This window comes from Bacillus cereus group sp. BfR-BA-01356, from assembly GCF_022663635.1.
In the GTDB taxonomy this organism is placed as follows: Bacteria; Bacillota; Bacilli; order Bacillales; family Bacillaceae_G; genus Bacillus_A; species Bacillus_A cereus.
This window is the reverse complement of sequence record NZ_JAKUFX010000018.1, coordinates 1-56,135: the sequence shown is the minus strand read 5'-3', so window position 1 is coordinate 56,135 and position 56,135 is coordinate 1. Positions and strand designations below refer to the sequence as shown.

Here is a 56,135-nt window from a genome sequence, read left to right as displayed (position 1 = left end):
AAAGGGAAATGGGAACATTATTTTATGTGAACGAGGTATTCGCACGTATGAAAGAGCGACGCGTAATACGCTTGATATTTCCGCTGTGCCGATTTTAAAGAAAGAAACACATTTACCTGTCGTTGTCGATGTAACGCATTCTACAGGGCGACGTGACCTTCTCTTACCAACTGCAAAAGCAGCGATGGCAATTGGTGCAGACGCAATTATGGCTGAAGTACATCCAGATCCAGCTGTAGCTTTATCTGATGCAGCGCAACAAATGAATATACCGCAGTTCAATGATTTTATGAATGAATTAAAATCATTTGGAAGTAAATTATAAAAACTTTTAATGAGCTGTTCCAAAAAGGCATTTTGGAACAGCTTTCTCCTATTGTATAGCGACTGTCATTGTCGATTTTTGTTGGTAAGTTGATATATTTAAAAAATCGCTGATATAATTAGAGTTGCGGTCGATATATTTGGAAAATCGCTGATATATTTCGAGTTACAGTCGATATATTCGAAAAATCGCCGATATAAATTTCATTTACTATCGTACTGCTTAAACTAAGATTTCTACTAAGGAAACATCTATTTTTTTACAAAAAATGCCCTTTTTTCATAAAAAATACGAAAATACGAGAAAAGAAGCGAATTTTTTCGAAACTTTTGCGGGAAAATATTGTATGAGCCTGCGTTTTTATCGTATCATTAGTAAAAGGAAGAACTCGGGACGATTGGTGGCATCTGCAAATAGAGTTGATGTCTTTTTTTCATTCAAGTAACCGATACATAAAAATAGATAACAAAAATAGAAGGAGTGTGCGATGAGATGAACGTAACAATATATGATGTAGCGCGTGAAGCGAACGTTTCAATGGCTACCGTATCACGCGTTGTGAACGGTAACCCAAATGTAAAGCCTACAACAAGAAAGAAAGTATTAGAAGCAATTGATCGTTTAGGATACCGCCCAAATGCGGTAGCACGTGGACTAGCAAGTAAGAAGACAACTACAGTAGGTGTTATTATTCCTGATATCTCAAATACGTTTTATGCAGAACTAGCTCGTGGAATTGAAGATATCGCAACAATGTACAAATATAACATCATTTTAAGTAACTCTGACCAAAATAAAGAGAAAGAGTTCCATTTATTAAATACGATGCTTGGAAAACAAGTGGACGGAATTGTTTTCATGGGTGAAGATATTACAGACATTCACATTGAAGAATTTAAAAAATCTCCAGTACCAATTGTATTAGCAGCATCATTTGATGAGCAAAATGAAACGCCATCAGTAAATATTGATTATACACAAGCAGCTTATGATGCAATGAAGCACTTTATCGAGCAAGGACATAAACGTATCGGTTTCGTCTCTGGTCCTTTCATTGATAAAGCGGGAAGCGCGAAGAAGTTACAAGGTTACAAAAAAGCTTTAGAAGAAGCAGGTATTTCATATGATGAAAATCTTGTAATCGATGGAGATTACACATATGACTCAGGTATCGAAGCATTCGAAAAGCTTTGGAGCAATGATGAAAAGCCAACAGCAATCTTCGTATCTTCTGATGAAATGGCACTAGGTGTAATCCATGCAGCACAAGACGCTGGATTAAACGTACCAACTGACGTAGAAGTACTTGGTTTCGATAATACACGCCTTGCATTAATGGTTCGTCCGCAGCTTTCAACAGTTGTTCAACCGATGTATGATATCGGTGCAGTAGCAATGCGTCTATTAACAAAGTATATGAACAAAGAAAAAGTGGAAGATCACACTGTTATCTTACCTCACCGTATCCAATTTAGAGATTCAACGAAGTAAGTATAAAAAAGCTCACAGCGATTGCTGTGAGCTTTTATTCGTATTCAGGATAGTATTTTTGTACGACTGCATTTACCATTTCGTCTTTCTTAACGTGTAAAAATCTTGCATACAATTCTTTTCCGGTTTCAAATGGGGTATCGTCTAATTCAAACACATGCAATAGTTTTCGAAACGTCCATGTTATTTGCTGGCCGTACATATTATCGTACGTATGCTCAGACTGTATAGCGATTTGTTCACCTAGTGCATGAGCTTCTTCCAAACTGTTTGCTTTAACAAGAATAATACTTTCTTCAAAAAGTGTATCGTGATTCTCTTCATAATGCTCATCAATTTTCGTAGAATCAGGCTCATCAGAATGAACGGACTCAAATAATAATTTTACAGCGTACATATTATGCAGCATGTTTCACTTTATAAATAATACTTGCGACAAGCGAAGCAGGTATTGTAAATACGTTACTTTGATAATGGTAATGTACTTGGGATTCTTCATAAGACATGTTGTCATATAGTTCGTTTTGTGAGACACTCATTTTTTTCTGTTTTTCTTTGAGCATTTTAATGTAGTTGTACTGTATTGGGACGAGAATGATGAAATAAGCTAATACAATTAGTGAAATCCAAATCATTATGAACACTCCCTTACAAAGAATATTTCTATATAGAAATTATATCAATAAAAAGAAAAAATAACCATTTTTTTATTGGAGCTAATTTTCTTCTAGAAATGCGAACAGTTCCTTTTGGTTTTTTAAATTATGATCAATACATGTTCGAGCAACATATTTCAATCCTTGTAATAATGCATCTACGTGAAAAGTATCATAATGAATTGTATTTCCCCCTACCATCGTTTCGTCTTTTTGCAAGTTAATTGATATTTTTAATACAGTTATATTACTTTGTAAATTTACAACTTCGATGTAAAAAAACTTTTTGTCTAAGTCAATCGTAACATAATCGAATCGTTCGGATAGCTCTAATTTACATGTAGTAGTATATTCCAAATGAAAGCCTCCTTATTGTATAAGTGTATGTTATAATGCCTTCGCTATAGATGGGACTATTCCTTGTTATATGTCACATAAGTGCAAATTTAACTATTATAGGGCAATGTCATGTATAATAGAAAGAAAAGGCTTGTGAGGGGGGGAAAAGAGATGATCGTTCTTTGGATAATTACGCTTTGTATGACTGCTATTTTTGCATATATGACGTTAAAACAAAATGGTTTAAAGCGATTTGTTCCAGGAAGTATTCTTGCAGGAATTGCCCTTATCACGTATGTAATTTCTATTTTTATTGAAAGTGTATCAGTAGATATGAGCACAAGTTTAATGTTTATTGGTATTACACTATTTGCAGGTAGCATTATGGTACTTATGGTTGCTGGTATTATTTTATTTATTCATATGAATTCGGAAACGTTATAGCATATAGAAAAGGCATGTCCCAAGGGGACATGCCTTTTTATCCGTTCAATTATGCTCTATCTTTAGAAGAGTTTTGCTGTTTTAGTAAATCACGAATTTCGCCAAGAAGTTCTTCTTCTTTTGTTGGCTCTGGAATTTCTTCCTCTTTTTCTTCTTCTTTTTTAGATGTTAGTTTGTTGAAAACTTTAACAAACATAAAGATAGAAGCTGCGATAATTAAGAAGTCAAAAATTGTTTGGATGAAGTTACCATACATAACAGCAGATTTACCGTATCCAAAGTGTAAACTTGTAAAGTCAACGCCACCTAATACCATACCAAGTAATGGTGTGATGATATCTTTTACTAAAGAACTAACGATTTTACCGAATGCAGCACCGATTACAACCCCGACAGCTAAATCAACGACATTCCCTTTGAAAGCGAATTTTTTAAACTCGTTCCACATGTGTTAATCCCATCCTTTCCACGATTCATTATGAAATTTATAATTCCTATCAACATATTCTATAGAAATTTACGAGAGAAATAAAGAGGGAATGGGAATGAAAGTAAATTCTGAAAAATGTATCCGTTTTAATTTTTGTTTACATCATCTAGTAAAGATTGTAGCATTTGCTGCGTTTTTAATCCTTCTAATCCATCTACAACAGGCTTTGTATCGCCTTGTACACACTCAATAAAATGATGAACAGCATCTTCAAAACCACGTTGTTTTAACGTCGTATCCCATGATGGGGAACCACTTTGTGAAACTGAGTTTTCCTGTTCAATTTCAAATGTATTCATATTTCTTACGCGAATGATTTTCCCTGGCGTTACAAGTTCAATTTGTTCTAAATTTGTACCGGCATGGCGATGCATTGCAGTAGAAAGTAACAGTCCACTTGGAGTTGTATATGTATGATGTCCGTAAAGAAGTTCATTCTTTTCATTGGTTTGCATCATATTGTGAACGACGTTAAGGTCATCATTAGCTAACCAGCGAGCAGTATCTACAATGTGTAAATAATCATCTAACATAGTAAAGTCGTACGTATATGGCCCGACTTTATTTGTGCGATGCTTTTCAATTCGAATCCATGAAATATCATTAGCCTGTTCTTTGGCAGCAACATACATAGGAACGAATCTGCGATTAAATCCGACCATTAATTTTCGGTTATACTTCTCGCTTAACTCGACTAGTTGCTCAGCTTGTTCCACTGTAGCTGCTAGCGGTTTATCAACATAAACGTCGATCCCTTTTTTTAGAAGTTCAGAAACGATTTCATAATGCGATGCAGTTGAACTATGAACGAAGATTGCATCGCATTCCGAAGCTAACATTTCAATAGAATGAAAGTCTTGAATTCGGTATTGCTGGCAAACTTGTTTTCTTTTCTCTGCGTTAGGTGTAAACGCCCCTACAAAATTCCAATCAGTTTCTTTTGTAAGTGTTGGAAGATAGGCCTTTTGCGCAATACTTCCAAGTCCAATCATCCCAATTTTAGGTTTGTTCATTTTATTCCCACCCTATTAATATTAATGTAACGGCTTAAATGTAGCATAGGGTGGGGGAGGAAGGCAAAAATTAGCTTTTTACTTACGGCCTTCTAACAAAATCTTCTCTATCTCTTCAAAGTGATGAGCGCGAGCATGCTCTAACGGGGTAACACCATCATTGTCTGGAATATTTACATCTGCACCGTGCTCAATAAGAAGGCGAATGACTTGTTGCTGTGTTTCGTTTCCGTTACTTAGTACGATGGCTTCCATTAAAGCTGTCCATCCCAGGTTATTTACATGATTTACATCAATATTTGTTCGAGTGAGGAGTTCTTTTATAACGTCAATATAGCCATGTTCTGAGGCTGGGATAAGAGCTGTTCCGCCGTAACGATTTGTAATCGTAGGATCTGCACCAGCATCAATTGTTAGCTTTAAAATGTCTAAGTAACCTTCCGCACCGGCGTATAGAAAGGGATTGTTTTTCATGTCATCTTGGATATTTACGTCAGCACCAGCTTCGATAAGCGCTTTTGCGGTTTTTACATCATTTTTGTATGTAGCAATCATAAGCGGAGTGCGTCCTTGACTATCCGTCGCATTTATATTTGCGCCTTTTTTTAGTAAAGATATAACAGTATTCGTTTCATTTTTTTCAGTAGCTGCTAGTAGTGCAGTCTCCATGTTTGTCATCTCCTTTTTTACTTCTTGTTCTTGCGAGCATCCTTGTAAAAAAATTACGCAACATATCATACTGAATGTTTTTTTGAACATGGAATTTCAACCTCCTAATTTCAACTGTAAAATAGGAACATTAAATTTTTATAAACTGGCGCTAAAATTACTATAAAATCGCTTGAGTAATTGAACATATATTTTTATGCTTATAAATAATAAGGTTTGATAAAGTGAGGATTTAAGATATGTCTATTAAAACAAGGTTTTTATTTTCTTATATTGCTGTTATCCTCGTTTCTATTACGCTTATATTAGTCGCGGGATTTTTAATCGTTTTTTCGATAACAGGTGACTTGGAAGCAGTGAAAAATTTCTATAAAAGTTCTTACATTCAAAAGCCGCTTACACCAGAAGAAGAGAATGCCTATCTTGAGTTGAAGTCAGCAGCCAAACAGCATCAATCTCAATTGTTAGATGAGTCGTTTGTCTCAGCAATAGAAAAAGAGGGTGTGAAAATAGTAGTAAGAAAAGGAGAAACACTTTCATATGCTTCAAACGTATTTGAAAGTGTTTCTTTAAAAGAAGCCCTTCCGAAATTTGAATCAGCAAATATTAATAGTCGTGGTACAACGGAACTAGGCGATACATTTTATCGATATGTAAAGTTTGATTTTTATTTTCCTCAGGAAGAAGAGGGAAGTATATTTGTATTAAAAAAGCAAAGTTCATTTGTAGATCTTACACAAAAATTATTTCCAATCTTATTTGTATCTCTCTTACTACTAGCCATTTTACTCATTGGATTATTAAGTTACCTCGTTTCAAGAAGTGTAATAAAACCAATTTTTGTATTGAAAGGCGCAACGGAGAAAATTAAAGAAGGAAATTTAGATTTTCAAATACCAGTTACATCACACGATGAAATAGGGCAATTAAATCAAGGATTTGAGGAAATGAGGAAGAGATTAAAAGAATCGATAGAGATGCAAACACAGTATGAAGAAAATAGAAAAGAGCTTATTTCAAACATCTCTCATGACTTAAAAACACCGATTACATCAATTATCGGATATGTAGAAGGAATAAAGGACGGGGTAGCAAATACGCCAGAAAAAATGGATAAGTATTTAACAACTATCCATACGAAAGCAAGACATATGGATACACTTATTGATGAATTATTTTTATTCTCAAAGCTCGATTTGAATCGAGTTCCCTTTCAGTTTGAAACGGTTGAATTGAATACGTTTATGCAAGAGTTAATCGAAGAGATGCAAATGGATTTAAGTAAAGAAGGTATAGAAGTTAACTTACAATTACATGCATCACCACTATATGTAACGGCTGATTGCGAAAAAATCAATAGAGTTATATCAAATTTAATTCATAATAGTGTGAAATACATGGATAAAGAAGAGAAGAAAATTACTGTAATAGTATCGAGTGATAATAATAAAGTTATTGTGAAAGTGATGGACAATGGATCAGGTATAGAATCTGATACGCTACCTTATATCTTTGAACGTTTTTATCATGCAGAACAATCGCGGAATTCTAGCACAGGTGGAAGTGGACTTGGTTTAGCAATAGCGAAGCAAATTGTTGAAGAACATGGCGGGGAAATTTGGGCGGAAAGCGAGCTTGGTAAAGGCACAAGCATTTTCTTCTCATTGGAAAAAGTAGAGGAATGTGGTGAGTAAATTGAAAAGAATTTTATTAATAGAAGATGAAGTAAGTATTGCAGAATTACAGCGAGATTATTTAGAAATTAATGATTTCCAAGTTGATGTAGAGCATTCAGGAGAAATAGGTTTACAAACAGCCTTGCAAGAAGACTATGATTTAATTATTTTAGATATTATGCTTCCGAAAATGAACGGATTCGAAATTTGTAAACAAATACGTGCTGTAAAAGATATTCCGATTCTACTTGTTTCAGCAAAAAAAGAAGATATAGATAAAATTCGCGGACTCGGATTAGGAGCGGATGATTATATAACGAAACCGTTTAGCCCGAGTGAATTAGTCGCAAGAGTAAAAGCACATATTGCCCGTTATGAAAGATTATTAGGAAATGTAAGTAAGCAACGTGATACGTTATATATTCACGGAATTTCTATCGATCAACGAGCGAGGAAAGTTTTTATAAGCAATGAAGAAGTGGCGTTTACAACGAAGGAATTTGATTTATTAACATTCTTTGTCACACATCCAAACCAAGTATTAAATAAAGAACAGTTATTTGAACGCATTTGGGGATTAGATTCCGCTGGGGATTTAGCCACTGTTGTCGTCCACATTAGAAAGCTACGTGAAAAAATTGAAAGAGATCCTGCTCACCCGCAATATATTGAAACAGTATGGGGAGCTGGTTATCGTTTTAACGTGTAATATACCTGCCGAGTAATTGGCAGGTTTTTTGTATGTTATTCGAATGGAAAGGAAGAAATAGGTAATTTGTGTTAAAATGTAAAGAGAAACAAAACAGAGGAGAGCATAGGGAGCGAGCTATATGTTGGGGGATATATTAAAAGATAATAAATCAAATAAGACTTTAAAGATTGGAACTAATATCGTACTTATCTTATTGATTATTGGTGCAATACAAATGTTTTATGATGAAGATTCTACGAATGATCATTTCGGTTGGTTCTTTTTTGCAATCTTTTGGGTAATTAAAAGCATTTCTAGCTCTAAGGTAAGTTTAAAAGATAGAGATAAAAAGTCGGTATTACTTGATGTGGGTTTAGTGGTTATTTCTTTTGTTTTTTTAGTTGTTTTTAGTGTGAAATATTTCTTTTGAAAAAAGCTCATAGTCGTATAGAGGCTATGAGCTTTTTATCAGTGTTTAGGTTTTCTTAATAATAATGGTACTAACGATTTATAAAATGTTTGAGTAGTAGAAGTAAACTGAGCAGCTTCTTCTAAAAAAGGATAATGGTTGCTATTTTCGAATGGAATGAAGATAGAATTACGTATCCCATCATGTATCTCGATAGAATATTGAATTGGGCACTGCACATCATGGCTTCCACATGTAATGAGGGTCTTTGTTTGGATGGAAGGTAAATTCTCTCTTAAATCAAATGAAGGATATTCATTGGCGAAAGCATTCATCCGGCTAACGGACATTGTTTTATTAATTGGTTTACAAAAATAAGAGTTGTAGTTTTCTGGTTTATACAATGATAATTTTGTTCTCTTAGTAGATAGTTCTTTCCGTTCTTCATCTGTAAGGTGAGGGTTTTTTAAGTTTTCGATGAGTTTTTGCATATAATGAAACTGTGGATGTGCTGGGTGATAAATGCAAAAGGGTGTTTCGGTGTAGTTACTTGCTGCGGTTCCGACCACGACTAATGATTGTAAGGAATGTGGATATGTAATTGCATATAAAAGTCCAAGCATACCACCTGTTGAATGGCCAGCGAAATGCCATGTTGGAAGTTGTAAAGCTTCTCGTATAGCTTCTAAATCGTGAATCGTTTCAATCATACTTAATTCTTTTTCTGAATTGGCTTTTAACGAGTTACCAGCGTCTCGTAAATTAATGAGAAATACACGATGCGTAGCAGTAAAAACATCCGCAAAGTAATCACCAGTTTCATTGAATTGTGAATAGTGATGTGTAATACAAAGCGGTTCGCCACTGCCTTTAGTAAAAAGCTCAAATGTGCCACGTTTCGTGTGGATCATTTGTTGTATCCACATAATATCACGACCTTTCCTCATAAAATCCATTAGTACATAAAAATATATCAGCGATTATTAGAATATATCGGCGCATTTCGAAATATATCAGCGATTATTAAAATATATCGACTTACCGACAGAAACCGACAATAAATAAAAGGAGGCTATTCAAAAACGAGCCTCCTTTTCGTTTAGTACAAAGATTTTGTCATATTATTCCGAATAATTTCAAGGGATTTCGCTACAGTTAATGCGTTTTTTTCTTCAATTTCTGGTTTACGGGGGATAGGTTTATACATGTTGTCTGGATCTTCCCATGTGAGGGGAAGTTCTGTTTCTGCTTGTCCTTTCCAAGCTTCAATCCATTCTGGAGGGAGATAACCTGAGATGTTTTGGATGTTGTTCATTTCGAGCCAAATGAGTGCCCAAGCTCTTGGAACGACGCGCCAGTGATCATAGCCACCGCCACCGACAGCGATCCAGCGACCGTCGCAATATTCATTTGCAATTTCACGAGCGAGCTGCGGTATTTCACGGTAAATATTCATTGTCGCACAAAGATGTGTAAGTGGGTCATAATAATGTGCGTCAGCACCATTTTGCGTTAAAATAATATCCGGTTTAAAGTACGCTGCAACTTCTTTTACAACAGTTCGATATGATTTTAAGAACGATTCATCTTCTGTAAAAGCATCGAGTGGAACGTTAAAAGAATAACTATAGCCATTACCTTGTCCGCGTTCATTTACAGCGCCAGTTCCAGGAAATAAATAGCGACCAGTTTCATGTAATGAAATTGTGCATACGTTAGGGTCATCATAAAACGACCACTGTACGCCATCACCGTGATGAGCATCTGTATCAATATATAAGACGCGTAAACCGTATTTCTTTTGAATATATTTCATTGCGATAGAACTGTCGTTATAAATACAAAAGCCAGATGCTTTGCCACGAAAGCCGTGATGTAAGCCGCCGCCCAAATTAAGTGCGTGTTTTACTTTTCCGGAAAGAACAGCATCGACAGCTGTTAACGTACCACCAACGAGCAATGCGCTTGCTTCGTGCATATTTGGGAACATCGGTGTATCTTCTGTTCCGAGTCCATATGTCATCGCAATTGATTTTTCTAACTTTCCTTCTCCAGCACGTTTTACCGCATTTATGTACTCCTCTGTATGAACGTAGGCGATCTCTTCATCTGTAGCCATTCGTGGGGAGATGATTTGAGAGGGAGAGATGAAACCGCCCTTTTGTAATAAATCATACGTAAGTGTGACGCGCAGTTGGTTAAAAGGATGATCAGGGCTAAATGAATAGCCCCGAAAGTCATCCGAATAAATAAACGCGCTACTCATGCTTGCATCCCCATGATGTTTGGCCATAATACGCGGTAGCCTTCTGCTTCAAGTGCATCAATCACTTTTAGAGGATTCATCGTTTGAATGCGGAAAACGAGTACTTTATCATTCTCGTCTTTTGCTGGGTAGACGAGAACACTCACGATATTTATTTGTAAATCACTAAAAATAGCAACGACTTTTCCAAGAATACCAGGTTCGTTTTTTACTTGAATTTCAATTTGCGAACTTGGTTGATGTGCTCCTGTTAATTTTACTAACGTGTGTAATACTGTAGATTCAGAAATGATTCCAACTAACTTCCCGGCCTTTGTAACAGGAAGACAGCCAATTTTATTTTCAAAAAATAAAGTAGCAATTTCCTCAACGAAATCGAGAGGATGGCAAGTCATAACAGGATGTTTCATAATAAGTTCGAGAGGTTGCTGTAGCATATCGAGTGAAACTTGTTCATCTAGAATAGACGGACTTGCACCTCTTACATCCCGATCAGAAATAATGCCTACGACGTGATTATTTTGATCGACAATTGGAATGTGCCGAATGCCTTTCGTGCGTATCGTTCGGATTGCTGTTTCGATTGTATCGTTTGGATGTAATGTAACTACATTTTGATTCATAATTTCTTCTACAATCATTCCAGTTGCCCCCTTTATTAATACATAAAACGATTGTGAAAACGTAGACGATCAAAAGCTTGAATAGAATCCGTATCAACGCGTTTACCGATGCGGACCATTAAACAGTTGGCAGGATGTGAACAAATTTCAGGATCGTCTGTAGCCATCCATTGTAACCCGCCGGCATTCATCATCTTCTCCATTACTTTTCGGTATTCCCACACATTCAAACCTGTTTGTTTCAAATCCCAGTGCCAATAATATTCAGTCGTCAATATAATGTAATCTTCCATATAATCGTCCATCATAGAAACCTCTAGTAAGTTCTTTCCGACAGAACTCCCGCGGAAGGCTGGGACTACTTCAATTGCCCCAAGCTCAATTAAGTTTTCCATTTTTCCTTCTGACCATCGTTCAAGTGGATCAGGATACAAGTATGTAACATATCCAACAATTGTTTGGTCATGTCTAGCAATAATGAGACGAGCTTCTGGTAATTTAGAAATTTCGACAATTGCTTTATATTGTTGCTCGGCAGGACGAAACGCAATTAAGTCTGGATGAAACTCATACATTTCTAAGTTATGTGTAGAGACAGGACCTTCAATAATTAAAGTGCCTTTCGCTGTTTTTAAGTTTCTAGCATTATATATTTTTTTATGAATCAATGTATTGCTCACCACCTTGAGGGTTTGTGAATCTATTAATATCGTACTTTATAATATATGCGATGTGAATCGAAATTTGTCATTAAAAATTTGTCTAAAAATCAACAAATATACTGAAAATTTTAAATAATGTCATTATAATAGATAATAGAATACATAGGAGGGGGATGTAAAGTATGAAAGTAGAAACGCTTCCTGTCATTAAAGGAGAAAATAATTTGCCGAATTATGATGAGGCATACGCGAATTTTAACTGGGAAGAGGTTAATAAAAACTTTACTTGGAATGAAACAGGCCGAGTAAATATGGCGTATGAGGCAATTGATAAGCATGCGAAATCCGATCGAAAGAATAAAGTAGCTCTTTATTATCAAGATGGATCGCGAAAAGAGAAATATACATTTAAGGAAATGAAGGATTTTTCTAATAAAGCAGGAAACGTCCTTAAGAATTATGGCGATGTAGAAAAAGGCGATCGCGTTTTTATTTTTATGCCACGTTCTCCAGAGTTATATTTCGCACTTTTAGGTGCAGTGAAATTAGGAGCAATTGTTGGACCGCTATTTGAAGCATTTATGGAAGGCGCAGTTCGCGATCGCTTAGAAGATAGCGAAGCAAAGGTGTTAATTACAACGCCTGAATTATTAGAGCGCGTACCATTAAATGATTTACCGGCTTTAAAAACAGTTTTCCTTGTTGGAGATAATGTAGAAGAAGGCGGTAAAACGGTAGCGTTCAATCCGTTATTTGAACAAGCTTCAAAAGAATTACATATTGAATGGTTAGGCCGTGAAGACGGTTTGATTCTACATTACACGTCTGGTTCTACTGGTAAGCCAAAAGGTGTGCTTCATGCGCAAAACGCAATGGTTCAGCACTATCAAACGGCGAAGTGGGTATTAGATTTAAAAGAAGACGATGTATATTGGTGTACTGCTGACCCGGGCTGGGTAACTGGAACAGCTTACGGTATTTTCGCACCGTGGTTAGTTGGAGCGTCAAATGTTATTTTAGGTGGACGCTTTAGTCCAGAAGCTTGGTATGAAGCACTGCAAGATTACGGTGTGACGGTTTGGTACAGCGCACCAACAGCATTCCGTATGTTAATGGGAGCTGGACAAGACGCAATTAAAAAATATGACTTATCACAAGTTCGTCACGTATTAAGCGTTGGTGAGCCGTTAAATCCAGAAGTAATTCGCTGGGGTATGAATGCATTTGGACTTCGTATTCATGATACGTGGTGGATGACAGAAACAGGTGGACAAGTAATTTGTAACTACCCTTGTATGGAAATCCGTCCAGGTTCAATGGGTAAACCAATTCCAGGTGTGAAAGCAGCGATTGTTGATAATGAAGGAAATGAAGTGCCTCCTTACACAATGGGTAACTTAGCAATTGCGAAAGGTTGGCCATCTATGATGCGCGGGATCTGGAATAACCAGCAAAAATATGAATCTTATTTCATGCCGGGAGATTGGTACGTATCAGGTGACTCTGCCTATATGGATGAAGATGGATACTTCTGGTTCCAAGGACGTATCGACGATGTAATTATGACGTCAGGTGAGCGCGTTGGTCCGTTTGAAGTAGAAAGTAAATTAATCGAGCATGCTGCTGTTGCAGAAGCTGGTGTAATTGGTATTCCTGATCCGGTGCGCGGCGAAATTATTAAAGCATTTATCGCACTTCGAGCAGGATACGAACCATCTGATGAATTAAAAGAAGAAATTCGTCAATTTGTAAAGAAAGGCCTAGCAGCTCATGCAGCGCCACGACAAATTGAATTTAGAGATAAATTACCGAAAACGAGAAGTGGTAAAATTATGCGCCGCGTATTAAAAGCGTGGGAGCTGAATTTACCAACAGGTGACTTATCAACGATGGAAGATTAAGAGGGAAAGGTCTGAACGAAAAATGTTCAGGCCTTTCTTTTTTATGATATCATGAACTTGTATATATAAGTTAAAGGGGATAGTATGATGAAAACAGAAAAGGAAAAGATGATACTAGGAGAAATGTACATACCGGCTGATCCAGTTTTAGTACAAGAAAGAGAGCAAGCACGTATATTAACGAGAAAATTAAATGATACGCCAGAAGAGCAATTAAAAGAGCGTAGCGAAATCGTAAAAGAATTATTCGGAACGACAGGAGATAATATTCATCTTGAATCTTCTTTTAGATGTGATTACGGCTATAACATTCACGTTGGCGAAAATTTTTACGCGAACTTTGACTGTACGATTTTAGACGTATGCCCGGTAACAATCGGAGTGAACTGTATGTTAGCTCCAGGTGTTCACATTTATACAGCAACGCACCCACTTGATCCGGTAGAGCGTATAAGCGGATCAGAATACGGAAAACCAGTTACAATTGGCGATAACGTATGGATTGGCGGAAGAGCAATTATTAATCCAGGTGTAACAATTGGAGACAATGCGGTGATCGCATCTGGTGCTGTCGTAACGAAAGATGTGCCTAATAATGTAGTAGTTGGCGGGAATCCTGCAAAGATTATAAAAAAACTAAAATAATATTTGAACGAAGTGCCTTCCTCGTCTGTATACATTTATGAAAGAATAGATGAGGGAGGCTTTTTTATATCTAATAAATTACTCTTTGCGACGTTGTAAAGGATTGACAAGAAGGGAAACCTGACCTCTATTTGACACGCCTATATAAATGATGGTATAAAGAAAAGTATATGAATAATTGAGCGTGGAAAGGGAGAAGTAGTGATCATTTCCCTGTTTTAGAGAGCTGATGGCCGGTGAAAATCAGCACATAGATGATCGCGAATTACGCCCCTAGAGCATCTTTTTTCGATTGAATTGTATTCAAAAGGGAAGAGACGGTGCTAAGCCGTTATGTAAATAAGGTGGTAGGCTTTTTTTGGTCTGCAACTAGGGTGGTAACGCGATAATCAAAATCGTCCCTTATTTGAAGGGGCGATTTTTTTATGTTTTTAACCTTCACGCCAGTAATGAACTTAAAGGAGAGTATGTAGGATATGGGTATTTTACAAGATCTTGAATTTCGCGGTCTAATTAATCAGCAAACAGACGCTGAGGGCCTTGAGCAATTATTAGAAAAAGAAAGCGTTAAATTATACTGTGGTTTCGACCCGACAGCGGATAGCTTACACATCGGTCATATGTTACCAGTATTAATGTTACGTCGTTTCCAATTAGCTGGTCACCAACCAATCGCACTTGTTGGCGGTGGTACTGGTATGATCGGTGACCCAAGTGGTAAAAAAGCAGAGCGTACATTAAATACGAAAGATACAGTTGCTTACTACACAGAAAGCATTAAAAACCAACTTTCAAACTTCTTAGAGTTTGAAAACGTGGACAACCCAGCAACGATGGCTAACAACTACGACTGGCTTGGTAGCTTAGATGTAATTTCATTCTTACGCGATATTGGTAAAAACTTCGGTTTAAACTATATGTTAGCAAAAGATACGGTAGCATCTCGTTTAGAAACTGGTATTTCATTCACTGAGTTCAGTTACATGATTTTACAATCATACGACTTCTTAAACTTATACCAACAACATAATTGCCGTCTGCAAATCGGTGGTAGTGACCAATGGGGTAACATTACAGCTGGTCTTGAATTAATCCGTAAATCAGAAGAAGATGCGAAAGCATTCGGTTTAACAATTCCACTTGTTACTAAATCTGACGGTACGAAGTTTGGTAAAACAGAAGGCGGCGCAATTTGGTTAGACCCAGAGAAAACGACTCCTTACGAGTTCTACCAATTCTGGATTAACACAGATGACCGCGACGTTGTTAAATACTTAAAATACTTCACATTCTTATCTCATGAAGAAATTCTTGAGCTTGAAAAGCAAGTAGCTGAAGCGCCAGAAAAACGTGCAGCACAAAAAGCATTAGGTGCAGAAATGACAAAACTTGTTCACGGCGAAGAAGCATTAGAGCAAGCGATTAAAATTTCAGCTGCATTATTCAGCGGTTCTGTAGCAGAACTAACTGCAAGCGAAATCGAACAAGGATTCAAAGACGTACCATCTGTAGAACGTACTGCAGAAGATACAGTATTAATCGACTTACTTGTAGAAAGCAAAATCTCTCCATCAAAACGTCAAGCACGTGAAGATGTAACGAATGGAGCAATCTACGTAAACGGTGAGCGTACACAAGCATTAGACTACGTTGTAACAGAAAACGACCGCATCGAAGGTAAATTCACAATCATTCGCCGCGGTAAGAAGAAATATTTCTTAATTCGTTACTAATAAATAAAAGCTTTGGGGAAATTCCTCAAAGCTTTTTTGTTTTAATCTCCTTTTCGAGTTCATACGGAAATCACATGTAAGCGGTATGATAAATGTATAACAAATAGAAAGGAGTGGTAAAACAAAATGTCACTAGAAGCGCTCATTATTTTTTCTTTGCTAAACGCGGGTCAACTTGCAGAGAATTCGAAGATGGATGTACATAAAGAGCAGAAAGATGCTTATGTATATGTTCAAAAAGAGGAAAATAAATAATTTTAATATATATAAATAAAAGCTACTCGAAGTAACTGTTTTGGTGTCTTCGGTAGCTTTTTTGTATGCATAGGATTCAAATTTAGTAAGTGAGCTATTTAATAGAGGGTTTGTAGAAGAAACAAGTATAATTAATATGAACTGATAAATTGATAAAAATAAACCGTTATAAACAGGAGGATTTGTATGGAACATAGTGAGGCATCTCAAAGGCTGTTTTTTTGATTTAATCTTTTTAATATTAAGTCCCCCTGTCAAAAAAAGTTTGTCCTCTGGGGAGGGTAGGTAGCGTAGGGGCACATCAATAGTTGCACAATTTTTTTAAAAATGAAGGGGGGTGAAATGTCTATGAAACTCTGTAAGTATTACATAATAAAAGCCACAACTCATGAAAAGACCTTCTAATTTATTGTTAGTTTATTTGATTAATATTCTTTGTCCACTTTTCGTAACTCTGACTGTGTAAGTCCATATGCCTCTGTTGTACAACCTGCTAACAACATAACAGGCATAGCTGAAGTTAATAGTTTACGTTTCATTGACATATACCCCTTTGTGTTATTTCTTTTTACTTAGTTCTTTTGTTGCTTTGTCTACTAACTCAGAAGCTTCGTCTAAATCCTTTTTAGCGAATTCAATTGTATCTTTATCATCCTCTTCTAAACCTGTCTGCATGTTTTCTACCCCTGATTTCGAGAATAACATTGCTTTACTTATGTTTATCGGTGTTTTATTGTCTTCAGCTAACTTATAATCTAGTTTATCAATCTTATCAATTAATTCGAAATAAGGTTTCGATAACTCTTTTAACTTTTCAGCCTTCTTCTTATTAGATTTTCTGCTATCTACAAGGTCTTTTATTTCTTCCGTTTGTTCAGTGTAATCTTTAAGTAAGTATGTTGCATTCTTATTATAGTCTTCTTTCTTGTTTTCTTTAACAGAAGCTTCCATTACTTCGTCTTTCTTTTTATCGTTTGACTCACAACCTACCCCTGTTATTAACAACATTGGAATCGCTAAAGTTAATAGTTTACGTTTCATTTTCTCATACCCCTTTAGTATTTATTATTCTACTTCACTTACACTTTGTTCGTCTAATGCTCGAATATCGTCTATTGCTTTACCAAACATCCCCATTGCTTCATTTAGACTCTTTGTACCAATGTCTGCCTTAGTCTCACTTATTTCGTCTACCGATTCTAATATCTTATCCCTTGACTTCTCATAAAGAATTAAAGACTTTTTCAATTCCATTTGCAAGTTTTCGTATTGTTTAGGCGGTTTAATGTCTTGTAATTTCTTAGACTCCGCATACACCTTTTCAAGTTGCGCTTTTACTTTTTTTTGGTTTGTTAGTAAAGTTTTATCCTTTTCCATAATCAGAGTTACTTTTTACATTTCCTTTGCAAAACCCTCTGCTTTAGTTTGTACTTCACCGAGATACATATTTAAAGACATGAACTTTCCCTCCCCTTACAAGAAAATAATACCAATTTAAGAGGGGGATTGTAAACGTAATATTCTGATGATTTAACGATTAAAGAGGTACTCGTCCATTAAGTTTTTTAATCTCATTCGGATGATCTGGTAATGAAGAGGTTTTTAAGTTGAATGTAAATAGAAAAAGGGAAGGTATAGATTATGTACAAATAAATACGTTGTAAAAATCATGTTAACAAAAGGAGAGTACAGCAAAGAAAAATGAGTTATGGGATAGAATGTAGTGTTTTTAAGTGTTAGAAGAAGGGAGAGGTTTTTATTAATGTGGATAAAAAACAAATGAAATTCTAGAGAGAGGGTTAAGTTTTATTAACTATAGACTTGCAGTTCTTTTTTATTTTATTACATTAGTCTGTTTCTATACATATAATCGGCTATATTCAATAAAAAAAGCCCAGGCCCCTTGATAAACAAGGTTCCTAAGGCTTTTAATAATACTCTTTGCAGAGTACCGAGATTAACGAGAGTAGAACTCTACGATTAATGCTTCGTTGATTTCAGCTGGTAACTCAGAACGCTCAGCGTGACGAGTGTAAGTAGCTTCTAATTTGTCAGCATCGAAAGTTAAGTATTCTGGTACGAAGTTGTTAACTTCGATCGCTTCTTTAACAACAACAAGGCTGTTAGATTTTTCGCGAACGCTGATAGTTTGACCTGGTTTTACACGGTAAGATGGGATATCTACGCGAGCGCCATCAACCATGATGTGACCGTGGTTTACTAATTGGCGAGCTGCACGACGAGTGCGAGCTAAGCCCATACGGTAAACTAAGTTGTCAAGACGAGCTTCAAGAAGGATCATGAAGTTTTCGCCGTGCTTACCAGGCATTTTACCTGCTTGGTCAAATGTGCGACGGAATTGACGCTCAGTCATGCCGTACATGTGACGAAGTTTTTGTTTCTCTTGTAATTGTAAACCGTATTCTGAAAGTTTCTTACGTTGGTTAGGACCGTGAGGACCTGGTGCGTAAGGGCGTTTTTCTAATTCTTTTCCTGTGCCGCTTAGAGAGATTCCAAGACGACGAGACAGTTTCCAAGCTGGACCTGTATAACGAGCCATAGTTGACTCCTCCTTTAAAAATGTTTTTATTTACGTAAAATAAAAACAGACGTAATCGATATTTACGGGCATTTTGTTTTCATGTACCTTCGCTCCAGCAGCAGGGAGTTACGAGATACACCTCCGTAGAGGAACAAAATACAAACGATAAACTCACATTACAAGGCTGCCTTTTTATTTTACACAAACGCTATTATATCTTTTACCCAGAGTTTCGTCAAGCGAGTACGTTTTTGTTTTATGCATAAAAATTTTGGAAATTAATATAAGAAGGAATTTAAAACAATATAGAAGAAGAGATAGAAACACAAATAAAACGCTTACATAAAATGAAGGAAAACGTTCATCAAATTTTTATGGATGAATATGCGGCAATAAAAACATAAGGGGGATGTTTTTATGAAAAAGAAGCATATGGAGACAGCGTTAATTCATCACGGTTATACACCTGAGGAACATAAAGGAAGTTTAACACCACCTTTATTTCAAACTTCTACATTTACATTTGAGACTGCGCAGCAAGGAGAGGCGAGTTTTGCGGGAGTGGATCCATCTTATATTTACTCACGGCTTGGAAATCCAACTGTGAAATTATTTGAAGAACGTATGGCGGTGTTAGAAGGAGGAGAAGAGGCACTTGCCTTCGGATCTGGTATGGCAGCTATTTCAGCGACTTTAATCGGTTTTTTAAAGGCTGGAGATCATATTATTTGTTCAAATGGATTATACGGATGCACGTACGGTTTTTTAGAAGTGTTAGAAGAAAAATTTATGATTACGCATTCGTTTTGTGATATGGAGACAGAGGTTGATATTGAAAATAAAATTCGCCCAAATACAAAGCTTATTTTCGTTGAAACACCAATTAATCCGACAATGAAATTAATTGATTTAAAACAAGTGATTCGGGTTGCGAAGCGAAAAGGTTTACTTGTTATTGTTGATAATACATTTTGTTCACCTTATTTACAAAGACCGCTTGAGCTTGGCTGTGATGCTGTTGTGCATAGTGCGACAAAATATATTGGTGGTCATGGCGACGTTGTGGCGGGTGTAACGATTTGTAAAACGAAAGCATTAGCTGAAAAGATTCGCCCGATGCGAAAGGATATCGGCGGTATTATGGCACCGTTTGATGCATGGTTATTATTACGCGGGTTAAAGACGTTAGCAGTAAGAATGGATCGTCATTGTGATAATGCAGAAAAAATTGTATCGTTCTTAAGAAAACATGATGCGGTAGAAGATGTTTGGTATCCAGAAGGAGAGTTAGCATCTCGTCAAATGAAACGCGGGGGCGGTGTTATTTCTTTTTCAGTAAAAGGCGGAAAAGAAGAGACGCAAGCGTTTATTAATGATCTTCACTTTATTACAATTGCGGTGAGTTTAGGAGATACAGAAACGTTAATTCAGCATCCAGCAACGATGACGCACGCTGCGATTCCAGCTGAACTAAGAAAAGAAATGGGCATTTTCGATAATTTAATACGCTTATCAGTCGGTTTAGAATCGTGGGAGGATATCGTTTCTGATTTAGAGCAGGCATTAAAGAAAATATCTACTGTTAATCAATAAAAAAAGAGTGAGCTATCGGTTTTGTACAGGACGTACTAAATCGATAACTCGCTCTTTTCTTTTTACATATGTTTTAGGAGTGTTTCCACAAACTTTTCTAAATAGCGCTGATCTACTTCATCGAAACGATTCTTTTCGGGACTATCAATGTCAAGTACACCAATGACAGCTCCTTCTTTCACAATTGGTACAACGATTTCTGAATTAGAAGCACTATCGCAAGCGATGTGACCTGGGAATTGGTGAACGTCTGCTACAAGCTGTGTTGTTTTCGTTTCAGCTGCTACGCCGCAAACGCCTCGTCCAAATGGAATGCGTACGCAAGCAGGCATTCCTTGGAACGGTCCAAGGACAAGCTGATTTCCTTCTGTTACGTAAAAGCCAACCCAATTAACGCGATCTAAAAATTGGTTTAATAATGCGGAAGCATTTGATAAGTTTGCGACTACGTTTGATTCGCCAGTTAATAACGCATCCAGTTGTTTAATTACTGTCTCATATTGCTGCACACGAGATCCTGCATAACTTTCTTTAGTAAACATGGAAACAGCTCCTTTTTTATCGAGATGTGTAAAATATTAGCAAAATACGATGTATTTCACATGACTTTGTCGATAGAAAATTAAAGGAATTTGTCTTAAAAGTCAAGAAATTTAAACTATAGCTGTTCAGTGAGGGGAAGTGAGCGCATGAAGCAGACGAAACAAAAAGTAATTGATGCGGCAATATCGTTGTTTAATACGAAAGGTTATGATGGAACGTCGGTGCGAGACATTGCAAAGCGAGCGGATGTGAATGTAGCGAATATTTCATATTATTTTGCTGGGAAGCAAGGTTTATTAGAACAGCTTATTACTGATTTTTTAGAAGGATATATTCATGTGATTGAAATGTCGTTTGAACAGAGAGAGTATTTGTCGGCTAAAGATGTAATGGTGCAAATGGTGCGCGGGATTTTACGATATCAATTTGAAAATAGAGAACTAACACGTTTCTTCTACCGAGAGCTTTCGCTTGATACGACATTAATTCGTGAAGTGATGACCGTTTATTTTTCTAAAGAAAGATATTATATAGAACAAATGATTAGACAAGGACAAATGAAACAAGAATTTCAGAAAGTATCATTTACAATGTTTATGACGCAATTAAAAGGTATGATAAGTATGCCGTTTTTATATCCACAATATATATCAGAAGTACTCCATTCTTTCCCGTCTGAGACATTTTTCATAGAAATGTATACGAAAGAGATTGAGCAATGGATGGAACAAGCATTATGTAAAGCGAATATGTACCATGAATGGCCAAGAGCTGTTCATATGTGAAGAATCCCCACCTAACGAACTGAGGTGGGGATTTTTATGTTTACTTTTCTTTGCCATAAATTGTTACATAATAGCGCGATAATTGTTAATGCGGCTCCAGCGATTTCAATTTTATCGACTGTATAACCTCGAAAGATAGAACCAATGAGTGCAAGGATAGGAACTAAATTCATAAATAATATGCCGTTAATAGATGAAATATAGCGATTTCCCATATTCCAGCAAAATACAGCGATAACGCCTGCGATAATCGACATATAAAAGAGCTCAAAACGAACGCTCACAACTGTACGCAGTGACGGCATAGTAACTATATTTGTGTACGTTAAGAAAGTAACAATAACGATGAGTGAAATGGAGCCAAATAAACAAGTTAATGTCGTGTACCTAAGTGGTGACCAAGATTGAAAACGAGCAGCCCCGTTTGTATAAATGACCCAGCAAGTAACGCCGCATAGCATCAATATATTTGTTGATAAGTGGCTTGCAGCTCCAAATAGTAATTCAATATTTCCTTTTGAAATGACAAGCATAACACCAAGTAATGCAACGAACATACAAAGGAATGTATAGTTTTGTGGGCGGCGATTTTGGGTTATCCATTGCAGTGATAAGGCAATCAGTGGCATAAGGGATTGAATCATAGCTGCATGGATTGCTCCGGAAGGTCCGGCAAGTTGCTGTCCGTAGAAAACGAGAAAACCATACCCCGCGAAACCGACTGTCCCGTAAAAGAATAGAGAAAGTGTTCTTTTTTCTAAGCGGAGTGAAGTCTTTCCTTCAGTAATTAATAGCAAAATAAGAAAAATAATAGCTGCTGATCCATAGCGAAGCGTTGTGAAGAAGAATGGATCGATAAATTGCAGAGCACTTGCCATTACAGGAAACATAAATCCCCAGGCAGTGACGGCGAGTAAGCATAGAAAGGATCCGAGTAGCATTTGTTTTTTGTTCAAGAGTATCTTTCCCCTTTACATTTCGTTATAGTAAGTTGATGAAATAAGTATAAAGAGTAATTGTTTATAGGAGGAAATATCGATTTCTTATAACGGTTATAACTTTTTGTTAGAGGTGTGTACGATGGATTTGGAGGCAGTACGATCGTTTATTGAAGTGAAGCATACGCGAAGTTTATCAAAGGCAAGTAAGATTTTACATATATCACAACCAGCGCTTAGTAAACAAATTCAAAAGTTAGAAGCGGATTTAGAGGTTACTTTACTTAAACGTTCTGCGCAAGGAGTAGAGTTAACGGAGGCAGGAGAGTTATTTATAAAAAGAATGTTACCGATTTTGGAGCAAATAAATGAAGTGAAAACAGAAATGAGGGGGTATCAAGAGAACCGGAAGTTTTCAATTGGTATACTACCGAGTTTAGCGGAGCATTACATATCAGAATGTAAAGATATATTAGGTGATGAGTTCGAAGTGGAATGGCAAATCGGGCATACGGAAGTATTAAGAGATTTATTTAAAGCGCGGGAGATTGACGCGATGTTCATCGATTCAGTAGTAGAAGGTGCTACGTATATAAAAGAAGTGCAACAAGAGAAAATTGTTTGTGCCGTTTCAAATAATCATCCGTACAAAGAGAAGATAGTCATTCAAATAGAAGAGCTGCACAATGAAAAATTAATTGTATATCCAGAAATATGTGATGTAAGGAAAATGATTATGAACATGTTTCATGAAATAGGTGTAAAACCAACTATAGCTGTGGAAACATCTTACGCAGAACCGATGCTTGCAATGGTAAAAGCTGGTCTTGGTATCACGTTACTTCCAGAAAGGGCAGTAGAGCAGTCTGTAAGGCAAGGAAATGTACATGTAATTTCTGTTGAACCACCACTCATGCGGAAAATTTATTTCGTATCCCATACGAAAGATTGTTTGTTATTACAATCATTTGAGGATAGGGAGTGAGGTAGGCGGAATATTGAGAAAGATTACAATCACATTGAAAGAAACATGAAATTTTAAAAAAAACTAGGTCAAAAACAAACCATTACATGGTATGATTAGTACATTGTTAGTTGTTAAATATAGGGGAATTCCCTTTTTATACATAATGCCTTCCATTTCATAAACGGAACGGACAAAAAAAGAGATATAACTAGGAGGCTTTTTTGCATGGATTCTATCCTGACGATCGTTATCATTGTAGTAAGCTCTATTCTAGTGCTGCTCATGATAGAGCTTGTGATAAGAAATCGTTCATATAAAGATATTGAAGCACTGGAGCAGTGGAAACAAGAGATAAAAGATAAACCTGTGGCAGATGAACTAAAACGGGTAAAAGATTTAAACATGACGGGTCAAACAGAAGAACTGTTTGGTAAATGGCGTGAAGAATGGGATGAAATTGTATCAACAACCCTTCCGAAAGCTGACAAAGATTTAGCGCAAGCGCGAAAATTCGCCTCGCAATTCTCCTTCCGAAAAGCAAAGCATGCGATGAACGAATCCATAAGTGGTTTAGATGACGCTGATAATCGTATTACTGACATTTTAAATGAATTACAGCAATTGTTAGAAAGCCATGAGAAAAATAGCTCGGAAATTGAAGGGTTACGTGATACATATCGTAGTATGAAAAAGAGTGTTCTTGCTCATAGACATATGTATGGAGCAGCAGAGCAGAAAATCGAAGAGATGCTAGACGCTGAATCTGAGAAATTTAAAACCTTTGAAGAAGCAACAAACAATGGCGACTATTTAAAAGCGAGAGAAATTGTTATTAGTTTGGAAGAAGGTTTAGCAGATTTAGAAATCATTATTCACCAAATTCCAGATTTATTGGTAGAGTGTCAAGCGACGTTACCAGTTCAGCTGGAAGATTTATTACACGGACATAATGATATGGTAAGACAAGGTTATGTATTAGATTATTTGGAAGTCCCTAAAGAAGTTCGCGATATGACGAAACAACTACAAACATGTTTAATGGATATACAGGAGCTTCATATAACAGAAGCGGCTGAAAAAGTAGAAAACTTAAAAACACGTTTAGATGGCTTCTACGATCAATTGGAACAAGAAGTACATGCGAGACATTATGTGGAGCAAAAAACACTTTCTGTTTACGATGACTTAGAAGAAATGCGTATCGAAACGATTGAAACGAAAACAGAAACACAACTTGTGAAACAAAGCTATCAGTTACAAGATAAAGACATTGAGTCTCAAAAAGTAATTGAAAAGCAAATGCACATTTTAACGAAACGTTTTGAAATGCTACAATTACGCGTTGCAGAACAAGATATTGCCTTCTCTATTATTCGTGAGGAACTAGAAGAGGTTTATGAGCAATGTGAAACGTTAAAAGTACTTCATGCAGAATATAAAGAAATGCTGCAAGCGATGCGCAAAGAAGAATTTGAAGCACGTGAGAAGTTACAAGAAATGCGAAATACTATTTTCGAAACGAAACGCTTTATGCAAAAGTCGAATTTGCCAGGTCTTCCAGAGAGTATTATGGAAGATTTAAAAAGAGGGCAAATGGCAATGCAAGCTGTATATGAACAATTAGAAGTGAAGCCGTTAAATATGAACGCTGTAAATAGCAGTTTAGAAGAAGCATACACAACTGTGAACGGTGTGGCTGAAATGACAGAAGAGTTAATTGGACAAGCATATTTAGTGGAAAAATTAATTCAGTACGGTAACCGTTACCGTAGTCATGATGAAAACCTAGCAGAAAGTTTAAATTATGCTGAGAAATTATTCCGTGAATACCAATACGATGCAGCTTTAGAACAAGCGGCTTCAGTATTAGAGCAACTTGAACCTGGCGTTGTTCAAAAAATAGCTGAATATGTAGACAATGAACAAACCCTTTCATAAAAGGGTTTGTTTTTTTGTGTAATTTTGCAGACGATGTTGCTATAATGAATAGCGGAATACAGCAAGGTTATTCGTTTCAAAATAAAGTGAAACTGTAATCAGTAGGAGGATTCATCCCCATTGATTACTAGCCTTCACCAATCGGGCATTTACGGACAGCCCGACTCCTACCTAACTTCTTTGCTCTAACTGGATTTTGAGGTGAGAGTCTTATTGCCCGTTCATGCGGGATAAAGTGAAACTGTAATAGGAGGGCATCCTCGACAATTATTAGCCTTCACCAATCGAGATAAAATGGAACCTTTGCGTAGTCTTAGCGTAATGACACGTATTTATGATATGATTATACGATGTGATAGCGCTGAAAGGGGAAGAACGATGATCTATTTTGATAATAGTGCGACGACGAAGCCATATCCAGAAGCTCTTCAATCGTACGTGACGGTTGCTGGGAAATATTTTGGTAATCCTTCTTCTATTCATTCGCTTGGAGGAGAGGCAGAGCGTCTATTAACACAATCAAGAACGATTGCAGCGCAGCTTCTTCGTGTTAAACCTTCTGAAATTATTTTTACATCAGGTGGAACGGAAGGGAATAACCTTGCGATTAAAGGGATAGCGATGAGGAATCGTTCGCGTGGCAAACATATCATTACAACAAATATTGAACACGCGTCTGTGTTTGAGGCATATAAGCAATTAGAAGAACTCGGGTTTGATGTAACATATTTACCGGTTAACGAGCATGGTGTTGTGTCGGTAGAAGATGTGAAACGAGCACTTCGTGAAGATACGATTCTTGTGTCAATTATTCATGTGAACAACGAAACTGGAGCAATTCAGCCCGTTGCTGAAATTGGAACGTTATTATCGAATCATCCGAAAATAAGATTCCATGTAGATCATGTACAAGGGATAGGGAAAGTACCGCTTGATTTATATGCGTCTCATATTGATCTTTGCTCAATATCTGGACATAAATTCCACAGTGTAAAAGGAACGGGTCTTCTTTATGTACGCGATGGCGTAAGATTAGATCCGATTTTATCAGGTGGTCAACAAGAGCTTAAGTATCGTTCTGGTACAGAAAATTTACCTGGCATTGTAGCGATGGTGAAAGCACTTCGTATGACAATGGAACAAGTGAAAGAAAAGGTAGCTCATTTGCAAAGTTTACAAGCAGAGCTTGTTCGTTTCTTTAAAGAGATGGAAGATGTAACGATTAACACGTCGCTTGCATATGCAGTACCGCACATTTTAAATGTATCATTTGTTGGTTTAAAACCAGAAGTAGTCGTTCATGCTTTAGAAGAACACGGTGTATATGTGTCAACGAAATCTGCTTGTTCTTCAAAAGCAAATGAAGTGAGCAGAGTGTTAGTGTCAATGGGAGTGCCGCTTGCAGCAGCTGCAAGCGCTATTCGTATTAGTTTGGCACCAGAAAACACAATGGAAGAAGTAAAACAATTTGAAGGTATTGTAAAAGAGACGATGCCAAAATTATATGAAGTGATGAGGTAAAGAAATTATGTTGAAATATGAATATATTTTAGTGCGTTACGGAGAAATGACGACAAAAGGTAAGAACCGTTCTAAGTTTGTAAGCACATTAAAAGATAACGTGAAGTTCAAACTGAAAAAATTCCCAAATATTAAAATCGATGCAACACATGATCGTATGTACATCCAGTTAAATGGTGAAGATCATGAAGCAGTCTCTGAAAGATTGAAGGATGTATTTGGTATTCATAAGTTTAACTTAGCGATGAAAGTACCATCAGAATTAGAAGACATTAAAGAAGGTGCATTAGCAGCTTTCTTACAAGTAAAAGGTGATGTGAAAACATTTAAAATTACTGTACACCGTTCTTATAAGCATTTCCCAATGAGAACGATGGAATTATTACCTGAGATTGGCGGACACATTCTAGAAAATACAGAAGATATTACAGTAGATGTTCATAATCCAGATGTAAATGTACGCGTAGAGATCCGCAGTGGCTATAGCTATATCATGTGCGATGAGCGTATGGGAGCTGGCGGTTTACCAGTTGGCGTTGGCGGAAAAGTAATGGTACTTCTTTCTGGTGGTATTGATAGCCCAGTAGCAGCTTACTTAACGATGAAACGCGGCGTATCTGTGGAAGCAGTTCACTTCCATAGTCCACCTTTCACAAGTGAGCGTGCAAAACAAAAAGTAATCGATTTAGCACAAGAGTTAACGAAGTATTGTAAACGAGTAACGCTTCACCTTGTTCCGTTTACAGAAGTGCAAAAAACGATTAATAAAGAAATCCCATCTAGCTATTCAATGACGGTTATGCGCCGTATGATGATGCGTATTACAGAACGCATTGCTGAGGAGCGTAACGCACTTGCAATTACGACTGGTGAAAGTCTTGGACAAGTAGCAAGCCAAACGTTAGATAGTATGCATACGATTAACGAAGTAACAAACTACCCAGTTATTCGTCCGCTTATTACGATGGATAAATTAGAGATTATTAAAATCGCTGAAGAAATCGGCACGTATGATATTTCAATTCGTCCATATGAAGATTGCTGTACTGTATTCACACCAGCAAGCCCAGCGACGAAGCCGAAACGTGAAAAAGCAAATCGTTTTGAAGCGAAATACGATTTCACACCATTAATCGATGAAGCTGTAGCGAACAAAGAAACAATGGTATTACAAACGGTAGAAGTAGTGGCGGAAGAAGAAAAATTTGAAGAACTTTTCTAAAACCATAAATTACCATATCTAAAACGTGTATGAAGTCATGTTATTTATCACACTCTATACTCACAAGGAGGTGATATAACATGTCACGTAGCACAAATAAATTAGCGGTTCCTGGTGCTGAATCAGCATTAGACCAAATGAAATACGAAATCGCTCAAGAGTTTGGTGTTCAACTTGGAGCTGATGCAACAGCTCGCGCTAATGGTTCTGTTGGTGGTGAAATCACTAAACGTCTAGTTTCACTAGCTGAGCAACAATTAGGCGGTTACCAAAAATAATCCCATATGATGGCTTAGAAAGAGCGGGTTCTCCCGCTCTTTCTTTTTTTGTGTTGTGTCGCTATTTGTCGGTAAGTCGATGTAATTTCGTTTACTAATTCGACAGAACTGAAAAATTTGTCAAAAGAAGAGGGTTCAAAATTAACTGAAAATTCTTTATTATATAAAGGAGGCATAAAGAAAAGGGAGGATATTTTATGAAGCGAGAAGAATTGTTGGCGCCACCGTCTTATAATTTAGTTTCTGAAATAGAGAAATATACAGGTGATAAAGGGAAGTTAGCTTTAATTTGGCAAGATGATAAAGGGAATCGAAGGGAAGTTACATACGCTGAATTAATGCAAGGTGCGAATAAAATTGGAAACGCTTTTATAAAAAGTGGTTTGCAAAAAGGGGACAAGCTTCTCATTATGATGCCGCGTTTAATTGAAGCGTACATGACGTATATTGCTGCTATTAAAGCAGGATTTGTCGTAATTCCAAGCTCGGAAATGTTACGTAAAAAAGATATAGAATATCGAATTGGACATGGAGAAGTAAAAGCGATAGTAAGCTATGAGCCGTATATTAGGCAGTTTGATGATATAGAAGCGATGGAATCTCTTCGAAAATTTGTCCTGAGCGAACAGTCAGTAGATGGATGGATTAATTTAAAAACAGCGTTAGAAACAGAGAGTGACATGTTAGAAATGGCGAAGACAGATAAAGAAGATATGGTCTTTTTATCTTACACGTCAGGAACGACAGGAAATCCAAAAGGTGTCGTTCATACACATGCGTGGGCATACGCTCATTTACGTACGAGCGCTCCAAATTGGCTCGGAATTGAAGAGAATGATATTGTATGGGCAACAGCTAGTCCAGGCTGGCAAAAGTGGATTTGGAGCCCGTTTTTAGCAACTTTAGGATCAGGGGCAACAGGGTTTGTATATCACGGTAAGTTTGAACCGAAAACGTACCTAAACTTATTAGACGATAATAAGGTGAATGTACTTTGTTGTACACCGACTGAGTATAGATTAATGGCAAAGGTAGAAGATTTAAGCCAGTACAATTTAGAGGCACTACATAGCGCTGTATCGGCAGGTGAGCCGTTAAATAGAGAAGTCATTGAAACGTTCAAAAAGCACTTTCATATTACAGTGAGAGACGGCTATGGGCAAACGGAAAACACATTACTTGTTGGTGTAATGAAAGGGATGGATATTAGACCAGGATCAATGGGGAAACCAACGCCAGGTAACCATGTCGATATCGTAAATGAGGAAGGTACTCCAGTTAAAGTAGGCGAAGTTGGTGATATTGCAGTTCACATTGAAACGCCGGCCCTCTTTAAACAATATTACAAAGACGATGAGCGTACAGCGATGCAATTTCGCGGTGATTATTATATTACAGGTGATAAAGCGAAGAAAGATGAAGACGGCTACTTCTGGTTTGAAGGGCGCGGCGATGATATCATTATTAGCTCTGGTTATACAATCGGGCCGTTTGAAGTAGAGGATGCACTTGTAAAACATCCTTACGTAAGAGAATGTGCAGTTGTCGCAAGTCCTGATGAAATTCGTGGAAGTGTCGTGAAGGCATTTATCGTATTAAGAGAGAATATAGAAAAGAACGAAGAAATATTAATTCCAACACTCCAACAACACGTCAAAGAACTCACTGCACCATATAAATACCCTCGCAAAATTGAATTTGTAGATGAACTACCAAAAACGATTTCTGGAAAAATTCGCCGTATTGAACTTAGAAAACAAGAGATGGAGATTCCGTCAAAATAATTTTGAAAACAGTGAAGTAAATAGTTGAATGAAATGTAAATCAATGATAAAATAAAAACGAACACAAGTTCTATTTTATAAATTTAAAAAAGAGGTGTCCGTATGATTTTAGGTATTAATCCGTACTTAGTTTTAGATGGTAGTGGGCAAGAAGCTGTACAGTTTTATAAAGAGGCTTTAGATGCAAAAGTAGAAGTTATGCAAACTTTTGGTGACATGCCTGAAAATCCAGAATACCCGATTCCAGCTGAAGCGAAAGAGCGCGTTTTACACGCTACTTTAAAAGTTGGTAATACGGATCTTATGATTTCTGATACATTCCCAGGTCAAGGGCATGCAATCGGATCTCAAGTAACAATCGCAATTCAAATTAGTAATGCAGAAAAAGCAAAAGAAGTATTCGATAAGTTACAAGAAGGTGGAGAAGTTATCATGCCACTTCAAGAAACATTCTGGAGCCCAGCATACGGACAAGTAAAAGATAAATTTAATATTGAATGGCAAGTTACAACATCTACTACCGAACAAAAGTAATTTTTAGAAAAGCACCATGTTTTGAAATGGTGCTTTTTTTTATACAATAAAAAATAAAGGAGATGGGATATATGGGAGAAATTTGGTATGGCGGCACCATTTACACAGTGAGAGAAGAAAATGAAAAAGTGGACGCTGTTTACGTTGAAAACGGTACGATCGTTGATGTTGGAAGTAAAGAAGAGTTAGAAAACCAATATGCCGCGGTTACATTGTACGATTTAAAAGGCAAAACAATGATCCCAGGTCTCGTTGATAGTCATATGCATCTTATTGGGCATGGAGAGAGATTACTCCGTCTAGATTTATCAAATTGTACATCTTATGGCGAAGTGCTTACTCTTGTTCAGAAGCGAGTGGAAGAAGCTCCAAAGGGCTCTTGGATTATTGGAGAAGGATGGAATGAAAATAACTTTACAGATACGAAAGATGTTCATGCGCGTGATTTAGATGAAATTTCGAAAGAACATCCCATTTTATTAAAGCGAGTTTGTCGTCACGTTACATGGGTGAATTCATACATACTGCAAGAAGCGAATATAACAGAAAAGGCAGAAGATCCAAAAGGCGGGAAAATTGGTAGAGATTCATCAAATAAGTTAACAGGGCTTTTATATGAACAAGGGCAAGAATTAATTAAACATGTTCAGCCAGAAATTGATGAAGCTTATTTACAAAGAGCTCTGCAAACAGCGATTAAAGATTGCTGGAAATACGGACTTGTTGGCGGGCATACGGAAGATTTAAATTATTATGGTGGTTTTAGAAAAACATATAATGCGTTTTCTCACGTTATAAAAGAAATGCCATTTAAAGCCCATTTGCTCGTTCACCATGAAGTAGCACATGAACGAAGAGAATATGAAAATGAACATTGTATTGAATTTGGAGCAATGAAAATTTTCTCTGACGGTTCTTTTGGCGGAAGAACAGCATTATTAAGTGAACCGTATGAAGATGCGAAGGAAACAAATGGAGTTGCGATTTTCTCACGTGAAGAACTTGCGGAATTAGTAAAGAAAGCACGAGATTTACATATGCCAGTTGCGATTCATACTATCGGTGACTTATCGCTTGAATATGTCATTGATGCACTCGAATTATATCCACCAGCAGAAGGGTTACGTGACCGTATTATTCATTGTCAGCTTGCTCGTGAAGAGTTGATAGAAAGAATGAAAAACTTGCAAGCCATTATCGATATACAGCCAGTCTTTCTTTCATCAGATTTTCCGTCAGTCATTGAAAAACTAGGCGAGCACCGTCTTCGTTATGCGTACGCTTGGAAGACGTTACTGGAAGCAGGATTACACTGCAACGGTGGCTCAGATGCTCCCATTGAACAAGTGAATCCGTTTTTAGGCATATATAGCGCTGTTACACGTAGAAGTTTTATTGACGGTATATGCTATATGCCTGAGGAAAGATTAACGGTTTATGAGGCTGTTTCTTTATTTACAACAGGAAGTGCCTATGCAATCGGAAAAGAAGCGAAGCGAGGGCAAATTGCAAAAGGATATGAAGCAGATTTTACAATATTAGACCGCAATATTTTTGAAATTGAGGCAGAAGAAATAAAAGAAGTACAAGCAGAAATGACCGTAATAGATGGCCAAGTTGTCTATAGAAAAGATGCGTAAAAATATATGAGCGGTTTTCGGAATATATCGACTTACCGACAAAAACTGACAAGAATAACGGCCGGATAGTAAGAGATTATTGTTCGCGCCAATCGGGGGAAATAAATAACCGCAGAATTATGGAATTCCATAATTCTGCGGTTATTTTAATCTTATAAAAACGTTCTCTGTACTTTTTCCCAGAAAGAGTTGTTTTTTAATTTAACTGTTTTAATTTGTTTATCGCTTAAGCGTACAACAGCTTTTTCCACTTGTTTAATGCTAAGCGCTTCGTTATCCATGCCGATAACAGGATAATCGTTACCGTCTGGTCTTAGTTTTAAAGTTAATGTACGTTCGTGATTTAAAATGAAAGGTGAACCGAGCGTACGGTAAGTGTTGTTGTTTAAAGATGCTAGTTCGCTTACTTGGAAACATGGGATAAGCGGGTCAACAACTGCACCATGCAATGATTTATTGTAAGCAGTACTTCCTGTTGGGGTAGAAACTACTAAACCGTCCCCTCTAAATGTTTCGAAATATAAATCATCAACATGAACATCTACAACGAATGTTTTAATAATGCTAGAACGTAATGAGAACTCATTTAAACAATGGAAAGATGTACTGCCATCTACATCTACCTGAATTGTTGGATATTTTCGCACTTCAATTTCATTTTTTGTAATTTCTTGAAGGGCTGTATCAACGTGATCAATATGGAAATCGCAGTAGAAAGAAATTTCATCTTTCGTAGAAATCCCTGCGTATAAGCAATCTTCTCTAAAACCAGTTTTACGAACGGCTTGTAAGAAGGTTGCATCATCTCCAACACTGACGATAGCGTTTGCATTTTTTGGATGATCTAATATGGTAAATCCATTCTCTTCTAAAATACGATAGATTGGTTTCATTTTTTCAACGAGCGTTGCTTTGTCATCACCATAAAAGAAAAATAAATTGCGACGATCTGCCATTATGTATCCCTCCACTGCAGTTAAATTTTCTGTTTTTCGTGCTACATATCATTAGAGTCCGTTCCCTGATGATATGTTCAAATAATATATTTCGATATAAATTGTCAAAATACCTTTTTATTTTTAGAAAAATTTTTATATTCAATCTTATAAAACTCTGTTTAACGATGAATAAACTTGTCGATAATGGGTACGGAGTGAAAGGATGATACGTATGAAGTGGCTCGTAATTGGAATAATAATTCTTCTTCTTTTTATTTTGTTTATACTATTGTCGAAAATAAAGCTTAAGGTGACATTTTTATATTCAGAAATGGAAAAGCAATGTTTGCTTCAAGTGAAAATATGGATGATTCGATATACATTTGATGTGTTGGAAAGAATTGAAAAACAGCAGAAAAAGACAGGACAGAAAATCGAAAAAGCTGAAGAGGACGGCGGACTCGATAATAAAATTATGGCGCAACTTGACAGCATTGGTGAACTGATAAAAAAGCTTCAAGAAGTTCATACTATTGTTAAAGATTTTCTCAAACGAGTGAAAATCAATGGTTGGAAATGGCATACACAAATTGGAGCAGGCGATGCAGCTAGTACTGGAATTGTCACTGGATATGCATGGGGGACAAAAGGTATGGCTGCTGGAGTTGTCGGACAATATATGCATATTGTCGACGTACCAGAATTTGAAATTACCCCAGTTTTTCAAGGGAAAGGATTTGCATCAAGATGCGAGTTAACAGCATCTTTTCGTATATTCCGCGCTATAAAAACTGGCGTCAAATTACTCGTATTTATGAGAAGACAAAGATCTGGTATGACAGAAAAATCTGTTCAAGCATAGGGGGGATATAGAATGGACCATCCAATTCAAGGTTTAATGACAACAGCAATGCAGCATTTAAAACAAATGACTGATGTAAATACAATTGTTGGTGACCCAATTAAAGCGGCAGATGGAAGCGTAATTCTTACAGTTTCGAAAGTAAGTTTCGGATTTGCTGCTGGTGGAAGTGAATTTGGTAAAGTAGAACATTCAGGCCGTCATCCATTTGGCGGGGGAAGTGGTGGAGGAGTTTCTATTAATCCTGTTGCCTTTCTTGTTATAAATGGAGATGGTGTGAAAGTATTGCACTTAGATAAACAAACACACGTCATCGATAAGATAATTGAATTAGCGCCACAAGCTGTTGATAAAGTGAAAGAAATGATGGATAAACGAAAAGAAGATGATCCTGAATTTCAAATTTAACGAATAAAGAAGCTAATCAATAGGTTAGCTTCTTTAATTTTTTTGTAAATAAAGCGATTTTATTTGCATTATCGATAGGGACAAACTATCATTTACATTGTACATATTTTGTTTAAATAAGGGAGGATTTTCAAGTGGCAAACGTAACTTTTAAAGGTAATCCAATGACTTTAGTTGGAACAGAAGTTAAAGTTGGCGATCAAGCGCCAAACTTCCAAGTATTAGCAAACGACTTATCTCCAGTAAGTTTAGAAACATACAAAGGCGAAGTGAAATTAATTAGTGTTGTACCTTCAATCGACACAGGTGTGTGTGATGCACAAACACGTCGTTTTAACCAAGATGCAGCAGGTATTGAAAACGCGAAAGTATTAACAATTAGCGCTGATTTACCATTCGCTCAAAAACGCTGGTGTGCAGCAAACGGTTTAGAAAATGTTGTAACACTTTCTGACCACCGCGACCTTTCATTCGGTGAAGCTTACGGCTTAGTAATGAAAGAACTTCGTTTACTTGCTCGTGCAGTATTCGTAGTAGATAGCAATGACAAAGTAGTTTACGTAAAATACGTAAGCGAAGGTACAAGCCATCCAAACTATGAAGCAGCATTAGAAGCAGCTAAATCTGCGAAGTAATGTGAAGAAAATGACCTCTTATAAAGAGGTCGTTTTTTCTCATATATTGCTCTGTAACGGCATCGATATATGAGAAAAAACGTTATATCATATATAACTAAAGGGGAGCTCTTTACAGGAGGTCGCTTTTTCTTTTTGGAAAAAATCACTTTGTGGTATGATATAAGTTATGTGTAAAAGAGAGAAGGAGGAATGTACGTGAGTCAGACAGTAGAAACATTATTTTCTATTTTTGATTCTTCTGCGGTAGTTTTACGTAAAGAATTAGATGTAACATATTTAGAGGCGCTTGTAGAAACAGGTGATAACTTGTTTGAGGGAGCGATTTTACAAGAGGAATTATCCGAATCAGCAATTGAAAGGCTGAATCGTGAATATAGTACGTTTAATGAAGAAACATATAAAGGTGAAGAAATTCGTAAAGCATTTCAGTTAGCCATCTTAAAAGGAATGAAAGAAGGCGTACAAGCGAATCACGAAATGACACCTGATGCAGTTGGGATGTTCATGAGTTACTTATTCCATAAATTTATGCAAGGTCAAAATGAAATTACAGTTTTAGATCCTGCAATTGGAACAGGTAACTTAATGACTACAGTGTTTAATAGCGCTAAAGAAGGACTAACAATGAGTGGATTTGGTGTAGAAGTGGATGAAGTGCTAATTAAACTTGCTTTAGTAAATGCAAATTTACAAAAGCATGCAATCGAATTCTTCCATCAAGATGGACTAGCACCACTTTATATCGATCCAGTTGATGCAGTCGTTTCAGACTTGCCAGTTGGTTATTATCCAAACGAAATCGGTGCAAGTGAATATAAATTAAAAGCAGATGAAGGAATGTCGTATGCCCATCACTTATTTATTGAACAAAGTGTGAAACATACGAAAGAGGGCGGTTACTTATTCTTCTTAGTACCAAACTTCATTTTTGAAAGTGACCAGGCACCAAAATTACATGCATTTATTAAAGAAACATGCTTTATTCAAGGGTTATTACAGCTTCCTGTTTCCATGTTTAAAAACGAGAAAAATGCAAAAAGTATATTTGTTCTCCAAAAGAAAGGCGCTAATGTAACAATGCCAAAACAGGCGTTATTAGTGGAGTTGCCTAAATTCTCTAACATGAAGGCGATGGAAGACATTATGGATCAATTAAATACTTGGTTTGCAACACATAAATAAAGCTAGGTATATGTAACAGCATTAGTGATTTATGTAGTACAGTTTTATATAATATGTCATATTTTTAAATATATACAAGATTTAACTGAATTTTTTTGAAATCTGTAATATATATTTTTTCTTGGTGTTACAATTTTTTCACTTGAAATATATGTCGGACGATGTTTAAATTAAAATCGTGAGTATAAAATTTGCTAATGATGAAACGTTTTCATATTTAGTGAATTTGATCAGATAAAATCGAGCGGTTTGTGGAAACATCCACACAACTACCAAGAGAAAAAGGGGCGAAAGACTAGATGTCAAAAATCATCGCGATTAACGCAGGAAGCTCTTCCTTAAAATTCCAATTATTTGAAATGCCAAGTGAAACAGTATTAACAAAAGGTTTAGTAGAACGTATCGGTTTAGAAGATAGTATCTTCACTATTACTGTAGATGGCGAAAAACAAAAAGAAATTACAAACATTCCAGATCACGCAGTAGCAGTTAATATGCTTCTTAAAAAGTTAACTGAAAACGGAATCGTTAAATCTCTAGATGAGATTGGCGGTATCGGTCACCGTGTTGTTCACGGCGGCGAAAAATTTGCTGACTCTGTTTTAATTACTGATGAAGTATTAGCTGATATCGAAGAATTAAGCGATTTAGCACCACTTCATAACCCAGCAAACGTTGTTGGTATTAAAGCATTCCAAGAAGTATTACCAAACGTACCAGCAGTAGCAGTATTCGATACAGCATTCCACCAAACAATGCCGGAATCTGCATTCCTATACAGCTTACCATATGAGTACTATGAAAAATTCGGCATCCGTAAATACGGTTTCCACGGAACTTCTCATAAATATGTAACTGAGCGTGCGGCTGAATTATTAGGTCGTCCAATTGAAAGCTTAAGCTTACTTTCTTGTCACTTAGGTAACGGTGCAAGTATCGCAGCAGTAGAAGGCGGTAAATCTATCGATACTTCTATGGGCTTCACACCACTTGCTGGTGTAACAATGGGTACACGTTCTGGTAACCTTGACCCTGCGTTAATTCCATACATCATGGAAAAAACAGGCCAAACAGTAGAAGAAGTAGTTAACGTATTAAACAAGAAGAGTGGTATGTTAGGTCTTACTGGTTACTCTAGTGACCTACGTGACATCATTGCGAAAGAAGAAGAAGGCGACCACCGTGCGAAAGTAGCACTTGATGTATTCGTAAGCCGTATCCACAAATACATCGGTTCTTACACTGCTCGTATGAAAGGTGTAGACGCAATCATCTTCACAGCTGGTGTAGGTGAAAACAGTGCGATTATTCGTGAGCGTGTATTAGAAGGCCTTGAGTACATGGGCGTATACTTCGATGCAAAACGTAATAACGTATTCGGTGAAGAAGCATTCATCAGCTTCCCACACTCTCCAGTAAAAATTATCGTAATTCCAACTGACGAAGAAGTTATGATTGCTCGTGACGTACTACGTCTTGGAGATATTGGTTAATATATGAAAAGAAAGACGAGATCCTATAGGATTTCGTCTTTTTTCTTTTGGATGTATTTTAAAACTCCATCTGGATATAATATTTTTTCTTTCTGAATGAATGCCGTAATAGGAATCCATTTCGCATACGCTACTGTTTCTTCATCTTGTATATTTAATATTTTCATTTCATATAGTGACGTGTCTAATAAACGCAAAGAATATAGTTGAATGATTTCATGACCAATGTCTCCATCGAGATGAAAGACATTTTCTAAACACCCTAAATAATTGGTGATTTCTATCTCCGTATGAAGCTCTTCTTTAAACTCCCGAATAACAGTATGTGCTGATTTTTCACCAAGTTCAATTGAACCGCCAAGAGGACGATAATATATTTCGCCTTCTGTATAATATTCTTGTACGAGAAGGCGATCTTGATGTACAGCAAGACCGAAAGCTTTTGCACGTGGATACATATAGAATCACTCCTTATTTGTTTTGTATAAGGACGATTATAATGTATGGTGTGATAAAAGTATCGTGTATTTAAGTGTGCGGTCTAATTGTAATTCCATCAAATAAGTCTTTCCAAAATGCTTCATTGTATTGGTATACATCCATAATAGGACATTTCATAACGCAAATACGTTGTAATCCCCAATCTTCTTGGGTGATAGTTGGTATATCGGCAGGAATTAGTAACAGGACAGAGAATGTATGTGTAACGATTTGAGATAAACTTTGTTCTAGGGAACATGCTTCTTCATATGTTCCTCCAGTTCGAATAAATAATATGGATTCTGCCGTTTCAATTGTAGCTAGAAAACGATTAATACGATGTTCATAGTTTAACTTAATTTCTGTATAAGAAGGCCAAGAAGTTGGTGTATTTACATCTGTTTTAAAGTCATGACAGGAGTCAATTTCATAAAGGTTGTCCCTTAATCTTAATTTTGCATCATCATCCCAAAATGAGATGAAGGATAAATTTTCGAAATTTAAAAAGCGGTCAAATCGATTTTGTAATAATACATTCACTTTTTCTAATGAGGGACTTAGCATAAAATCAATAACGCCAAAAAATGGTGATAATTCTAATTGATATAATGCCCAAGCGGGCCAGCAGTTTTGTCCTAAGCTGAATACCGCATTATATTCTTTTTTTATATCGGATAGATTCATGTGATTTATCTCATCCTTTTTGTTAATATTTTATGCCATTCAAAAATGGTATGTGAATAAAGATAGACAAGCATATTTGTAAAGAATAAGCAGAAATATGTTACAATAGAAAAAAATCGAACGAGGTGGTTGTTACGATGCGATCGAAGCGAGAACAAGCCATTTTAGACAATATAAAAGAATGGGAAGCGCAATTAGTTGAGCAAGAAGCGACCGATTTTCAAAAAGTGTTTGATAAATGGTTACATGCTACAGTTGCGAAATTACCTGAGAAAAAGCGAAAAGAATTCTTCACGAAAGCAGATGGATGGCTCTTTCATTTGCATGCATTTATTCAAAGTTCACAAGCACAGTTAGATGCACGTAATCGGATTTTAGGAACATCAAGGTTATTTGATGAATCGATTGAACAGCTTGAAGATTTGAAAGCATTATCTATTGATCAATTAACATACATAGCAGAGCAGCAAACAGCACGTCATCGTCTATATTCATTTGTACAAGGTGGGGCAACAGGTGCTGGAGGTTTATTATTATTAACGGCGGATTTTCCGGTTATGATCGCGTTAAATGTGAAGGCAGTCCAACTTATTGCAACATCATTTGGACATGATGTGAACAAGCCGTATGAAATGATGCTTGCGTTAAAGGTGTTTCATGCGTCATTACTACCAGGAAGACTTCAGCAATATGCATGGTACAATTTATTGCAAGAGCTGGAGCAAGAAGATTCGTTCTTTTACGAAGGAGACGAAGCAGTGCTACAAACAGCTTCTACTGAGGTTGTGTTAAAACAAATTTTGAAGACATTTTCGATTTATGCTCTTCGTCGTAAATTATTCCAAGGTATACCGGTAATTGGAATGGCAATTGGATCTACAGTGAATTATCGTTTAACAAGAAACGTTACTGAATTTGCAAATAGATTTTATCAAGTGCGCCATATAGTCGAGAAAGAAAAAAGAGCATAAAAAAAGCGAGAGGCCGAAGCCTTTCGCTTTTTTAATTTGTTGCATGTTTTTTGGACATTGGAACAGATACTGGCTGCTTTTCTGCTGTTTTTTCTGTTTTTGGATAATAAATTAAATCCAATGTTTTTGCCTGTACGGCAATCGAAAGAATAGTAAAAGCAATTTCTGTCCAATTTAAATAATATAATGAAAGCGCAAGAACAATCGCGTCAAAGACGAAGAAAATTTGCCCAATTGTAAAACGAGTTCGTTTACTTAATACAATTGTTAAAATATCGTCTCCACCGGTTGCACCGCCAAATCGTAATATAAAACCGAGTCCAATACCAGCTAACGCACCGCCAACTACTGCAGCTATAAATAAGTTATTTGATAAATCTACCGTAAATGGAGAATAATTTTCCATAAAGGAATAAAATACTCCGAATGAAATTGAACCTAGGAATGAATAACCAACCATTTTTCTACCTAAAAATGAAGCGCACAGTAAAATAATTGGGATATCCATTAATACAGTTGAAATAGATGGTGAAATATCATAAAAGTTTTGAATGAATAGTGCAATTCCTACAAATCCACCTTCTGTTAAGTGGTTTTGGAAGTGAATGTGATATAGCGCTGCTGCTAAAATAAATGAACCGATTAAAACCATAAAAATTTCTTTAATAATTTGCCGACTTTGGATGTTCCTCATCGTTATTCCTTCTTTCCGTAGTTAGTAGTCCTTTTTGTGTTGTAAACTAACTACGAGCTCACATGTAGCTTTCAGTTAGTTTACGAAAAAACTAACTACGCTATATGTCGCTGAAGAAATAACGAATAATCCTCTCGTCCATCAATTCTCCCTACCTTCGTTTTAGTTTAAGTCTTAAAACGACTAAACAAAACGTGGAGTAGGATTCGTCATTTAGCAATCCTGCTCTTCTTTGTTTTGTTTAGTTAGTAACAATTAAGTCCTAAACAAAACGCTATGTGTAAGAAGAGTCTTTTTTTTGCCAAATTATCCTTCGAGCGATCATGATATCAAAATCCCTTCCTTCAAGATTTATACTATTATATCATACTTTTAAAAAATGTATGCGGATGGAAACCGACAATAAACGGAGGGGATCTACAAAAAATGTTATGTTTAAATATTTTTGTAGAAAAGCCTAAGTTATTTCGGAGGATTGGACAGTTTATAACGGTTTGTCCAATAAGTAAGAAAAAAAGGTTTTATTCCGTTGTATTCTTTTCATCACTTTTATCTTTGAAAAACGCATCCCAACTAATCACACTTAAAAAAGTTAAAGCGATAATAACGAAAGCACGCATAAGCTGTAGACCTCCTTTTGTACATAGTATATGAATCATTCGATTCGGAATGTGTCATTTTTTTACAAGTCTTAACTATTATGAGAGTATATTAATATAGATAGATAAAGGGGAGAGTGAAGGTATGCTAAAAGAAATGTTCAAAAGAAAAGAATTAATATGTATTTCATGTCAGAAAAAAATTCAATATGAAGAAGAGCTTGTTGCTTTTGTAAAGTTGCCGCAAGAAAGAAGTATATTAGTTGGCCCTTTTGATGTGTGTTTGGCAAAAACAGCACAAGAAATATATTGTAAACCATGTTACGACAAAAAAGCATGACCCAAAGTAATTGAGGGGCATGCTTTTTTCATTGGTGTGCTTTCCCCTCAGATACATTTTGAGTGAGTCGATACCAAAGCCAAAGGTCATTAATGATGGAAGCGAGATCGGCAATTTCTGAATTCAATTTGCAAGAAATTTCGAAGTCTTCTTCGTTATTTAAATGATGCTGTTTTGCATTAATAGAGTGCTCGAGTTCTTTTATTCGATCAGGAATCTTTCCGCGAACTTGTTCCCATCTTAGTAAAATAGCATGCTGCATTTTTTCGGGGATATCTTCCCAATCTTCTTGTAAATGAGGAATTTCAATTCCTAGATGATCATCGTATAAGAAATACTTTTCCATAAGTTCACCCCCGTTGTCCTGCTTATATTGTACAGAAAAACAGAAAGAAGTTCGACGAAATTGTTTGAAAAAATTTAAAAATGACTCTTGATACATTTTGTGAAAGGTGGTAAAGTGTGAATTATTATAAAAGAAAATGAATATTTATTCTTTAGGGGGATGCAAAATGGAGAAGAAAAAAGTTGTATTAGCATATTCCGGAGGTCTTGATACTTCCGTTGCAATTAAATGGTTACAAGAGAAGAATTATGATATTATCGCGCTTTGTTTAGACTTAGGGGAAGGTAAAGACTTAGCATTTGTAAAAGAAAAGGCACTTTCAGTAGGTGCAATTAAATCATATATGATTGATGTTCAAGAAGAATTCGCGAATGAATATGCATTGATGGCGATGCAAGCACACACATTATACGAAGGGAAATACCCTCTTGTCTCTGCATTATCTCGTCCGCTTATTGCGAAGAAATTAGTAGAAATCGCAGAACAAGAAGGCGCAACTGCAGTTGCACACGGATGTACAGGGAAAGGAAATGACCAAGTTCGTTTTGAAGTTTCTATCCAAGCATTAAATCCTTACTTAGAAGTGATTGCGCCTGTACGTGAATGGAAATGGTCACGTGAAGAAGAAATTGCATATGCAAAAGAAAACGATGTACCAATTCCGATTAATTTAGATAGCCCGTTTTCAATCGATCAAAACTTATGGGGACGCAGCAACGAATGTGGAATTTTAGAAGATCCATGGGCAGCGCCGCCAGAAGATGCATATGAGATGACATTGGCATTAGAAGATACACCGAATAAACCAGAGTTTGTAGAAATCGGATTTGAAGCAGGCGTACCGACTACTTTAAATGGCACTGCATATTCACTTGCAGAATTAATTAAAACGTTAAATGCGCTTGCTGGAAAACACGGCGTTGGACGTATTGATCACGTAGAAAATCGTCTTGTCGGTATTAAATCTCGTGAAGTATACGAATGCCCAGCAGCAATGACGTTAATCACTGCGCATAAAGAGTTGGAAGATTTAACACACGTAAAAGAAGTAGCGCATTTTAAACCAGTGATTGAACAGAAAATAACAGAACTTATTTATAACGGTTTATGGTTCTCACCTTTAAAACAAGCGCTTCATGCATTTTTACAAGAAACGCAAAAGAATGTAACAGGTACAGTGCGTGTGAAATTATTTAAAGGTCATGCGATTGTAGAAGGACGTAAATCTGAATACTCTTTATACGATGAAAAATTAGCAACATATACTGCTCAAGATGAATTTAATCATGATGCAGCAGTTGGATTCATTTCATTATTTGGTTTACCGACGAAAGTATACAGCCAAGTGAATCAAAAGAAGGTGGAAGCGTGAGCAAACTTTGGGGCGGACGTTTTACAGAAGAAGCGGAAGCATGGGTTGAAGAGTTCGGAGCATCCATCTCCTTCGATCAACAATTAGTAAATCAAGATATAAATGGGAGTATTGCACACGTAACGATGCTAGCAAAGCAAGGCATCGTTACGAAAGAAGAAGCAGAGAAAATAAAGATAGGTCTTCAATATTTATTGAAAGAAGCAAAAGAGAATAAGCTACAATTTTCAGTAGAAGCAGAAGATATTCATTTAAACATCGAAAAGATGCTAATTGAACAAATTGGCGAAGTAGGAGGAAAACTTCACACTGGCCGAAGTCGTAATGATCAAGTAGCGACAGATATGCATTTGTATTTAAAAGAAAAGGTAGAACATATTATAAAAGCTATAAAACAATTGCAAACTGTTCTTGTTCATCAAGCAGAAAATAACATTGAGACAATTATGCCTGGCTATACGCATTTGCAACGTGCTCAGCCGATTTCATTTGCTCATCATATTCTCGCTTACTTTTGGATGTTAGAGCGTGATGTAAATCGTTATGAAGATTCGTTAAAGCGTATTAATATCTCCCCATTAGGAGCAGGAGCGTTAGCTGGAACGACATTCCCGATCGACCGAGAGTATAGTGCGGAGCTTCTTGGATTTAATGGAATCTATGAAAATAGTTTAGATGCAGTAAGTGATCGTGATTTTATCCTGGAGTTTTTAAGTAACTCATCTATGCTTATGATGCACTTATCGCGCTTTTGTGAAGAACTTATTTTATGGAGTAGCCAAGAGTTTCAATTTATTGAAATGAGCGATCAATACGCAACTGGAAGCAGCATTATGCCGCAAAAGAAAAATCCGGATATGGCGGAACTAATCCGTGGTAAAACAGGCAGAGTATACGGTAATTTATTCAGTTTACTTACAGTAATGAAAGGATTACCGCTCGCTTACAATAAAGACTTGCAAGAAGATAAAGAAGGAATGTTTGATACAGTAAAAACAGTAGAAGGATGCCTTCATATTATGGCAGGCATGCTAGAGACGATGACTGTAAACAAAGAAAAAATGGGGCAAGCTGTGACGCAAGATTTCTCCAACGCAACAGAAATTGCTGACTATTTAGCGAACAAAGGACTACCATTCCGTCAAGCTCATGAAATTGTTGGAAAGTTAGTGCTACATTGCACACAAAAAGGAATTTATTTATTAGATGTCTCGCTTGAAACATATAAAGAAATGAGCTCTTTATTTGAAGAAGATTTGTATGAAGTTCTTTCACCATATGCGGCTGTAAAGCGTCGTAATAGTTCGGGTGGAACAGGATTTGAACAAATCAAAAACGCTTTGGAGAAGGCGAAGGGCTTAACGAAAGAAGTTATTAAGAATTGAGTTTGGAAGTGCGCCAGTCTATTAAAGTCTGGCGTACTTTATTTTTTACTAGCATTTAAGTTACAATGTAGTAAAAAATAACAATTTAGGGGAAGTCTATGAAAAAAATAGTGTTGATCATTGTACTGTTAATTAGCTTAATTGCAAATGCTAAAGTGTTTCTTTTGGACAAATATATGTATGTTGGTGAAAAAGAAAAGCGAGAAGAAGCGGTTATCGCAACGATGTGGCATTTGCAAGATAAAGGATATAAAGAAAGTGATATTTTATATATAAAACCGGCCTTTTATAGCAAAATGGATTCGTATGGTATGAATGTACAGTTTAAAGATGAACCAAATGAATCATATACATATAGAGTTTTAAAAGATGCGAAAACAAATAAACTAACTGTACACCAAGATAGCAATGAGTCTGGTGGTATGGGCGGGAAACATCAAGAGCTTAAATAAAGAAAGAAAGAAAGAAAGAAAGAAAGAAAACGACTGATGGCATTCGCCTGCAGTCGTTTTCTTTTAATTATACTTATGTCGATCTTCCGTAATTCGAATATACTCTATATCCATCAAATCACGAAGTAATGCACCATTACTTAGTTCAACGCCGTGCTTCTCTTTAAAATGAGTGCGAATCGTATCTAGCATTTCAATTTCTTTGCCGTTCACATCTAAAATAATGCGTTCAGAATCATCCATATAGCATCCTCCTTTTTTACACATATATATATTTTGTCCGTCTATTTCTAAAAAATGTATGTTAACGTAATGTTAGGAAATAAGAAAGGGATGGAAAATGAGACGTATTTATTTTATAGGACTAATTTTGTACACATTCATTGTATTACATGTTGCATTCCCAAATATCTTTTCATTTGAGGATTTAGAAACAGTACACGTTGCGATATTTACTTTTGCTTTATTTGTAGTAGATTGTTTTATTTCTATATGGCTTTCGAAAAGAAAAGATATACAAGGCAAAAAAGAAATGGAACGGAAAAAGAGAAAACGTTCCTTTTGGATGATGACATACTGTTTGTCTTTAGTGCTTACTGCTGCTTTTTTTAGTGAACATATTCCATTAGAAAGAGTAAATATTGGATTTGGAGCATTCGTATTCGCATACTATTTTTTTATGCACTTTCTTCCTTATATGAAAGAAAAGCGAGGAGAAGAGGAAAATCCGCTTGTAGAAGAAGCGAAAGAACAAGAGCATAAGAGAATAGAAGGGGATATAAAGAAACTTGGAGAACAAAAGTGGTATTTAAAATCAAAAATCATATACGTTCTTTGCTTTATTACGCCGCCAATTGGTTATTTGTATGTTTTCTTATTTCGTAAAAAAATGATAGAAGGTGCAAAGCAAACGTACTTAACGATCGCGACGATTATGATGGCATTATGGTCTTTGAAGTTTCTTCCGCCTTATGTGTTGGCAATTACCGTTGTTGTCGTAGCGTGTCTTGTGTTTATAGTGAAGTTTATAAAATGAAAAACACCAAGCCTATGTGGACTTGGTGTTTTATCTATAAATTAAAGCTCACCTTGCTCTTCATCACCACGAACAACAAGGACATCGCATTTCGCATAGCGAATAATATGTTCAGAGACGCTACCAATTAGGAAACGCTCAACAGCATTTAAACCAGTCGCACCACACATAATTAAATCTACTTTATGGTTTGGAGCGATTTCTTTTGAAATTTTTGATTTAGGATTACCGAATTCTAATACAGTTTCAATTTTTTCAAGACCAGCTTCAAGCGCAGTTTTTTTGTAGTCTTCTAATAAGTCTTCTGCAAATAGATTTGCACGTTCCGCAATTGCACGGCTATAGGCTTCTACGGCTGAGTATGCTTTTACATCAACGATATGAGCGATTGTTAATGTTGCATTGTTGCGTTTTGCGACTTGAATTGCTTTTTTAAAGGCTTTTTCTGCTTCTTTAGAACCATCCACCGCGATTAAAATATTTGTATATGTATTATTCATAGTAAATTCCTCCCAATCTGTTTTATAACTGTTTACAACTTAATTATAAAACAAATTTTGGTAACGTGCTTGCCAGAAACGTTACAGAATTTTGAAAACTCTGTTTCAATTCATTTTAGTTGTAATTGGAGCGAGAACTTGTTACATATGAAGTATAGCAATTTAAAAGGGGGCAGTTTTGTGAGACATGCGCTCATTACAGCCGGTACGAAAGGTTTAGGAAAGCAAGTAACAGAAAAGTTATTGGCTAAAGGCTATTCAGTAACAGTAACGTACCATAGCGATATCACGGCTATGGAAACGATGAAAGAAACATATAAAGATGTGGAAGAGCGTCTACAATTCGTGCAAGCTGATGTCACGAAAAAGGAAGATTTACATAAAATAGTAGAAGAAGCGATGAGCCGTTTTGGCAAAATTGACTTTTTAATTAATAATGCTGGTCCATATGTATTTGAACGAAAAAAGTTAGTTGATTATGAAGAAGATGAATGGAATGAAATGATTCAGGGAAATTTAACAGCGGTATTTCATTTATTAAAACTTGTCGTTCCGGTCATGAGAAAACAGAACTTTGGCCGTATTATTAATTACGGATTTCAAGGGGCGGATAGTGCACCGGGATGGATTTATCGTTCAGCTTTTGCCGCAGCGAAAGTAGGACTTGTTTCATTAACGAAAACAGTTGCTTATGAAGAAGCGGAGTATGGTATTACTGCGAACATGGTATGTCCTGGTGATATTATAGGCGATATGAAAGAGGCAACTATTCAAGAAGCACGTCAGCTGAAAGAGCATAACACACCGATTGGTAGATCTGGAACAGGTGAAGATATTGCAAGAACCATTTCGTTTTTATGTGAGGACGATTCCGATATGATTACCGGTACAATTATTGAAGTGACTGGTGCAGTGGATGTTATTCATAGACATCGATAGAATAAAATAAGATGAAGTTTCGAATAATTGGACAGTTCATCCATTGTGCTGAGAGGTGCGGATAATACTGTCCTTTAATATAAAATTAAATCTATCGGAAAACTCGTGTTATTTTTTTGTCAAATATTGAGATATTATGTTAAAATATAAGAGCGTAGAAAGCGCTTTAAAAAATGATTCAGGGGTCATTTCATAACTCAAGGGGGAACTAATCATGCGTATCGGTATTCCAACAGAAATTAAGAACAATGAAAACCGTGTGGCAATGACGCCAGCGGGAGCAGTACATTTAGTACAAAATGGTCACGAAGTTTTTGTTCAAAAAGGAGCAGGTTTAGGATCTGGCTTTACAGATGAAGAATACGTACAAGCGGGTGCGAAACTTGTAGAAACTGCTGAAGAAGCATGGAATCAAGATATGGTTATGAAGGTAAAAGAGCCAGTAGCAAGTGAATACGGCTATTTCCGTGAAGGCTTAATCTTATTCACATACTTACACTTAGCTCCAGAACCAGAATTAACGAAAGCATTAATCGATAACAAAGTTGCATCAATCGCATACGAAACAGTACAATTAGACAATCGTTCTTTACCATTACTTGCACCTATGAGTGAAGTGGCTGGTCGTATGTCTGCACAAATCGGTGCACAATTCCTTGAGAAAAACAAAGGCGGTAAAGGTATTTTACTTGCAGGCGTTCCAGGGGTAAAACGCGGCAAAGTAACAATCATCGGCGGTGGTCAAGCTGGTACAAACGCAGCTAAGATTGCAGTAGGTTTAGGTGCAGATGTAACAATCATTGACTTAAGTGCAGAACGTCTTCGTCAATTAGATGATATTTTCGGTAACCAAGTAAAAACATTAATGTCTAATCCATACAACATTGCAGAAGCTGTTAAAGAATCTGACCTTGTTATTGGAGCGGTATTAATTCCGGGTGCAAAAGCGCCAAAACTTGTAACTGAAGAAATGATTCAATCAATGGAACCAGGTTCTGTCGTTGTAGATATCGCGATTGACCAAGGTGGTATTTTCGAAACAACTGATCGTATTACAACTCATGACAACCCAACTTACGAAAAACATGGCGTTGTTCATTATGCAGTTGCTAATATGCCAGGTGCAGTTCCACGTACGTCAACTCTTGCATTAACAAACGTAACAGTACCATATGCAGTACAAATTGCTAACAAGGGCTACAAAGAAGCTTGCTTAGGCAACACTGCATTATTAAAAGGTATTAACACATTAGATGGTTATGTAACATTCGAAGCAGTTGCGGAAGCTCACGGCTTACAATACGCTGATGCAAAAGAGCTTCTTGAAAAAGCTCCTGCTTTATCATAATAGAAATACATTTGAGACCTTCCTTTTCGTGAGGAGGGTCTTTTTTATATGGAGAAATAACATGTGAATAATTGTTATTTATTGGTGTAAAAAAAATTTTATTATGATAATTTAGAATTATATAATAAAAAGAGGGGATTCGATGGGGAGCAAAAAGAAGAAGAAAAAACAGGCAAAGAGACAAAGGTATATAAAGAAAAAACAGGAACAGAACATACCTTTTTCACAAAAAGTAGTCATTACGATAGAGAAAACATTTCGGTATATTTGTATGTTCTTGTATGTGATTTTTTGCTTGTATTTATGTGGGATATTTAAAAGTTTGGGGATAACCCCCAATGTTATTGAAAGTACCTTAGGCGTTCTACTTGTTATGGTAGAAGGAATCTTATTCTTTATATTATTTGATAAAGTATGGCCTAGTCATGAAAGTAAAAAAGATAGAAAAAGAAGCAAAAAATCTTCATACGCTTCAAGCTCATCAGGTGGATTCGGTGACTACAGTAGCAATGACTGTAGTAGCTCAAGTGATGGTGGAGGAGATTGCGGAGGTGGTGGAGATTAAGTTAGTTTTTTAGAAGAACGACTAATGAAAGGATGGGACGAAAGATGGAGACTGTGAACTTAATAGAATTAACAAAGGATATTAAAGATCAACATAAAAACTTCGTCGTTTCAAATATAAACAGTCATTGCTTACGAATCGCTGTATTTACTGGTGAATATGATTGGCACTATCATTCTAATTCGGATGAATTATTTATTGTGCTAGAGGGAGAGTTACTTATTGATTTTGAAGATGGAGAAACGGCGGTTTTAAAGCCAAATGATTCTATTTTAATTCCAGCATGTACGATTCATAGAACGAGAGCATTAAAGAGAACGGTAAATCTTTGTTTTGAACATATAGAGGCTGATACGATTATAGTGGAGCAATTATGAAAAAATTATCTGTAGCCGAGTATAGAAAAGTTCTTCCGGTTTTAGAAGGTAATACAAGAACGATGACATTTGCTTATGCGGTATGTGATCAAGTGGTAGATGGTGAGGTTTTTGTAAACGGGCAATTAACAGCAGGATTAATTATTACAGCTAACGGTATCTATTATTTATTTGGTGATACTGATGATCAAAATTATAACGAAGAGTTATTTTCATATTTAAAAACGGCTATTGAAAAAACAGAGAAGAGATTTACACTCTTTACTTCAAGTGAAGAGTGGGAAATGATGTTAGAAGAGCGTTTTAGTAATACACTTCGGAACATCCCGCGAATGAAATTTCAAAGGGTAACCTTTGAGGAGAGAAAACGAGATTTTAACAAAAATACATATGAAGTGAAGCGTATTGATAGAAGAGATATAGAGCGAAGCAGTGAATTTAAAGAGGAGTACTATAAAGAATATTGGGGATCAAAAGAAACGTTTTTGAATAGTGGTTTTGGATTTTGTATAGAACAAGATGGGATAATTGTAGCTGAATGTGTCTCAATATTTAGCGGGAATGGTTATGCTGAAATAGATATTGCAACACATGAAGCGTATCAAGGGAAAGGATTAGCTCAAGCTGTTGCAACACGGTTCATTGAACATTGCATGCAAAATGATATTATACCGAGCTGGGATTGTTATGTAGACAATATTCCTTCGCGAAAATTAGCTAGTAAATTAAGTTTTTATCATCCAATAGAATATAGTTTGTTTGTACGTAAGAAAACGGGGGAAGAAAAATGAATGTAGAATTAACGAGATTTAAAGTTAAGCCTGGTAAGAGTCATCGAGTAGATGAATGGATGCAACTTCTTAATGACAATATGAAAGAAGTACTTTTGACATTAAACGACGAAAAGATGTATGTTGAGACAATTTTCCGGGAAATAAGAGATGGAGAAGAGTACTTATATTGGTATTCTGTGCAAGGAGAAGGCGGGGCTCTTGTCGAAAATTCTCATTATGAAATCGATAAAAAGCACTTAGCGTTTTGGTATGAATGTATCGATGAAGAAGCACCGTCTATTGATATGAAAACAGAAGTTGTTATGATTCAAGATGTTGTGAAGGAAGCGATGAAATAATAGAATAGTATTTCAGAGAAAAGCGCATCAAAATGGATGTGCTTTTTATTATGAAAAAATTGATAAAAGCTATATTTGGATATCTTTAAGTGAAAATAAGGAGGGATATCGAGAATATTTTAGGATAAACTATAAAGTGAAACTTTAATCAGTGGGGGGCATCCCCCACTGATTATCAGCCCTCACCAATCGGGCTTTTACGGGCAGTTCGACCCCAACCTAACTTCTTTGCTTCCGCTGAGTTTTGATGTGGGGTCTTACTGCCCGTTAATGCGGGATAAAGAAATAAAAAACACAAAACCAAAAAACTTACCAATATAAGGTGTATTCGTAACAGGAAAAACAGAGGATTTACAAAGTTTACAAGGGTCACCGTATATTAAGGCTGCTGTAAGAGGTGTAACAGTTGAGAAATATTGATTACAAGTAATTAATGTGAATAATCAGAAAATTTATGTTATAATATGGGAAAAGGAGGTTTATATGAGGCAAATACATGGAGCAATTTATATTTACATAACAATGTTTTTCGTGGCGGTATCCTATGGATTGGGGCACGTGTATTCGCATCCTATACTAACTTTTTTAAGCGGAGCATGTATGGCGTTTGCGCTTCTTGTCCACCTTTTCTCGGTTTGGATCGTGAAATTTCAATTAAATATTAGTGAAATAGAAGAAGGCACTTTTTGAGTGGCCTTCTTTTTTAGTAATATTGGCGAAGCCCTGGTAGCAATTTTTCAATTTCACATTCGGTTTCTTTACATATGGAAAGTGTACGTAGTCTGAAAAATAAGCTACGTAAGAAAGATTTTATATTTCCGTATAAAAATTCGTATGATTCAATATGTAGCGTGGATTTTTTTACTTGTAATTGAGCTACTAAATCATGAAGGGCTAATATGAGTACTTCTTCCTTTAGGTCATTTTGCAGCATTGCGACAATCGGATAAACGATACGTTCATCTTCTTCATATTTGTAGTAAATAGAATGAACACAAACTTTGTTTAATAAAGTTTGTAATATTTCTTCGTAATATAAAGTTTCCAGTTTAGGACTATTCACAAGCGCCTCAAATGTATCGGAAGCATGAGCGATACTATGTGCCCAGCCGTGGTCTTGGACATATCCACGGAAATCATGCTCGTTGTTCATATATAGAATTAATTGATCTTTTACAGTTAAAATATCATTCTGTGATAAGAAATTATGATTTGTATCTGCATCTATAATGAGGGCAATTAATAATGTTGTAAATGCTCGGGTAAATACGGCATCTTCGTCATCCGAATGAATCTTATACAATAAATATTTTTCACTAATGCTTTCTAATAATAATTTCTGTAAGTGTGTATGTGAAATGTAGTCTTTTTTGATGAGATGATAAAAAGTAGAGTAAATAAGTTTGTCTCTTAAATAGCTATCGGTAACACCGATGTGCTCAAGCATATTGGAACTTAAAGAATCAATGTTAATTGTGTTGTCCAGTATGTAATTATTATTACGAATTTCTTCTAACTGTTGTTGTAACATATAAACCTCCTATTTTAGAAAATTCTGTATTTTTATAATATAATAAGAGGAAGAAATAGACAATAAATAAGTGCATTTGAATGGAGGGGGCATTATGAAGAGAGCATTATTCTTTTTCATTAGTATTTTCTTTTTAGGAAGCTGTTCCATTTCGTATGTTACTTTTTCTAGCGAGAGCAAAAGTTGGACTGGACAATATAAAGGGCATATTAAGGATGACAGTGAAGATGGGATGTTTACGTTTCAATATAAGGGCGGGGATGGAAAGACAGAATTTAAAAACTTAGAGATTGCTATTAATGGAGCCTTTAGTACAATGACACAAACGTCAGAAGTTCATAGAGGAGCAAAGGTTGAAATGAAGTCTTCTTGTGTAAGTTGCGCGCCTATCTCTAAAGATGAACCAATAGAGATTGTGATTAAATGGGATGATAAGTATGAGGAGAAGATGGTGCTAAATTTGAAATAGCCTAGAGTAAGGAGTTAAAAATGAATAGGCATATGAAAATTGTTATGTTTTTAAGTGTATTTCTAGTCGTATTATCAGCGTGTGATACAAAACAAGTAGAGCAAGTAACGGTAAAAGAAGTACCTAAAGAAGGGTATATCATATTAAGAAATGACACGGTGTTTTTTGCCGATGATAAAACGTTTGAAACAAAAGTAGAGTTGCAACATTATATAGAACAACAAATGAATAAAGAGCATCCAGCACATATAGTCTTGAGCTTTAAGGACAAAGACACATATAAACAGTTAAAAACAGGGGATAAAATAAAAGTATGGTTTTCTCAAATACTTGAAAGTTATCCAGCAAAAATGATTGTAGAGAAATTTGAAATAGTAGGGAAATAGAAAAAGGCAGCACTCCCGCTGCCTTTTTTATTATTTTACAAATTGTAACTCTTTCGGGAATTTCGTTAAAATTTCTGATCCGTCTTTTGTGATGTAAATATCATCTTCAATACGAACGCCACCTACGTTTGGTACGTAAATACCAGGTTCGATTGTGAAGACCATACCTTCTTTTAATGGAGACTCGTTACCAGCTTTTACATCTGGATATTCGTGTACGCTAATTCCAAGTCCATGACCAAGTCGGTGCGGGAAGAAGTCTCCGTAACCTGCATCTGTGATAACAGAACGAGCAGCATTATCGATTGCGCCAAGTGTAACACCTGGTTTACATGCTTCAACTGCTTGTAGTTGTCCAGCAAGTACAGTGTTGTAAATACGAGTTTGCTCTTCAGAAATCTCACCGAATGCTACTGTACGTGTAATATCAGAGCAATAACCATCAATGATTACGCCTAAATCAAATAGTACGAAATCGCCGCGTTTCATTTTGTTTGCGCCAGGAATACCGTGTGGAAGAGCTGAGTTCGCACCTGCTAATACCATCGTATCAAATGACATTTTATGTATGCCTTTTGTTTTTAATTCGTGTTCAATAATTGCTAATACTTCTAGCTCGCTGCGGTTTTCTTTAATTGCATTTACACCAACTTCAACAGCATAGTCCGCCATTTTAGCTGCTTCGCGTAAAATAGAAAGTTCTTTTTCATCTTTAATTAAACGAAGTTCGCGAACTTTCTCCTCAGCTGATTTGAAAGCTGCATTTGGGAATAATTTCGTTAATTCTTCGTAGCGCTCTACGTTTAAATGTTCTTTTTCAATTGCAACTGCATTTGCATTGATGCCGCGGTCTTTAATTGCTTTTGCAATCATATCCCATGGTCTGTCAGTATCAGTAAATCCGATAATTTCATGTGCCCAGCCAGCGTTACGTGCTTGACCTTCTTCCATTTTAGGGCAAATTAAAATAGGTTCTTTTTCTTGGAATACAAACATACCAAGTAATCTTTCGTGTGGTTCACAGTGGAAGTTTGTCATGTAGAAGACGTTCGGTGTAGAAGTTAAGAACGCAGCTTCTACGTTTTTTTCTTTTAGCCATTGCATTAAATTTTCTAATCTAGCATTCATCGATTGGCACCCCCGAGATATTTAATTACAAATATAACTTTAACTCGGAAGAAAGCGTTATGACAAGTAAATAGATGTTAGAAAAGACAGGGAATTGAAAAATCATGTAGAATAAAAAGTGAGAATGTGAATAGGGGAGGAATGTAATAATGAAAGTATCTTATCATGGACATTCAGTTGTGAAAATTGAGGCGAATGGAAAAGTTATTTTAATTGACCCGTTTTTAACAGGTAATCCGAAAACAGATTTAAAAGCTGAAGATGTAAAAGTGGATGCAATTCTTTTATCGCATGGACACGGTGATCATGTTGGAGATACAGTAGAACTTGCGAAGAAAAATAATGCAGTTGTTGTAGCGCCATTTGAACTAGCAACATTTTTAAGTTGGCAAGGTGTAAATACACACCCGATGCATATTGGTGGTTCACATGAATTTGACTTCGGAAAAGTGAAGCTTACACAAGCATTCCACGGCTCTAGTTATATTGATGAAGAAAATAAGACGATTACATATACAGGTATGCCAGCAGGTATTTTATTTACAGCAGAAGAGAAAACTGTATACCACGCAGGAGATACTGCACTATTCTCTGATATGAAGTTAATTGGGGAATTAAATAAAGTTGATCTAGCATTTTTACCAATTGGTGATAATTTCACAATGGGACCAGAAGATGCTGTACTAGCGGCAAAATGGATTAATGCGAAAACTGTTGTACCGATGCATTACAATACGTTCCCAGTTATTGAACAAGATCCATATCAATTTGTAGAAAAGCTACAAAATTGTACAGGGAAAGTATTAGAAGCTGGAGAAAGTATTACACTATAGAAAAGAAACCCTTCATTTGAAAAGAAAAGTGAAGGGTTTTTTACGTGTGTAGGACAGCTTTTAATGCTTGTATTTGTTTTGGTGATTCTTTTCTTTTGGTACGTGGTTGTTCAGGTGTTTCATTCAATTCCATTGCAACTTTTTTCCCATCTACGAAAGCTAAAAATACAGCACCTACAACCTCTAAAAATTTTTTCATCATGTGTTCGCTCCTTTGTTTTATTTCTTGTCTTAATTGTATAGGCAATTAAGTGGACGAACTATCGAATGAGATGACAATAGCATTACATTGTTGTAATAGAATGACTGGTGGAATGTAAGAGTCATTTTGTTATAAAAAAAATAGTACAGGTATGCAAAGAGACATGCCCATCAACTTAAGAGTGAGCACAACCTGAGCTTTCGACTCATCGGATCAAAACATTCCTAAAATAAAAGCATACTCTTAAAAATAAGCATCTCAAATAAACCCTA

66 protein-coding genes and 1 other annotated feature (1 of these 67 running past the window's edge) are annotated in these 56,135 nt (G+C 36.2%); of the genes, 41 read left to right on the top strand and 25 right to left on the bottom strand.

Annotated features, from left to right (window positions below):
- Together MR168_RS09340 and ccpA are read left to right on the top strand one after the other, a co-directional pair.
- Positions 1-325, top strand: partial view of a bifunctional 3-deoxy-7-phosphoheptulonate synthase/chorismate mutase gene (locus tag MR168_RS09340; RefSeq protein ID WP_000168214.1) — the final stretch only. Its footprint begins 749 nt before the window's first position; only the last 325 of its 1,074 coding nucleotides appear in the window; its start codon lies off the left edge, out of view; the stop codon is at positions 323-325.
- 492 nt (positions 326-817) lie between these two features.
- Positions 818-1,816 carry a catabolite control protein A gene (gene ccpA / locus MR168_RS09335; RefSeq protein WP_001103297.1) on the top strand — a complete coding sequence of 333 codons (999 nt, stop codon included), beginning with the start codon at positions 818-820 and terminating at the stop codon, positions 1,814-1,816.
- Between the two features lie 34 nt (positions 1,817-1,850).
- On the opposite strand, the gene MR168_RS09330 is transcribed toward ccpA, so the two are convergent.
- From MR168_RS09330 to dhp61, 3 genes are all read right to left on the bottom strand, one after another.
- Positions 1,851-2,213, bottom strand: coding sequence for a DUF4288 domain-containing protein (locus MR168_RS09330; protein ID WP_048558803.1), 363 nt, complete (start codon positions 2,211-2,213; stop codon positions 1,851-1,853).
- Position 2,214: 1 nt separating this feature from the next.
- Positions 2,215-2,451 (bottom strand): DUF3949 domain-containing protein, encoded by a 237-nt coding sequence (locus MR168_RS09325; RefSeq protein ID WP_000637902.1) that lies wholly within the window; start codon positions 2,449-2,451, stop codon positions 2,215-2,217.
- 81 nt (positions 2,452-2,532) lie between these two features.
- Positions 2,533-2,829 carry a protein Dhp61 gene (dhp61, locus tag MR168_RS09320; RefSeq protein WP_086412334.1) on the bottom strand — a complete coding sequence of 99 codons (297 nt, stop codon included), beginning with the start codon at positions 2,827-2,829 and terminating at the stop codon, positions 2,533-2,535.
- A 153-nt stretch (positions 2,830-2,982) separates the two neighbouring features.
- Here dhp61 and MR168_RS09315 point away from each other — a divergent pair, with 153 nt between their 5' ends.
- Complete coding sequence (locus tag MR168_RS09315; RefSeq protein WP_000636589.1) at positions 2,983-3,255, top strand: DUF3917 domain-containing protein; 273 nt, start codon at positions 2,983-2,985, stop codon at positions 3,253-3,255.
- Between the two features lie 49 nt (positions 3,256-3,304).
- Here the strand turns inward: MR168_RS09315 and mscL are convergent, their stop codons facing one another.
- The 3 genes from mscL to MR168_RS09300 all read right to left on the bottom strand — a co-directional run bounded on the left by mscL (position 3,305) and on the right by MR168_RS09300 (position 5,517).
- Positions 3,305-3,703, bottom strand: coding sequence for a large conductance mechanosensitive channel protein MscL (mscL, locus tag MR168_RS09310; RefSeq protein ID WP_000267011.1), 399 nt, complete (start codon positions 3,701-3,703; stop codon positions 3,305-3,307).
- A 128-nt stretch (positions 3,704-3,831) separates the two neighbouring features.
- On the bottom strand, positions 3,832-4,758 hold the full coding sequence (locus MR168_RS09305; RefSeq protein ID WP_086412335.1) for a Gfo/Idh/MocA family protein: 927 nt from the start codon (positions 4,756-4,758) through the stop codon (positions 3,832-3,834).
- A 78-nt stretch (positions 4,759-4,836) separates the two neighbouring features.
- Positions 4,837-5,517 carry an ankyrin repeat domain-containing protein gene (locus MR168_RS09300; protein WP_000475114.1) on the bottom strand — a complete coding sequence of 227 codons (681 nt, stop codon included), beginning with the start codon at positions 5,515-5,517 and terminating at the stop codon, positions 4,837-4,839.
- 149 nt (positions 5,518-5,666) lie between these two features.
- On the opposite strand from MR168_RS09300, the gene MR168_RS09295 reads away from it, so the two are divergent.
- The 3 genes from MR168_RS09295 (at position 5,667) to MR168_RS09285 (ending at position 8,224) form a co-directional block, all read left to right on the top strand.
- Positions 5,667-7,121 (top strand): sensor histidine kinase, encoded by a 1,455-nt coding sequence (locus MR168_RS09295; RefSeq protein ID WP_086412336.1) that lies wholly within the window; start codon positions 5,667-5,669, stop codon positions 7,119-7,121.
- A 1-nt stretch (position 7,122) separates the two neighbouring features.
- Positions 7,123-7,812: a response regulator transcription factor gene (locus tag MR168_RS09290; protein WP_049107109.1), complete on the top strand. Its 690-nt coding sequence runs from the start codon at positions 7,123-7,125 to the stop codon at positions 7,810-7,812.
- Between the two features lie 121 nt (positions 7,813-7,933).
- Positions 7,934-8,224 carry a hypothetical protein gene (locus MR168_RS09285; RefSeq protein WP_000900161.1) on the top strand — a complete coding sequence of 97 codons (291 nt, stop codon included), beginning with the start codon at positions 7,934-7,936 and terminating at the stop codon, positions 8,222-8,224.
- 38 nt (positions 8,225-8,262) lie between these two features.
- On the opposite strand, the gene MR168_RS09280 is transcribed toward MR168_RS09285, so the two are convergent.
- From MR168_RS09280 to acuA, 4 genes are all read right to left on the bottom strand, one after another.
- A complete protein-coding gene (locus tag MR168_RS09280; RefSeq protein WP_140159298.1) occupies positions 8,263-9,150 on the bottom strand; it encodes an alpha/beta fold hydrolase in 888 nt (295 codons plus the stop codon).
- A 152-nt stretch (positions 9,151-9,302) separates the two neighbouring features.
- Positions 9,303-10,469, bottom strand: coding sequence for an acetoin utilization protein AcuC (gene acuC / locus MR168_RS09275; protein WP_086412337.1), 1,167 nt, complete (start codon positions 10,467-10,469; stop codon positions 9,303-9,305).
- A complete protein-coding gene (locus tag MR168_RS09270) occupies positions 10,466-11,110 on the bottom strand; it encodes an acetoin utilization AcuB family protein (protein WP_086412338.1) in 645 nt (214 codons plus the stop codon). The genes acuC and MR168_RS09270 overlap by 4 nt, the downstream gene beginning before the upstream one ends.
- A 17-nt stretch (positions 11,111-11,127) precedes the next feature.
- Positions 11,128-11,760, bottom strand: a complete 633-nt coding sequence (acuA, locus tag MR168_RS09265; protein WP_000581388.1) for an acetoin utilization protein acetyltransferase AcuA — start codon at positions 11,758-11,760, stop codon at positions 11,128-11,130.
- Between the two features lie 176 nt (positions 11,761-11,936).
- Between acuA and acsA the strand changes: the two genes are divergently transcribed.
- The 4 genes from acsA to MR168_RS09245 all read left to right on the top strand — a co-directional run bounded on the left by acsA (position 11,937) and on the right by MR168_RS09245 (position 16,288).
- Positions 11,937-13,655, top strand: a complete 1,719-nt coding sequence (gene acsA / locus MR168_RS09260) for an acetate--CoA ligase (protein ID WP_000862049.1) — start codon at positions 11,937-11,939, stop codon at positions 13,653-13,655.
- An 84-nt stretch (positions 13,656-13,739) separates the two neighbouring features.
- Positions 13,740-14,300: a maltose acetyltransferase domain-containing protein gene (locus tag MR168_RS09255; RefSeq protein WP_002026426.1), complete on the top strand. Its 561-nt coding sequence runs from the start codon at positions 13,740-13,742 to the stop codon at positions 14,298-14,300.
- A 176-nt stretch (positions 14,301-14,476) separates the two neighbouring features.
- Positions 14,477-14,706 (top strand) — a binding site (T-box leader).
- Between the two features lie 70 nt (positions 14,707-14,776).
- Complete coding sequence (tyrS, locus tag MR168_RS09250) at positions 14,777-16,033, top strand: tyrosine--tRNA ligase (RefSeq protein ID WP_000512086.1); 1,257 nt, start codon at positions 14,777-14,779, stop codon at positions 16,031-16,033.
- A 126-nt stretch (positions 16,034-16,159) separates the two neighbouring features.
- Positions 16,160-16,288 (top strand): hypothetical protein, encoded by a 129-nt coding sequence (locus MR168_RS09245; protein WP_053514539.1) that lies wholly within the window; start codon positions 16,160-16,162, stop codon positions 16,286-16,288.
- 558 nt (positions 16,289-16,846) lie between these two features.
- Here MR168_RS09245 and MR168_RS09240 read toward each other — a convergent pair.
- The 3 genes from MR168_RS09240 to rpsD all read right to left on the bottom strand — a co-directional run bounded on the left by MR168_RS09240 (position 16,847) and on the right by rpsD (position 18,848).
- Positions 16,847-17,329, bottom strand: a complete 483-nt coding sequence (locus MR168_RS09240) for a hypothetical protein (RefSeq protein WP_000823777.1) — start codon at positions 17,327-17,329, stop codon at positions 16,847-16,849.
- 24 nt (positions 17,330-17,353) lie between these two features.
- A complete protein-coding gene (locus MR168_RS09235) occupies positions 17,354-17,665 on the bottom strand; it encodes a hypothetical protein (protein ID WP_086412339.1) in 312 nt (103 codons plus the stop codon).
- A gap of 580 nt (positions 17,666-18,245) precedes the next feature.
- The gene (gene rpsD, locus MR168_RS09230) at positions 18,246-18,848 is read right to left on the bottom strand and encodes a 30S ribosomal protein S4 (RefSeq protein ID WP_000135317.1); all 603 of its coding nucleotides are present in this window, start codon (positions 18,846-18,848) and stop codon (positions 18,246-18,248) included.
- Between the two features lie 399 nt (positions 18,849-19,247).
- Between rpsD and megL the strand changes: the two genes are divergently transcribed.
- Positions 19,248-20,423 carry a methionine gamma-lyase gene (gene megL, locus MR168_RS09225; RefSeq protein WP_000726570.1) on the top strand — a complete coding sequence of 392 codons (1,176 nt, stop codon included), beginning with the start codon at positions 19,248-19,250 and terminating at the stop codon, positions 20,421-20,423.
- A 62-nt stretch (positions 20,424-20,485) separates the two neighbouring features.
- On the opposite strand, the gene MR168_RS09220 is transcribed toward megL, so the two are convergent.
- Complete coding sequence (locus tag MR168_RS09220; protein WP_000494340.1) at positions 20,486-20,965, bottom strand: GAF domain-containing protein; 480 nt, start codon at positions 20,963-20,965, stop codon at positions 20,486-20,488.
- Positions 20,966-21,112: 147 nt separating this feature from the next.
- Between MR168_RS09220 and refZ the strand changes: the two genes are divergently transcribed.
- Positions 21,113-21,751 carry a forespore capture DNA-binding protein RefZ gene (gene refZ / locus MR168_RS09215; protein WP_000814923.1) on the top strand — a complete coding sequence of 213 codons (639 nt, stop codon included), beginning with the start codon at positions 21,113-21,115 and terminating at the stop codon, positions 21,749-21,751.
- An 11-nt stretch (positions 21,752-21,762) separates the two neighbouring features.
- On the opposite strand, the gene MR168_RS09210 is transcribed toward refZ, so the two are convergent.
- Complete coding sequence (locus tag MR168_RS09210; protein ID WP_016123448.1) at positions 21,763-22,707, bottom strand: DMT family transporter; 945 nt, start codon at positions 22,705-22,707, stop codon at positions 21,763-21,765.
- A gap of 124 nt (positions 22,708-22,831) precedes the next feature.
- Here MR168_RS09210 and MR168_RS09205 point away from each other — a divergent pair, with 124 nt between their 5' ends.
- From MR168_RS09205 to MR168_RS09170, 8 genes are all read left to right on the top strand, one after another.
- Positions 22,832-23,674, top strand: a complete 843-nt coding sequence (locus tag MR168_RS09205; protein WP_000362529.1) for a LysR family transcriptional regulator — start codon at positions 22,832-22,834, stop codon at positions 23,672-23,674.
- A 207-nt stretch (positions 23,675-23,881) separates the two neighbouring features.
- Positions 23,882-25,594: a septation ring formation regulator EzrA gene (ezrA, locus tag MR168_RS09200; protein ID WP_000377303.1), complete on the top strand. Its 1,713-nt coding sequence runs from the start codon at positions 23,882-23,884 to the stop codon at positions 25,592-25,594.
- 378 nt (positions 25,595-25,972) lie between these two features.
- A complete protein-coding gene (locus tag MR168_RS09195) occupies positions 25,973-27,115 on the top strand; it encodes a cysteine desulfurase family protein (RefSeq protein ID WP_086411965.1) in 1,143 nt (380 codons plus the stop codon).
- Positions 27,116-27,122: 7 nt separating this feature from the next.
- A complete protein-coding gene (gene thiI, locus MR168_RS09190; RefSeq protein ID WP_000922337.1) occupies positions 27,123-28,337 on the top strand; it encodes a tRNA uracil 4-sulfurtransferase ThiI in 1,215 nt (404 codons plus the stop codon).
- An 80-nt stretch (positions 28,338-28,417) separates the two neighbouring features.
- A complete protein-coding gene (locus tag MR168_RS09185) occupies positions 28,418-28,615 on the top strand; it encodes an alpha/beta-type small acid-soluble spore protein (protein WP_000091640.1) in 198 nt (65 codons plus the stop codon).
- A 197-nt stretch (positions 28,616-28,812) separates the two neighbouring features.
- Positions 28,813-30,399 (top strand): acyl-CoA synthetase MbcS, encoded by a 1,587-nt coding sequence (gene mbcS, locus MR168_RS09180; RefSeq protein WP_000817766.1) that lies wholly within the window; start codon positions 28,813-28,815, stop codon positions 30,397-30,399.
- A gap of 102 nt (positions 30,400-30,501) precedes the next feature.
- Complete coding sequence (locus MR168_RS09175; RefSeq protein ID WP_000600350.1) at positions 30,502-30,933, top strand: VOC family protein; 432 nt, start codon at positions 30,502-30,504, stop codon at positions 30,931-30,933.
- Between the two features lie 71 nt (positions 30,934-31,004).
- Positions 31,005-32,573, top strand: a complete 1,569-nt coding sequence (locus tag MR168_RS09170; RefSeq protein ID WP_006926457.1) for an amidohydrolase — start codon at positions 31,005-31,007, stop codon at positions 32,571-32,573.
- A 152-nt stretch (positions 32,574-32,725) separates the two neighbouring features.
- Here the strand turns inward: MR168_RS09170 and MR168_RS09165 are convergent, their stop codons facing one another.
- Positions 32,726-33,529, bottom strand: coding sequence for an NAD kinase (locus tag MR168_RS09165; protein WP_000785177.1), 804 nt, complete (start codon positions 33,527-33,529; stop codon positions 32,726-32,728).
- Positions 33,530-33,734: 205 nt separating this feature from the next.
- On the opposite strand from MR168_RS09165, the gene MR168_RS09160 reads away from it, so the two are divergent.
- From MR168_RS09160 to ackA, 5 genes are all read left to right on the top strand, one after another.
- Complete coding sequence (locus tag MR168_RS09160) at positions 33,735-34,373, top strand: DUF2953 domain-containing protein (RefSeq protein WP_002164419.1); 639 nt, start codon at positions 33,735-33,737, stop codon at positions 34,371-34,373.
- Between the two features lie 12 nt (positions 34,374-34,385).
- A complete protein-coding gene (gene ytfJ / locus MR168_RS09155) occupies positions 34,386-34,781 on the top strand; it encodes a GerW family sporulation protein (protein ID WP_000350003.1) in 396 nt (131 codons plus the stop codon).
- A 134-nt stretch (positions 34,782-34,915) separates the two neighbouring features.
- A complete protein-coding gene (gene tpx, locus MR168_RS09150; RefSeq protein WP_086411964.1) occupies positions 34,916-35,416 on the top strand; it encodes a thiol peroxidase in 501 nt (166 codons plus the stop codon).
- A gap of 198 nt (positions 35,417-35,614) precedes the next feature.
- Positions 35,615-36,601, top strand: a complete 987-nt coding sequence (locus tag MR168_RS09145) for a class I SAM-dependent methyltransferase (protein WP_000084367.1) — start codon at positions 35,615-35,617, stop codon at positions 36,599-36,601.
- Between the two features lie 299 nt (positions 36,602-36,900).
- A complete protein-coding gene (ackA, locus tag MR168_RS09140; protein WP_000034575.1) occupies positions 36,901-38,094 on the top strand; it encodes an acetate kinase in 1,194 nt (397 codons plus the stop codon).
- 23 nt (positions 38,095-38,117) lie between these two features.
- Here the strand turns inward: ackA and MR168_RS09135 are convergent, their stop codons facing one another.
- Together MR168_RS09135 and MR168_RS09130 are read right to left on the bottom strand one after the other, a co-directional pair.
- Complete coding sequence (locus tag MR168_RS09135; protein ID WP_000283500.1) at positions 38,118-38,552, bottom strand: NUDIX hydrolase; 435 nt, start codon at positions 38,550-38,552, stop codon at positions 38,118-38,120.
- A 70-nt stretch (positions 38,553-38,622) separates the two neighbouring features.
- On the bottom strand, positions 38,623-39,258 hold the full coding sequence (locus tag MR168_RS09130; protein ID WP_001053734.1) for a DUF1796 family putative cysteine peptidase: 636 nt from the start codon (positions 39,256-39,258) through the stop codon (positions 38,623-38,625).
- A gap of 137 nt (positions 39,259-39,395) precedes the next feature.
- On the opposite strand from MR168_RS09130, the gene MR168_RS09125 reads away from it, so the two are divergent.
- A complete protein-coding gene (locus MR168_RS09125; RefSeq protein ID WP_001256850.1) occupies positions 39,396-40,229 on the top strand; it encodes an EcsC family protein in 834 nt (277 codons plus the stop codon).
- Positions 40,230-40,260: 31 nt separating this feature from the next.
- On the opposite strand, the gene MR168_RS09120 is transcribed toward MR168_RS09125, so the two are convergent.
- Complete coding sequence (locus MR168_RS09120; RefSeq protein ID WP_001244515.1) at positions 40,261-40,923, bottom strand: YitT family protein; 663 nt, start codon at positions 40,921-40,923, stop codon at positions 40,261-40,263.
- A 744-nt stretch (positions 40,924-41,667) separates the two neighbouring features.
- Here MR168_RS09120 and MR168_RS09115 point away from each other — a divergent pair.
- Positions 41,668-41,862 (top strand): hypothetical protein, encoded by a 195-nt coding sequence (locus tag MR168_RS09115; protein ID WP_016123444.1) that lies wholly within the window; start codon positions 41,668-41,670, stop codon positions 41,860-41,862.
- A 28-nt stretch (positions 41,863-41,890) separates the two neighbouring features.
- Here MR168_RS09115 and MR168_RS09110 read toward each other — a convergent pair whose 3' ends face one another.
- Positions 41,891-42,208 carry a hypothetical protein gene (locus tag MR168_RS09110; RefSeq protein WP_000417207.1) on the bottom strand — a complete coding sequence of 106 codons (318 nt, stop codon included), beginning with the start codon at positions 42,206-42,208 and terminating at the stop codon, positions 41,891-41,893.
- Between the two features lie 166 nt (positions 42,209-42,374).
- Between MR168_RS09110 and MR168_RS09105 the strand changes: the two genes are divergently transcribed.
- From MR168_RS09105 to MR168_RS09095, 3 genes are all read left to right on the top strand, one after another.
- Positions 42,375-43,580, top strand: a complete 1,206-nt coding sequence (locus MR168_RS09105; RefSeq protein WP_000412315.1) for an argininosuccinate synthase — start codon at positions 42,375-42,377, stop codon at positions 43,578-43,580.
- Positions 43,577-44,965 (top strand): argininosuccinate lyase, encoded by a 1,389-nt coding sequence (gene argH / locus MR168_RS09100; RefSeq protein ID WP_016123443.1) that lies wholly within the window; start codon positions 43,577-43,579, stop codon positions 44,963-44,965. Before MR168_RS09105 ends, argH begins: the two co-directional genes overlap by 4 nt.
- 98 nt (positions 44,966-45,063) lie before the next feature.
- Positions 45,064-45,417 (top strand): DUF3139 domain-containing protein, encoded by a 354-nt coding sequence (locus MR168_RS09095; protein WP_000725032.1) that lies wholly within the window; start codon positions 45,064-45,066, stop codon positions 45,415-45,417.
- Positions 45,418-45,480: 63 nt separating this feature from the next.
- Here the strand turns inward: MR168_RS09095 and MR168_RS09090 are convergent, their stop codons facing one another.
- Entirely contained in the window at positions 45,481-45,660 is a 180-nt protein-coding gene (locus tag MR168_RS09090) for a hypothetical protein (RefSeq protein WP_000342761.1), read from the bottom strand.
- A 97-nt stretch (positions 45,661-45,757) separates the two neighbouring features.
- Here MR168_RS09090 and MR168_RS09085 point away from each other — a divergent pair, with 97 nt between their 5' ends.
- Positions 45,758-46,453, top strand: a complete 696-nt coding sequence (locus MR168_RS09085) for a hypothetical protein (protein ID WP_006926471.1) — start codon at positions 45,758-45,760, stop codon at positions 46,451-46,453.
- A 41-nt stretch (positions 46,454-46,494) separates the two neighbouring features.
- Here the strand turns inward: MR168_RS09085 and MR168_RS09080 are convergent, their stop codons facing one another.
- Positions 46,495-46,953 carry a universal stress protein gene (locus MR168_RS09080; RefSeq protein WP_001066673.1) on the bottom strand — a complete coding sequence of 153 codons (459 nt, stop codon included), beginning with the start codon at positions 46,951-46,953 and terminating at the stop codon, positions 46,495-46,497.
- 147 nt (positions 46,954-47,100) lie between these two features.
- Between MR168_RS09080 and MR168_RS09075 the strand changes: the two genes are divergently transcribed.
- From MR168_RS09075 to MR168_RS09035, 7 genes are all read left to right on the top strand, one after another.
- Positions 47,101-47,892 carry an SDR family oxidoreductase gene (locus MR168_RS09075; RefSeq protein ID WP_002024902.1) on the top strand — a complete coding sequence of 264 codons (792 nt, stop codon included), beginning with the start codon at positions 47,101-47,103 and terminating at the stop codon, positions 47,890-47,892.
- Between the two features lie 214 nt (positions 47,893-48,106).
- Positions 48,107-49,240, top strand: a complete 1,134-nt coding sequence (gene ald / locus MR168_RS09070; RefSeq protein ID WP_001219403.1) for an alanine dehydrogenase — start codon at positions 48,107-48,109, stop codon at positions 49,238-49,240.
- A 142-nt stretch (positions 49,241-49,382) separates the two neighbouring features.
- Positions 49,383-49,805 carry a hypothetical protein gene (locus MR168_RS09065; RefSeq protein ID WP_086411963.1) on the top strand — a complete coding sequence of 141 codons (423 nt, stop codon included), beginning with the start codon at positions 49,383-49,385 and terminating at the stop codon, positions 49,803-49,805.
- 44 nt (positions 49,806-49,849) lie between these two features.
- The gene (locus MR168_RS09060; protein WP_000450926.1) at positions 49,850-50,182 is read left to right on the top strand and encodes a cupin domain-containing protein; all 333 of its coding nucleotides are present in this window, start codon (positions 49,850-49,852) and stop codon (positions 50,180-50,182) included.
- Positions 50,179-50,973, top strand: coding sequence for a GNAT family N-acetyltransferase (locus MR168_RS09055; protein WP_000736763.1), 795 nt, complete (start codon positions 50,179-50,181; stop codon positions 50,971-50,973). The genes MR168_RS09060 and MR168_RS09055 overlap by 4 nt, the downstream gene beginning before the upstream one ends.
- A complete protein-coding gene (locus MR168_RS09050; RefSeq protein ID WP_001100209.1) occupies positions 50,970-51,314 on the top strand; it encodes a DUF6176 family protein in 345 nt (114 codons plus the stop codon). The genes MR168_RS09055 and MR168_RS09050 overlap by 4 nt, the downstream gene beginning before the upstream one ends.
- 483 nt (positions 51,315-51,797) lie before the next feature.
- Positions 51,798-52,004, top strand: coding sequence for a hypothetical protein (locus MR168_RS09035; protein ID WP_001248908.1), 207 nt, complete (start codon positions 51,798-51,800; stop codon positions 52,002-52,004).
- Between the two features lie 13 nt (positions 52,005-52,017).
- Here the strand turns inward: MR168_RS09035 and MR168_RS09030 are convergent, their stop codons facing one another.
- The gene (locus MR168_RS09030) at positions 52,018-52,845 is read right to left on the bottom strand and encodes a DUF2785 domain-containing protein (protein WP_000941469.1); all 828 of its coding nucleotides are present in this window, start codon (positions 52,843-52,845) and stop codon (positions 52,018-52,020) included.
- A gap of 94 nt (positions 52,846-52,939) precedes the next feature.
- Between MR168_RS09030 and MR168_RS09025 the strand changes: the two genes are divergently transcribed.
- Both MR168_RS09025 and MR168_RS09020 read left to right on the top strand, forming a co-directional pair.
- Positions 52,940-53,314: a hypothetical protein gene (locus MR168_RS09025; protein WP_000816709.1), complete on the top strand. Its 375-nt coding sequence runs from the start codon at positions 52,940-52,942 to the stop codon at positions 53,312-53,314.
- A 20-nt stretch (positions 53,315-53,334) separates the two neighbouring features.
- Positions 53,335-53,700: a DUF3221 domain-containing protein gene (locus MR168_RS09020; RefSeq protein WP_001079378.1), complete on the top strand. Its 366-nt coding sequence runs from the start codon at positions 53,335-53,337 to the stop codon at positions 53,698-53,700.
- Positions 53,701-53,730: 30 nt separating this feature from the next.
- Here the strand turns inward: MR168_RS09020 and pepQ are convergent, their stop codons facing one another.
- On the bottom strand, positions 53,731-54,828 hold the full coding sequence (pepQ, locus tag MR168_RS09015; protein WP_000994033.1) for a Xaa-Pro dipeptidase: 1,098 nt from the start codon (positions 54,826-54,828) through the stop codon (positions 53,731-53,733).
- 149 nt (positions 54,829-54,977) lie between these two features.
- Here pepQ and MR168_RS09010 point away from each other — a divergent pair, with 149 nt between their 5' ends.
- Positions 54,978-55,661: a metal-dependent hydrolase gene (locus MR168_RS09010; RefSeq protein WP_000868926.1), complete on the top strand. Its 684-nt coding sequence runs from the start codon at positions 54,978-54,980 to the stop codon at positions 55,659-55,661.
- 40 nt (positions 55,662-55,701) lie between these two features.
- Here the strand turns inward: MR168_RS09010 and MR168_RS09005 are convergent, their stop codons facing one another.
- Positions 55,702-55,863: a hypothetical protein gene (locus tag MR168_RS09005; protein WP_000976017.1), complete on the bottom strand. Its 162-nt coding sequence runs from the start codon at positions 55,861-55,863 to the stop codon at positions 55,702-55,704.
- Positions 55,864-56,135 lie beyond the last annotated feature (272 nt).

Excerpts from the sequence above, each read along its gene's own strand:
- ccpA (WP_001103297.1), top strand. The coding sequence starts at position 818 with ATGAACGTAACAATATATGATGTAGCGCGTGAAGCGAACGTTTCAATG.
- MR168_RS09330 (WP_048558803.1), bottom strand. The coding sequence starts at position 2,213 with ATGTACGCTGTAAAATTATTATTTGAGTCCGTTCATTCTGATGAGCCT.
- MR168_RS09325 (WP_000637902.1), bottom strand. The coding sequence starts at position 2,451 with ATGATTTGGATTTCACTAATTGTATTAGCTTATTTCATCATTCTCGTC.
- MR168_RS09315 (WP_000636589.1), top strand. The coding sequence starts at position 2,983 with ATGATCGTTCTTTGGATAATTACGCTTTGTATGACTGCTATTTTTGCA.
- mscL (WP_000267011.1), bottom strand. The coding sequence starts at position 3,703 with ATGTGGAACGAGTTTAAAAAATTCGCTTTCAAAGGGAATGTCGTTGAT.
- MR168_RS09305 (WP_086412335.1), bottom strand. The coding sequence starts at position 4,758 with ATGAACAAACCTAAAATTGGGATGATTGGACTTGGAAGTATTGCGCAA.
- MR168_RS09300 (WP_000475114.1), bottom strand. The coding sequence starts at position 5,517 with ATGTTCAAAAAAACATTCAGTATGATATGTTGCGTAATTTTTTTACAA.
- MR168_RS09295 (WP_086412336.1), top strand. The coding sequence starts at position 5,667 with ATGTCTATTAAAACAAGGTTTTTATTTTCTTATATTGCTGTTATCCTC.
- MR168_RS09285 (WP_000900161.1), top strand. The coding sequence starts at position 7,934 with ATGTTGGGGGATATATTAAAAGATAATAAATCAAATAAGACTTTAAAG.
- MR168_RS09280 (WP_140159298.1), bottom strand. The coding sequence starts at position 9,150 with ATGAGGAAAGGTCGTGATATTATGTGGATACAACAAATGATCCACACG.
- acuC (WP_086412337.1), bottom strand. The coding sequence starts at position 10,469 with ATGAGTAGCGCGTTTATTTATTCGGATGACTTTCGGGGCTATTCATTT.
- MR168_RS09270 (WP_086412338.1), bottom strand. The coding sequence starts at position 11,110 with ATGATTGTAGAAGAAATTATGAATCAAAATGTAGTTACATTACATCCA.
- acsA (WP_000862049.1), top strand. The coding sequence starts at position 11,937 with ATGAAAGTAGAAACGCTTCCTGTCATTAAAGGAGAAAATAATTTGCCG.
- MR168_RS09255 (WP_002026426.1), top strand. The coding sequence starts at position 13,740 with ATGATGAAAACAGAAAAGGAAAAGATGATACTAGGAGAAATGTACATA.
- tyrS (WP_000512086.1), top strand. The coding sequence starts at position 14,777 with ATGGGTATTTTACAAGATCTTGAATTTCGCGGTCTAATTAATCAGCAA.
- MR168_RS09245 (WP_053514539.1), top strand. The coding sequence starts at position 16,160 with ATGTCACTAGAAGCGCTCATTATTTTTTCTTTGCTAAACGCGGGTCAA.
- MR168_RS09240 (WP_000823777.1), bottom strand. The coding sequence starts at position 17,329 with ATGAAACGTAAACTATTAACTTTAGCGATTCCAATGTTGTTAATAACA.
- MR168_RS09235 (WP_086412339.1), bottom strand. The coding sequence starts at position 17,665 with ATGGAAAAGGATAAAACTTTACTAACAAACCAAAAAAAAGTAAAAGCG.
- rpsD (WP_000135317.1), bottom strand. The coding sequence starts at position 18,848 with ATGGCTCGTTATACAGGTCCAGCTTGGAAACTGTCTCGTCGTCTTGGA.
- megL (WP_000726570.1), top strand. The coding sequence starts at position 19,248 with ATGAAAAAGAAGCATATGGAGACAGCGTTAATTCATCACGGTTATACA.
- MR168_RS09220 (WP_000494340.1), bottom strand. The coding sequence starts at position 20,965 with ATGTTTACTAAAGAAAGTTATGCAGGATCTCGTGTGCAGCAATATGAG.
- refZ (WP_000814923.1), top strand. The coding sequence starts at position 21,113 with ATGAAGCAGACGAAACAAAAAGTAATTGATGCGGCAATATCGTTGTTT.
- MR168_RS09205 (WP_000362529.1), top strand. The coding sequence starts at position 22,832 with ATGGATTTGGAGGCAGTACGATCGTTTATTGAAGTGAAGCATACGCGA.
- ezrA (WP_000377303.1), top strand. The coding sequence starts at position 23,882 with ATGGATTCTATCCTGACGATCGTTATCATTGTAGTAAGCTCTATTCTA.
- MR168_RS09195 (WP_086411965.1), top strand. The coding sequence starts at position 25,973 with ATGATCTATTTTGATAATAGTGCGACGACGAAGCCATATCCAGAAGCT.
- thiI (WP_000922337.1), top strand. The coding sequence starts at position 27,123 with ATGTTGAAATATGAATATATTTTAGTGCGTTACGGAGAAATGACGACA.
- MR168_RS09185 (WP_000091640.1), top strand. The coding sequence starts at position 28,418 with ATGTCACGTAGCACAAATAAATTAGCGGTTCCTGGTGCTGAATCAGCA.
- mbcS (WP_000817766.1), top strand. The coding sequence starts at position 28,813 with ATGAAGCGAGAAGAATTGTTGGCGCCACCGTCTTATAATTTAGTTTCT.
- MR168_RS09175 (WP_000600350.1), top strand. The coding sequence starts at position 30,502 with ATGATTTTAGGTATTAATCCGTACTTAGTTTTAGATGGTAGTGGGCAA.
- MR168_RS09170 (WP_006926457.1), top strand. The coding sequence starts at position 31,005 with ATGGGAGAAATTTGGTATGGCGGCACCATTTACACAGTGAGAGAAGAA.
- MR168_RS09165 (WP_000785177.1), bottom strand. The coding sequence starts at position 33,529 with ATGGCAGATCGTCGCAATTTATTTTTCTTTTATGGTGATGACAAAGCA.
- MR168_RS09160 (WP_002164419.1), top strand. The coding sequence starts at position 33,735 with ATGATACGTATGAAGTGGCTCGTAATTGGAATAATAATTCTTCTTCTT.
- ytfJ (WP_000350003.1), top strand. The coding sequence starts at position 34,386 with ATGGACCATCCAATTCAAGGTTTAATGACAACAGCAATGCAGCATTTA.
- ackA (WP_000034575.1), top strand. The coding sequence starts at position 36,901 with ATGTCAAAAATCATCGCGATTAACGCAGGAAGCTCTTCCTTAAAATTC.
- MR168_RS09135 (WP_000283500.1), bottom strand. The coding sequence starts at position 38,552 with ATGTATCCACGTGCAAAAGCTTTCGGTCTTGCTGTACATCAAGATCGC.
- MR168_RS09130 (WP_001053734.1), bottom strand. The coding sequence starts at position 39,258 with ATGAATCTATCCGATATAAAAAAAGAATATAATGCGGTATTCAGCTTA.
- MR168_RS09125 (WP_001256850.1), top strand. The coding sequence starts at position 39,396 with ATGCGATCGAAGCGAGAACAAGCCATTTTAGACAATATAAAAGAATGG.
- MR168_RS09120 (WP_001244515.1), bottom strand. The coding sequence starts at position 40,923 with ATGAGGAACATCCAAAGTCGGCAAATTATTAAAGAAATTTTTATGGTT.
- MR168_RS09115 (WP_016123444.1), top strand. The coding sequence starts at position 41,668 with ATGCTAAAAGAAATGTTCAAAAGAAAAGAATTAATATGTATTTCATGT.
- MR168_RS09110 (WP_000417207.1), bottom strand. The coding sequence starts at position 42,208 with ATGGAAAAGTATTTCTTATACGATGATCATCTAGGAATTGAAATTCCT.
- MR168_RS09105 (WP_000412315.1), top strand. The coding sequence starts at position 42,375 with ATGGAGAAGAAAAAAGTTGTATTAGCATATTCCGGAGGTCTTGATACT.
- MR168_RS09095 (WP_000725032.1), top strand. The coding sequence starts at position 45,064 with ATGAAAAAAATAGTGTTGATCATTGTACTGTTAATTAGCTTAATTGCA.
- MR168_RS09090 (WP_000342761.1), bottom strand. The coding sequence starts at position 45,660 with ATGGATGATTCTGAACGCATTATTTTAGATGTGAACGGCAAAGAAATT.
- MR168_RS09085 (WP_006926471.1), top strand. The coding sequence starts at position 45,758 with ATGAGACGTATTTATTTTATAGGACTAATTTTGTACACATTCATTGTA.
- MR168_RS09080 (WP_001066673.1), bottom strand. The coding sequence starts at position 46,953 with ATGAATAATACATATACAAATATTTTAATCGCGGTGGATGGTTCTAAA.
- MR168_RS09075 (WP_002024902.1), top strand. The coding sequence starts at position 47,101 with ATGAAGTATAGCAATTTAAAAGGGGGCAGTTTTGTGAGACATGCGCTC.
- ald (WP_001219403.1), top strand. The coding sequence starts at position 48,107 with ATGCGTATCGGTATTCCAACAGAAATTAAGAACAATGAAAACCGTGTG.
- MR168_RS09065 (WP_086411963.1), top strand. The coding sequence starts at position 49,383 with ATGGGGAGCAAAAAGAAGAAGAAAAAACAGGCAAAGAGACAAAGGTAT.
- MR168_RS09060 (WP_000450926.1), top strand. The coding sequence starts at position 49,850 with ATGGAGACTGTGAACTTAATAGAATTAACAAAGGATATTAAAGATCAA.
- MR168_RS09055 (WP_000736763.1), top strand. The coding sequence starts at position 50,179 with ATGAAAAAATTATCTGTAGCCGAGTATAGAAAAGTTCTTCCGGTTTTA.
- MR168_RS09050 (WP_001100209.1), top strand. The coding sequence starts at position 50,970 with ATGAATGTAGAATTAACGAGATTTAAAGTTAAGCCTGGTAAGAGTCAT.
- MR168_RS09035 (WP_001248908.1), top strand. The coding sequence starts at position 51,798 with ATGAGGCAAATACATGGAGCAATTTATATTTACATAACAATGTTTTTC.
- MR168_RS09030 (WP_000941469.1), bottom strand. The coding sequence starts at position 52,845 with ATGTTACAACAACAGTTAGAAGAAATTCGTAATAATAATTACATACTG.
- MR168_RS09025 (WP_000816709.1), top strand. The coding sequence starts at position 52,940 with ATGAAGAGAGCATTATTCTTTTTCATTAGTATTTTCTTTTTAGGAAGC.
- MR168_RS09020 (WP_001079378.1), top strand. The coding sequence starts at position 53,335 with ATGAATAGGCATATGAAAATTGTTATGTTTTTAAGTGTATTTCTAGTC.
- pepQ (WP_000994033.1), bottom strand. The coding sequence starts at position 54,828 with ATGAATGCTAGATTAGAAAATTTAATGCAATGGCTAAAAGAAAAAAAC.
- MR168_RS09010 (WP_000868926.1), top strand. The coding sequence starts at position 54,978 with ATGAAAGTATCTTATCATGGACATTCAGTTGTGAAAATTGAGGCGAAT.
- MR168_RS09005 (WP_000976017.1), bottom strand. The coding sequence starts at position 55,863 with ATGATGAAAAAATTTTTAGAGGTTGTAGGTGCTGTATTTTTAGCTTTC.